The 54984-nt window shown below is 72.6% G+C and carries 45 protein-coding genes, 1 tRNA gene and 1 CRISPR repeat array; of the genes, 24 read left to right on the top strand and 22 right to left on the bottom strand.

All coding sequences use genetic code 11. The features are described from left to right. Window positions 1–107: 107 nt before the first annotated feature. Window positions 108–1127: a helix-turn-helix domain-containing protein gene (locus ABZX96_RS30075; RefSeq protein ID WP_355550467.1), complete on the bottom strand. Its 1020-nt coding sequence runs from the start codon at window positions 1125–1127 to the stop codon at window positions 108–110. A 366-nt stretch (window positions 1128–1493) separates the two neighbouring features. Here ABZX96_RS30075 and ABZX96_RS30070 point away from each other — a divergent pair, with 366 nt between their 5' ends. The 5 genes from ABZX96_RS30070 to ABZX96_RS30050 all read left to right on the top strand — a co-directional run bounded on the left by ABZX96_RS30070 (window position 1494) and on the right by ABZX96_RS30050 (window position 9348). Beyond that, window positions 1494–3968: a SpoIIE family protein phosphatase gene (locus ABZX96_RS30070; RefSeq protein WP_355550463.1), complete on the top strand. Its 2475-nt coding sequence runs from the start codon at window positions 1494–1496 to the stop codon at window positions 3966–3968. 149 nt (window positions 3969–4117) lie between these two features. Beyond that, on the top strand, window positions 4118–4840 hold the full coding sequence (locus tag ABZX96_RS30065) for a class I SAM-dependent methyltransferase (RefSeq protein ID WP_355550461.1): 723 nt from the start codon (window positions 4118–4120) through the stop codon (window positions 4838–4840). A 177-nt stretch (window positions 4841–5017) separates the two neighbouring features. After that, window positions 5018–5851, top strand: a complete 834-nt coding sequence (locus ABZX96_RS30060; protein WP_355550459.1) for a M55 family metallopeptidase — start codon at window positions 5018–5020, stop codon at window positions 5849–5851. Continuing rightward, window positions 5844–7184: a M20/M25/M40 family metallo-hydrolase gene (locus ABZX96_RS30055; protein WP_355550457.1), complete on the top strand. Its 1341-nt coding sequence runs from the start codon at window positions 5844–5846 to the stop codon at window positions 7182–7184. The genes ABZX96_RS30060 and ABZX96_RS30055 overlap by 8 nt, the downstream gene beginning before the upstream one ends. 163 nt (window positions 7185–7347) lie before the next feature. Beyond that, complete coding sequence (locus ABZX96_RS30050) at window positions 7348–9348, top strand: prolyl oligopeptidase family serine peptidase (RefSeq protein WP_355550455.1); 2001 nt, start codon at window positions 7348–7350, stop codon at window positions 9346–9348. A 114-nt stretch (window positions 9349–9462) separates the two neighbouring features. On the opposite strand, the gene ABZX96_RS30045 is transcribed toward ABZX96_RS30050, so the two are convergent. Continuing rightward, the gene (locus ABZX96_RS30045; protein ID WP_355550453.1) at window positions 9463–9678 is read right to left on the bottom strand and encodes a ferredoxin; all 216 of its coding nucleotides are present in this window, start codon (window positions 9676–9678) and stop codon (window positions 9463–9465) included. A 25-nt stretch (window positions 9679–9703) separates the two neighbouring features. Further along, window positions 9704–10894 (bottom strand): cytochrome P450, encoded by a 1191-nt coding sequence (locus tag ABZX96_RS30040; protein WP_355550451.1) that lies wholly within the window; start codon window positions 10892–10894, stop codon window positions 9704–9706. Window positions 10895–11616: 722 nt separating this feature from the next. Between ABZX96_RS30040 and ABZX96_RS30035 the strand changes: the two genes are divergently transcribed. After that, entirely contained in the window at window positions 11617–12390 is a 774-nt protein-coding gene (locus ABZX96_RS30035) for a 4'-phosphopantetheinyl transferase superfamily protein (RefSeq protein ID WP_355550449.1), read from the top strand. Between the two features lie 358 nt (window positions 12391–12748). After that, window positions 12749–13315, top strand: a complete 567-nt coding sequence (locus ABZX96_RS30030; protein ID WP_355550447.1) for a GNAT family protein — start codon at window positions 12749–12751, stop codon at window positions 13313–13315. Between the two features lie 178 nt (window positions 13316–13493). Here ABZX96_RS30030 and ABZX96_RS30025 read toward each other — a convergent pair whose 3' ends face one another. After that, complete coding sequence (locus tag ABZX96_RS30025; RefSeq protein ID WP_355550445.1) at window positions 13494–13859, bottom strand: DUF6204 family protein; 366 nt, start codon at window positions 13857–13859, stop codon at window positions 13494–13496. A 110-nt stretch (window positions 13860–13969) separates the two neighbouring features. Here ABZX96_RS30025 and ABZX96_RS30020 point away from each other — a divergent pair, with 110 nt between their 5' ends. From ABZX96_RS30020 to ABZX96_RS30005, 4 genes are all read left to right on the top strand, one after another. Then, window positions 13970–14875 carry an arginase family protein gene (locus ABZX96_RS30020; RefSeq protein WP_355550443.1) on the top strand — a complete coding sequence of 302 codons (906 nt, stop codon included), beginning with the start codon at window positions 13970–13972 and terminating at the stop codon, window positions 14873–14875. Between the two features lie 300 nt (window positions 14876–15175). Beyond that, a complete protein-coding gene (locus tag ABZX96_RS30015) occupies window positions 15176–17332 on the top strand; it encodes a DUF5107 domain-containing protein (RefSeq protein ID WP_355550441.1) in 2157 nt (718 codons plus the stop codon). 379 nt (window positions 17333–17711) lie between these two features. Further along, on the top strand, window positions 17712–18905 hold the full coding sequence (locus tag ABZX96_RS30010) for a sulfite oxidase (protein ID WP_355550439.1): 1194 nt from the start codon (window positions 17712–17714) through the stop codon (window positions 18903–18905). Between the two features lie 170 nt (window positions 18906–19075). Next, complete coding sequence (locus ABZX96_RS30005; RefSeq protein ID WP_355550438.1) at window positions 19076–19999, top strand: NADP-dependent oxidoreductase; 924 nt, start codon at window positions 19076–19078, stop codon at window positions 19997–19999. A 149-nt stretch (window positions 20000–20148) separates the two neighbouring features. Here the strand turns inward: ABZX96_RS30005 and ABZX96_RS30000 are convergent, their stop codons facing one another. The 5 genes from ABZX96_RS30000 to ABZX96_RS29980 form a co-directional block, all read right to left on the bottom strand. Next, a complete protein-coding gene (locus ABZX96_RS30000; RefSeq protein WP_355550436.1) occupies window positions 20149–20505 on the bottom strand; it encodes a VOC family protein in 357 nt (118 codons plus the stop codon). Window positions 20506–20758: 253 nt separating this feature from the next. Then, window positions 20759–21598 carry a methyltransferase domain-containing protein gene (locus tag ABZX96_RS29995; RefSeq protein ID WP_355550434.1) on the bottom strand — a complete coding sequence of 280 codons (840 nt, stop codon included), beginning with the start codon at window positions 21596–21598 and terminating at the stop codon, window positions 20759–20761. Between the two features lie 180 nt (window positions 21599–21778). Beyond that, window positions 21779–23518: a diacylglycerol kinase family protein gene (locus ABZX96_RS29990; RefSeq protein WP_355550432.1), complete on the bottom strand. Its 1740-nt coding sequence runs from the start codon at window positions 23516–23518 to the stop codon at window positions 21779–21781. A 205-nt stretch (window positions 23519–23723) separates the two neighbouring features. Beyond that, on the bottom strand, window positions 23724–24215 hold the full coding sequence (locus tag ABZX96_RS29985) for a CBS domain-containing protein (RefSeq protein ID WP_355550430.1): 492 nt from the start codon (window positions 24213–24215) through the stop codon (window positions 23724–23726). Window positions 24216–24581: 366 nt separating this feature from the next. After that, entirely contained in the window at window positions 24582–24980 is a 399-nt protein-coding gene (locus ABZX96_RS29980) for a DUF2795 domain-containing protein (protein ID WP_355550428.1), read from the bottom strand. Between the two features lie 515 nt (window positions 24981–25495). On the opposite strand from ABZX96_RS29980, the gene ABZX96_RS29975 reads away from it, so the two are divergent. Both ABZX96_RS29975 and ABZX96_RS29970 read left to right on the top strand, forming a co-directional pair. Continuing rightward, window positions 25496–26113, top strand: coding sequence for a phage holin family protein (locus ABZX96_RS29975; RefSeq protein ID WP_355550426.1), 618 nt, complete (start codon window positions 25496–25498; stop codon window positions 26111–26113). A 196-nt stretch (window positions 26114–26309) separates the two neighbouring features. After that, the gene (locus ABZX96_RS29970; protein WP_355550424.1) at window positions 26310–26768 is read left to right on the top strand and encodes a VOC family protein; all 459 of its coding nucleotides are present in this window, start codon (window positions 26310–26312) and stop codon (window positions 26766–26768) included. 61 nt (window positions 26769–26829) lie between these two features. Here the strand turns inward: ABZX96_RS29970 and ABZX96_RS29965 are convergent, their stop codons facing one another. Further along, a complete protein-coding gene (locus ABZX96_RS29965) occupies window positions 26830–27921 on the bottom strand; it encodes an enolase C-terminal domain-like protein (RefSeq protein ID WP_355550422.1) in 1092 nt (363 codons plus the stop codon). An 826-nt stretch (window positions 27922–28747) separates the two neighbouring features. Here ABZX96_RS29965 and ABZX96_RS29960 point away from each other — a divergent pair. After that, on the top strand, window positions 28748–29608 hold the full coding sequence (locus ABZX96_RS29960; RefSeq protein WP_355550420.1) for a SigB/SigF/SigG family RNA polymerase sigma factor: 861 nt from the start codon (window positions 28748–28750) through the stop codon (window positions 29606–29608). Between the two features lie 138 nt (window positions 29609–29746). On the opposite strand, the gene ABZX96_RS29955 is transcribed toward ABZX96_RS29960, so the two are convergent. Beyond that, window positions 29747–30970, bottom strand: coding sequence for a PAS domain-containing protein (locus ABZX96_RS29955; protein ID WP_355550418.1), 1224 nt, complete (start codon window positions 30968–30970; stop codon window positions 29747–29749). A 585-nt stretch (window positions 30971–31555) separates the two neighbouring features. Here ABZX96_RS29955 and ABZX96_RS29950 point away from each other — a divergent pair. From ABZX96_RS29950 to ABZX96_RS29935, 4 genes are all read left to right on the top strand, one after another. Beyond that, window positions 31556–32524, top strand: coding sequence for an ANTAR domain-containing protein (locus ABZX96_RS29950; RefSeq protein ID WP_355550416.1), 969 nt, complete (start codon window positions 31556–31558; stop codon window positions 32522–32524). Window positions 32525–32627: 103 nt separating this feature from the next. Then, window positions 32628–33839: an aminotransferase class I/II-fold pyridoxal phosphate-dependent enzyme gene (locus tag ABZX96_RS29945; protein WP_355550414.1), complete on the top strand. Its 1212-nt coding sequence runs from the start codon at window positions 32628–32630 to the stop codon at window positions 33837–33839. 691 nt (window positions 33840–34530) lie between these two features. Next, complete coding sequence (locus ABZX96_RS29940) at window positions 34531–35580, top strand: MBL fold metallo-hydrolase (RefSeq protein ID WP_355550413.1); 1050 nt, start codon at window positions 34531–34533, stop codon at window positions 35578–35580. Window positions 35581–35898: 318 nt separating this feature from the next. After that, window positions 35899–37428 carry an amino acid permease gene (locus tag ABZX96_RS29935; RefSeq protein WP_355550411.1) on the top strand — a complete coding sequence of 510 codons (1530 nt, stop codon included), beginning with the start codon at window positions 35899–35901 and terminating at the stop codon, window positions 37426–37428. Between the two features lie 68 nt (window positions 37429–37496). Here the strand turns inward: ABZX96_RS29935 and ABZX96_RS29930 are convergent, their stop codons facing one another. Together ABZX96_RS29930 and ABZX96_RS29925 are read right to left on the bottom strand one after the other, a co-directional pair. Continuing rightward, window positions 37497–38300, bottom strand: a complete 804-nt coding sequence (locus ABZX96_RS29930) for an SDR family NAD(P)-dependent oxidoreductase (protein WP_355550409.1) — start codon at window positions 38298–38300, stop codon at window positions 37497–37499. Window positions 38301–38544: 244 nt separating this feature from the next. Next, window positions 38545–39126 (bottom strand): TetR family transcriptional regulator, encoded by a 582-nt coding sequence (locus ABZX96_RS29925; RefSeq protein ID WP_355550407.1) that lies wholly within the window; start codon window positions 39124–39126, stop codon window positions 38545–38547. A gap of 226 nt (window positions 39127–39352) precedes the next feature. Here ABZX96_RS29925 and ABZX96_RS29920 point away from each other — a divergent pair, with 226 nt between their 5' ends. Further along, complete coding sequence (locus tag ABZX96_RS29920) at window positions 39353–39733, top strand: nuclear transport factor 2 family protein (protein ID WP_355550405.1); 381 nt, start codon at window positions 39353–39355, stop codon at window positions 39731–39733. A gap of 110 nt (window positions 39734–39843) precedes the next feature. On the opposite strand, the gene ABZX96_RS29915 is transcribed toward ABZX96_RS29920, so the two are convergent. Beyond that, window positions 39844–40653 carry a helix-turn-helix transcriptional regulator gene (locus tag ABZX96_RS29915; RefSeq protein ID WP_355550403.1) on the bottom strand — a complete coding sequence of 270 codons (810 nt, stop codon included), beginning with the start codon at window positions 40651–40653 and terminating at the stop codon, window positions 39844–39846. 301 nt (window positions 40654–40954) lie between these two features. On the opposite strand from ABZX96_RS29915, the gene ABZX96_RS29910 reads away from it, so the two are divergent. Further along, window positions 40955–41254, top strand: a complete 300-nt coding sequence (locus ABZX96_RS29910; protein WP_355550465.1) for a 4a-hydroxytetrahydrobiopterin dehydratase — start codon at window positions 40955–40957, stop codon at window positions 41252–41254. A 186-nt stretch (window positions 41255–41440) separates the two neighbouring features. Here the strand turns inward: ABZX96_RS29910 and ABZX96_RS29905 are convergent, their stop codons facing one another. Then, the gene (locus tag ABZX96_RS29905; protein WP_355550401.1) at window positions 41441–42508 is read right to left on the bottom strand and encodes a YihY/virulence factor BrkB family protein; all 1068 of its coding nucleotides are present in this window, start codon (window positions 42506–42508) and stop codon (window positions 41441–41443) included. A gap of 679 nt (window positions 42509–43187) precedes the next feature. Here ABZX96_RS29905 and ABZX96_RS29900 point away from each other — a divergent pair. Further along, the gene (locus ABZX96_RS29900) at window positions 43188–43739 is read left to right on the top strand and encodes a nitroreductase family deazaflavin-dependent oxidoreductase (RefSeq protein ID WP_355550399.1); all 552 of its coding nucleotides are present in this window, start codon (window positions 43188–43190) and stop codon (window positions 43737–43739) included. Between the two features lie 51 nt (window positions 43740–43790). On the opposite strand, the gene ABZX96_RS29895 is transcribed toward ABZX96_RS29900, so the two are convergent. Continuing rightward, a complete protein-coding gene (locus ABZX96_RS29895) occupies window positions 43791–44936 on the bottom strand; it encodes a DUF1266 domain-containing protein (RefSeq protein WP_355550397.1) in 1146 nt (381 codons plus the stop codon). 312 nt (window positions 44937–45248) lie between these two features. Between ABZX96_RS29895 and ABZX96_RS29890 the strand changes: the two genes are divergently transcribed. Next, window positions 45249–46025 carry an SDR family oxidoreductase gene (locus ABZX96_RS29890; RefSeq protein WP_355550396.1) on the top strand — a complete coding sequence of 259 codons (777 nt, stop codon included), beginning with the start codon at window positions 45249–45251 and terminating at the stop codon, window positions 46023–46025. A gap of 588 nt (window positions 46026–46613) precedes the next feature. Next, window positions 46614–47070: direct repeats of the CRISPR family, unit length 28 nt; unit sequence GTCGTTCCCGCGCGTGCGGGGGTGGTCC. 202 nt (window positions 47071–47272) lie between these two features. Here the strand turns inward: ABZX96_RS29890 and ABZX96_RS29885 are convergent. The 6 genes from ABZX96_RS29885 to ABZX96_RS29860 form a co-directional block, all read right to left on the bottom strand. Continuing rightward, window positions 47273–48106, bottom strand: a complete 834-nt coding sequence (locus ABZX96_RS29885; protein WP_355550394.1) for an aldo/keto reductase — start codon at window positions 48104–48106, stop codon at window positions 47273–47275. Between the two features lie 40 nt (window positions 48107–48146). Further along, window positions 48147–49091 carry a hypothetical protein gene (locus ABZX96_RS29880; protein WP_355550392.1) on the bottom strand — a complete coding sequence of 315 codons (945 nt, stop codon included), beginning with the start codon at window positions 49089–49091 and terminating at the stop codon, window positions 48147–48149. Between the two features lie 393 nt (window positions 49092–49484). Continuing rightward, the gene (locus ABZX96_RS29875) at window positions 49485–49886 is read right to left on the bottom strand and encodes a (2Fe-2S) ferredoxin domain-containing protein (RefSeq protein WP_355550390.1); all 402 of its coding nucleotides are present in this window, start codon (window positions 49884–49886) and stop codon (window positions 49485–49487) included. A gap of 20 nt (window positions 49887–49906) precedes the next feature. Further along, complete coding sequence (locus ABZX96_RS29870) at window positions 49907–50614, bottom strand: HAD-IA family hydrolase (RefSeq protein WP_355550388.1); 708 nt, start codon at window positions 50612–50614, stop codon at window positions 49907–49909. A gap of 554 nt (window positions 50615–51168) precedes the next feature. Further along, entirely contained in the window at window positions 51169–52482 is a 1314-nt protein-coding gene (locus ABZX96_RS29865) for a DegT/DnrJ/EryC1/StrS family aminotransferase (RefSeq protein WP_355550386.1), read from the bottom strand. 356 nt (window positions 52483–52838) lie between these two features. After that, window positions 52839–52923 (bottom strand) — tRNA-Leu (locus tag ABZX96_RS29860). A 242-nt stretch (window positions 52924–53165) separates the two neighbouring features. Between ABZX96_RS29860 and ABZX96_RS29855 the strand changes: the two genes are divergently transcribed. Together ABZX96_RS29855 and ABZX96_RS29850 are read left to right on the top strand one after the other, a co-directional pair. Beyond that, window positions 53166–54491 carry a M20/M25/M40 family metallo-hydrolase gene (locus ABZX96_RS29855; protein ID WP_355550384.1) on the top strand — a complete coding sequence of 442 codons (1326 nt, stop codon included), beginning with the start codon at window positions 53166–53168 and terminating at the stop codon, window positions 54489–54491. A gap of 194 nt (window positions 54492–54685) precedes the next feature. Next, window positions 54686–54919, top strand: a complete 234-nt coding sequence (locus tag ABZX96_RS29850) for a chaplin (protein WP_355550382.1) — start codon at window positions 54686–54688, stop codon at window positions 54917–54919. The last annotated feature ends 65 nt before the right edge of the window (window positions 54920–54984 follow it).

Below are 54984 nucleotides of genomic sequence, written 5' to 3'. Positions count from 1 at the left end.
CACCGCCGTACAGCGGCCCGCGATACGGCCGTGCCGCCGTACGGCCGCCCCGCCGGAGAGCGGGCCGGCCGTACGACGCGTCGCCAGGCCGTCGACGGTGCCCGACGCTATTCGGGCGGGGCGGTGTGTTCGATGGACTGGACACCGAAGTCATGGTGAATTCGAACGCTGCCCTTACGGACCGCCCCGGTTGCCCCCTGGTCGCCTTCGCATCCGTGGTGCTCGGTTCCGCCGTCCTCCGCGCGCGTCCGTACGCCCATCGTCCCCGCGTCGTCCCCGGCGCGCGCGTGCCCCCCGCCGTCCGCGGCAGCACGGCGGAAGTCCCCGGGGCTCAGGCCCGTCTCGCGGCGGAAGAAGCGGCAGAAGTACGCCGGGTCGCTGAAGCCCGAGCGGCGGGCGACCTGCGCCACCGTCAGCCGGGTGCTCGTCAGCAGCCGTTTGGCCTCGATCGTCTGCGCGTGCCGGATGAGCCGCCCCGGAGTGCGCCCGGTGCCGCGCTTGACGGACTCGGTCAAATACCCCACCGAGACGCCCAGTTCCTCCGCGTACGACCGTGCCGTGCGCCCCGCCGCCCCCGGCCGCGCCAGCAGCCGTACGAACTCCTGCGCCACCATCTCCGCCCGGCTCGGCGCGGCCTCCGGCCGGCGGCCACCGGGCAGCCGCAGCGCCCGGGTGAGCAGGATGTGCAGGTACGCCTGGAGCACCGACCCGAAACCCTCGGACCGTTCAGCGAACTCGCGCATCATGTCGCCCACGAGCGCCGTGCACCGCGCCGCCTCCTGCGGGTCCAGGCTCATCCACGGCCGCTCGCTCAACGTCGCCAGCGCCTCGCGGTCGGAAGGGTGGGCGAGCAGGAAGTCGGCGGTGAACAGGATCACCCAGCCGTGCAGCTCCCGGACGCGGTCCCAGTAGTGCACCTGCCCGGGGGCGATGACGGACAAGTGCGGCGGCCGGAGCGGCCATCGGGCCAGGTCGATGACGTGCGTGCCCTCGCCCCCGGTGACGTAGACGATCTCGTAGAAGGTGTGCCGGTGGGGGAAACCCGCCCGCGACAGCGGGCCGATGGTGTCGAACGAGCCGATGGCGAAGGGCAGGGCGTGCGGCGCGGGCACGTCCAGCCGGTGCAGCGGCACGGGATCGTCGATCTGGAGGTTGCCGTTCGGTGGCGCGAAAACGTCCGGCGCGGGCCCGGCCACGCGTCCATTACGCGGCATGGGTGTCCGCCCCTCCCGTATGGGGCGTCCGGCATCGCGGCACCGGTTGCCGCCCGCCCCGCTTCCGCCCGTCCCGTCGCCGTTCACTGCGTCTCGGCACGTCTTCACCATACGAACGGCCGCAAGAGCGTACGAGGGGCCGCGGGAGAGCGGCATCATGGCCGGAAAGCCGTCCTGTGGGCGCACCCCCTACTTCCGGGAATGCGCCACACGGCGTCGTGTCGCGGTCGTACCGTGGTAGCGGTGGGACAAGATCCGGGTACGAAGGAGCAACCGCCCATGGAGCGTGGCCCGTCGCACGGCGACGACAGGGTGGGCGCGGTGCCTCAGGTGCCGGCGCCACGGGAGTCCGTGCCCGGACGGATACCGCTCGCCGTCGTCCTCGTGGACGCCGACGGACTGGTCTCCCACTGGAGCATCGGCGCGCGCAGGCTTTTCGGCCCCAGCAGGGAGGAGGCGGTGGGCGTGCCCGCCGTCGATCTCATGCCGGTGTCCGGCGCCCTCGGCGAGGACAAGTGGCGGAAATGGGGCGACGCGCCGCCGGAGGCCGACGACGGCCACGGACCGGGGCTGGAGGCGTCGTTGGGCGGGGAGACCTCCTACGCCACGGCCGGCCGGGCGCGGATGGCCGACACCCCGCGCGGCACGGTGGACATCCTGTGGTGGGCCTACCCCCTGGTCGGGCCCGGCGCCGAGCGGCTGCTGGTGCTGGCCGCGGACACCGACCAGCTGCACGGTGAGGGCGAGGAGAACGAGCGGTACGCGCCCGGGTTCGCGCTGCACACCGACTTCCCCGGCGCCGACCGGCTGGCGCGCCAACTGCCGCACATCCTGCCGAGCATGAGCCCCCAGGAGAGCGCGCGGATCGTTTCCCAGGTGCTGGAGCTGGGCTACCCGGTGCTGGAGATCAGCCAGCAGGAGCGCTACCCGGTCACGCCCGACTGGGGTGTGCCGCGCCGGGTCGAGCGCCGGGCGCGGCTGCTGCACGCCGCCCGCTCGGTGGACACCGACCCGCAGGCCGCTGCCGCCGCGGCGGCCGAGCTGGAGTCGGACCTCGAATACGCCGCCGTCAGGGAGCGGCTGGAGTTCCTGAACGAGGTGAGCGGCCGGATCGGCTCGTCACTGGACCTCTCCCAGACGATCCGCGAGGTCAGCCAGGCCGTCGTGCCGCGGTTCACCGACGTCGCGGGGACGTACCTGCGCGAGCAGGTCATCGCGGGCGAGGGGTTCCCGGACGGGCCGCCGGACGCGACGACCATGTGGCACCGCGTCGCGGTCGAGCACAACGACGAACCGGGCCGCTGGGACGACGTGGTGCCGGTCGGCGAGTCGATGCCCTTCCCCGTGCACACGCCGTTCTTCCAGTGCATGACCACGGGCCAGCCCGTCCTGGTGCCGAGGATCAGCGAGCAGATGGGCAACGCCATCGCCGCGCAGTTCGAGAAGCGCGACATCAGCCCGCTGATCAACAACCGGTCGCTGCTGGTCGTGCCCCTCAAGGCGCGCAACGTGGTGCTGGGATTCATGATCCTGCTGCGGCACCCGGAGCGCGCGGAGTTCAACGACATGGACCGGGTCACGGGCGCGGAGCTCGCCGCCCGGGCCGGGCTCGTCCTGGACAACGCCCGCATGTACACGTACCAGGAGAACGTGGCGGAGACCCTCCAGGACAGCATGCTGCCGCACATCGCCCCCAGGATGGCCGGCTGCGACACCGCCACCCGCTACCTGCCGGGCACCCGCCTGGGCCGGGTGGGCGGCGACTGGTTCGACACCATCAAGCTCCCCGGTTCCCGCACCGCCCTGGTGGTGGGCGACGTGATGGGCCACGGCCTCAATTCGGCGGCCATGATGGGCCAGTTGCGCACGGCCGTGCAGACCATGGCGGCGATCGACATGGATCCCGCGCAGCTCCTGCGCGGGCTGGACGACCTGGCGCAGCGGCTGGGCGACAACTACCTGGCGACGTGCCTGTACGCGGTGTACGACCCGATCGGGCAGCGGCTGACGATCGCCAACGCCGGGCACATCCCGCCGGTGCTGGTCCGGGCCGAGGACGGCCGCAGCGAGCTGCTGGAGCTGCCGACCGGCGCGCCGATCGGGGTGGGCGGGGTGCCGTTCGAGGCGGTCACGCTGCCGGTCGCGGCGGGTGACCGGCTCGTGCTGTGCACGGACGGGCTCGTCGAGGTGCGCGGCGAGGACATCGGCGTGGGGCTGGCGGCGCTCGCGGAGTCCGCGGCGCACCCGGCCGCCTCCATGGACGACGCCTGCGACACCATCATCCGGGCGCTCAACGTCCGGGGCGGCCGCAAGGACGACGTGGCCCTGCTGATGGCGCGCCTGAACGGCATCCCGCCGCAGGACGTGGCCGACTGGCGGCTGGCCATCGACCCCCGGGAGGCGGGCCGCGCCCGGCGGCTGGTGCGCGAACAGCTCGCCCGGTGGGGCCTGCGGGAAGCCTCGGAGACCGCCGAACTGCTGGTCAGCGAGGTCGTCACGAACGCGGTGCGGCACGCGCACACCCAGCATGTCCTGCTGCGGCTGGTGCGCGCGGACGCGCTGCTGTGCGAGGTCTCGGACGACGACCACGCGCTGCCGCAACTGATGGACGCGGGGCCGACCGCCGAATTCGGGCGGGGGCTGCGGGTGGTGAGCCGGCTGGCGCGCGAGTGGGGCACCAGCCGGACGGCGACCGGGAAGACCGTGTGGTTCGAGCAGTCGCTGCCGGGGACGGGCGGCGCGCGGGTGCGGTGAGGCCCGGGTCCGCGGCGGCGGGCGCACGGCGTAGGGGGAGCGCGCGACGGCGCAACGGGCGCGCAGGGGCGTGCGCCCGGCCCGTCCGGCCCGGGAAAGAAACGGTGCCGGGCTTGCGGGACGGCCCGCCGCGGCAGTAGCAATTGGCCATGAGCGCATCCAGCCACTCTTCGCGGGCATGGGAAGGCTTCTGGCGCGACGCGCCGAGGGGTGAGGGCGAGGTCTTCTGGGACTCCGACGCCTCCCTGACGGCCGAGCTCCACCTGCCGCTGTTCGCGCCGCACTTCGACGCGGCGCTGCCGGTCGTCGACCTGGGGTGCGGCAACGGCACGCAGACCCGCTTCCTGGCGGGGCGGTATCCGCGCGCGATCGGCGTCGACCTGTCGGCGGCGGCCATCGAGCACGCCCGGACCGAGGACGTGGCGGGGGTGGCCGAATACCGGCAGCTGGACGCGGCGGACGGCGCGGCGGTGCGGGACCTGCACGCCGAGTTGGGGGACGCCAACGTCTACCTGAGGGGCGTCCTGCACCAGTGCGAGCCGGCGGAGCGCGAGCGCATCGTGACGCACCTGCCGGTCCTGCTGGGACGGCGCGGGCGGGTGTTCGCCGTGGAGCTCGCGGAGGGCGCCAAGGCCGTCATGATGGCGCTGGCGCGGCGCCCGGAAGGCCCGCCGGGCAAGCTGCGGGCGGTGTTCTCGCACGGCATCGCGCCCGCCGGCATGGCCGATGCGGTGATCCCCGACCTGTTGGCCGCGCACGGCTTCCACGTCATCAGCCGCGGCACGCTGCCGCTGACCACCACGGAGTACGGGGCTGACGGCGTGCGCATCGAGCTCCCGACCAACTGGCTGGTGGCGGAACCGGCCGTCTGAGCCGTTCCGGCCCCGGGCCGGTACCGCCACGCGGCGGGGGCACGACACCGCGGTGATCCGGCGAACTCGCTGGTGCGAGCCGGTCGGCCGAGGGGTATTACTCCATGAGTGGAGTAGACCTCTGCGGTTATCCACAGGCCTGTCCGACTCGACCGGGAACGCGTACCGTTTCGACACATGAAGATCCTCATCTCCGCGGACATGGAGGGCGCCACCGGCGTGACGTGGCCGGCGGACGTCCTGCCGGGCACGCCCCAGTGGGAACGGTGCCGAGCGATGTTCACCTCCGACGTCGGCGCGGCGATCGCCGGGTTCTTCGAGGGCGGGGCCGACGAGGTGCTCGTCAACGAGGCGCACTGGACGATGCGCAACCTCCTGCTGGAGCGGCTCGACGAGCGGGCGCGGATGCTCACCGGACGGCACAAGTCCCTGAGCATGGTCGAGGGCGTCCAGCACGGCGACGTGGACGGCATCGCCTTCGTCGGCTACCACACGGGCGCCGGCACGGAAGGCGTCCTCGCCCACACCTACCTCGCCAACTCCCTCACCGGCGTGTGGCTGGACGGAAAGCGCGCCAGCGAGGGGTACCTCAACTCCCGCGTGGTCGCCGAGTACGGGGTCCCCGTGGTGCTGGTGACGGGGGACGACCGGACCTGCGAGGACGCCGAGGGGTACGCCCCCGCGGCCCGGAAGGTCGCCGTCAAGGAGTACGTGTCGCGGTACGCCGCGGTGTGCCGGCCGCCGGCCCGCACCGCCGCGGAGATCAGGGCGGGGGCGCGCGAGGCGGCGGTCCTCGCGATACGGCAGGAACCGGTGCGGCGCGGACCGCACACCTTCGAGCTGGAGTTCGACGCCGAGCACTTGGTGGGTGCGGCGACCTGCGTCCCCGGTGTGGAGCGCACGGGAGAGCGCCGCGTGGCATACACGAGCCAGGACATGTACGAGGGCATCCGCTGCTTCAAGGCGGTCACCACCGTCGTTTCCTCGGCGGTGGAGGAGCAATATGGCTGAGCACGCCGAAACGATTGACCGACCGGCCCTGGACGAGGTGGTGCGCTTCACCTCCGACCTGATCCGCGTCGACACCACCAACCGCGGCGGCGGCGACTGCCGGGAGCGGCCCGCGGCCGAATACGTCGCCACGCGGCTGGCCGAGGCCGGCATCGAGCCCACGCTGCTGGAGCGCTCGCCCGGCCGTACGAACGTCGTCGCCCGCATCGAGGGCACCGACCCCGGCGCCGCCGGGCTGCTGGTCCACGGCCACCTGGACGTGGTGCCCGCCGACCCCGCCGAGTGGAGCGTGCACCCCTTCTCGGGGGAGGTGCGGGACGGCGAGGTGTGGGGCCGCGGCGCGATCGACATGAAGAACATGGACGCGATGGTCCTGGCGGTCGTCCGGCGGTGGGCGCGCGCGGGCATCAGACCCCGGCGGGACATCGTGCTGGCCTTCACCGCGGACGAGGAGGCCAGCGCCGTCGACGGGGCCGGCTTCCTCGCGGACCACCACCCGGAGCTGTTCGACGGCTGCACCGAGGGCGTCAGCGAGTCGGGGGCGTTCACCTTCCACGCGGACGGCGGCCTGCGGCTGTACCCGATCGCCGCGGGGGAACGGGGCACCGCCTGGCTGAAGCTGACCGCCCGCGGACGGGCCGGCCACGGCTCGAAGGTCAACCGCGCCAACGCCGTGAGCCGCCTCGCCGGCGCCGTCTCGCGCATCGGCGAACACCGATGGCCGGTGCGCATCGCTCCGACCGTTCGGGCTGCGCTGCTCGAACTCGCCACGCTGCACGGCATAGAGGCCGACCTCGACGCGCCGGACTTCGACGTGGACGCGCTGCTGAACAAGCTCGGCCCGGCCGCCGCGCTGGTGGCGCCCACGGTCCGCAACAGCGCGAACCCGACGATGCTGGAAGCCGGTTACAAGGTCAACGTGATTCCCGGGGACGCCGTCGGCTATGTGGACGGCCGGGTGGTTCCCGGAGGCGAGGCGGAGTTCCGCACGACTTTGGACCAGCTCACCGGGCCGGACGTGTCCTGGGACTACCACCACGGGGAAGTGGCGCTCCAAGCCCCCGTGGACGGCGCGACCTACGGGGAGATGCGCGCCGCGGTCGAGCGGTTCGACCCCGAAGGGCACGTGGTGCCGTACTGCATGTCGGGCGGCACGGACGCCAAGCAGTTCTCCCGGCTCGGCATCACCGGATACGGCTTCTCCCCCCTGAAGCTCCCCGAAGGGTTCGACTACCAGGCGCTCTTCCACGGCGTGGACGAACGGGTGCCCGTCGAGGCGCTGCACTTCGGCGTGCGGGTCCTGGACCACTTCCTGATACACAGCGCGGGCTGACCCGCCGCACGGCGGCGCGGGCCCAAGACGACGCCCAGGACGACACGGCGCAAATGGCACCCCAGTGACCGCACCGGTCCGGCCGGACGGCGGGGACCGCTTGAAAGACCGGCACGGCGTGCGACAGGCTTGACGGCTTCCACGCCTAAGGAGGAACACCACCATGGTGACCACGGCCCCCTACGGAGCCTGGCAGTCCCCGATAGACGCCCACTTGGTCGCCGCACACGACGGGCGCCCCGAATTCGTGGGCGTGGTCGGCGACGAGGTGTGGTGGACGGAACCCCGCCCGGCCGAAGGCGGCCGGCGGGCCCTGATCCGCAGGCGTCCCGACGGCACCACGGAATCGGTGCTGCCCGCCCCCTGGAACGTCCGCAGCCGGGTCATCGAGTACGGGGGCCTGCCCTGGGCCGGCACCGTCACCGACGACGGCCGCAGACTGATCGTCTTCTGTCACTTCGCCGACCAGCGGCTGTACGCGTACGACCCGGACGGCGGCGCCGCACCCCGGCCGCTCACCCCCGTCTCGGACGTCGGCGGCGGCCTGCGCTGGGTCGACCCGGTGCTGCGTGTGGAGCAGGGCGAGGTGTGGTGCGTCCTGGAGGAGTTCACCGGCGAGGCGTCCACCGACGTCCGCCGGGTGCTCGCCGCCGTCCCCCTCGACGGCTCGGCGGCCGAGGACCGCGGCGCCGTACGGGAGCTGACCGACGACCGGCACCGCTTCGTGACCGGGCCGCGGATCTCGCCCGATGGGCGCCGGGTGGCCTGGATCGCCTGGGACCACCCGCGGATGCCCTGGGACGGCACCGTCGTGCTGCTCGCCGAGATCACGCCCAAGGGCACGTTCACCGGCGTACGGCCCCTGGTCGGAGACGTGGACGAGTCGGTGGCGCAGGTCGAGTGGGCCCCGGACGGCGCACTGCTCTTCGTCTCCGACATCAGCGGCTGGTGGGAGCTGCAACGCCTCGACCCGGACGCGGCCCGGGACGGCGTGGTGCCCAGCCGGGGGCTGTGCCGGTCCCGGCAGGAGGAGTTCGGCGGCGCGCTGTGGCGGATCGGGCAGCGCTGGTTCCTCCCCCTGGAGGACGGCATGATCGCGGTGATCCACGGTCGCGGTTCCACTTCGCTGGGCATCCTCGACCCGGTCACCGGTGAACTCGTCGACGCGGCGGGCCCCTGGACGGAGTGGTCCTCCACCCTGGCCGTGCACGGCAGCCGGGTCATCGGCATAGCGGCCAGCCCGCGCACCTCCTACGAGATCGTGGAACTGGACACCTGCACGGGCCGGGCCCGGGTCATCGCCGCCCGGCACGTCGACGCGCTCGACCCGGCGTACTACCCCGAACCCCAGATCCGCACGTTCACCGGCCCGGACGGCCGGGACATCCACGCCCACATCTACCCACCGCACAGCCCCGACCACACCGCGCCGGCCGGCGAACTGCCGCCGTACGTCGTGTGGGCGCACGGCGGGCCGACCAGCCGCGCCCCGCTCGTCCTGGACCTGGAGATCGCCTACTTCACCTCGCGCGGCATCGGGGTCGCGGAGGTCAACTACGGCGGCTCCACCGGGTACGGGCGGGCGTACCGCGAGCGGCTGCGCGGGCAGTGGGGCATCGTGGACGTCGAGGACTGCGCGGTCGTGGCCGAGGCGCTGGCCGACGAAGGCACGGCCGACCGCGCCCGGCTGGCGATCCGGGGCGGCAGCGCCGGCGGCTGGACCACCGCCGCCTCCCTGACCTCCACGGACCTCTACGCCTGCGGCACGATCAGCTACCCGATCCTGGACCTGGTCGGCTGGGCGGCGGACGAGACCCACGACTTCGAGTCGCAGTACCTGGAGTCCCTCGTCGGCCCGTTCAGCGAGGTGCCCGACCGCTACCGCGACCGTTCGCCGCTGTACCGCGCGGACCGCGTCTCGGCGCCCTTCCTGCTCCTCCAGGGGCTGGAGGACGTGGTGTGCCCGCCCGTGCAGTGCGAGAGGTTCCTCGCGGAGATCTCCGGACGCGGCATCCGGCACGCGTACCTGGCCTTCGAGGGGGAGGGGCACGGTTTCCGGAAAGCGGAGACGATCGCCCGCGCCGTGGAGGCGGAGATGTCGCTGTACGCCCAGACGTTCGGGATCACGCGGACGGACATCCCCACCGTGGAATTCACCAAGTGAGGCCCCTGGGGCCCGCCGTGAGGGCGGGCCCCAGGGTCGCAAGGCTGCCGCAGGTCGTACAAGGGCCGGCGGCCTGCGGCTTCCGCCTTCCGGGCGCGCCGACTCCGTGCCGGGTCAGCCGGCCGACGGACCGTCCGTCACCGTGATCGCCTGCACCGGGCAGGCGTGGGCCGCCTCCCGCGCCAGGGGATCGTCGGAGTGGCCGGTGGTGCGGGTGCCCTCCGGGAGGAGGGCGCTGAGTCCGTCGTCGTCCTGAGTGAAGACCTCCGGCGCGTTCAGCACGCATTGGCCGGAGCCTATGCAGAGACCTCGATCGATGTCGATGTTCATGCCTGTTTCCTCTCCGCCCCTCGCCCTACCACGCCAGGGGCAGTTCGATCATGCCTTGCAGGGTGTCGCCGGGTTTGAAGGGGATCTCGGCCGCGGGGGCGGCGAGCCGCAGGCCGGGGACGCGGGCGAGGAGCGTACCGAGCGCGATCTCCATCTCGGCGCGCGCCAGATGCTGGCCCAGACACTGGTGGATGCCGAAGCCGAAGGCGACGTGGTGACGGGCGCCGCGGTCCCAGTCCAGCGTATCCGGCGCGGTGTACGCCGATTCGTCCCGGTTGATCAGCGACGTGGACAGGACCACCCCGTCGCCCGCCCGGATGGTCCGCCCGGCGATGTCGATGTCCTCGATCGCCACCCGCAGCAAGCCTTCGGCGATGGACAGGAACCGCAGCAGTTCCTCCACCGCCGTCGGGACCAGCGACGGGTCCGCGCGCAGCGCCGCGAGCTGTTCCGGATGCCGCAGCAGCGCGAAGGTGCCCATCGAGATCATGTTGGCGGTGGTCTCGTGGCCGGCGATCAGCAGGATCACCGTCAACCGCATCAGTTCCTCGCGGTCCATCCCGCCCGTCTTCAACTGATCCCGGATGAGTTCGTCCAACAACCCCTCGCCCGGACGCCGTTCCCGTTCGGCGATCAGGTCCGTGAGGTATCCCTCCAGGTCCTCGCGTGCTTTCTGCGCGAGCTCCGCCGTTGGAGCGGTCATCAGCGTGCGCGATCGGGACTCGAAGAACTCGTGGTCGGCGTACGGGATTCCGAGCAGCGCGCTGATGACCATGGAGGGGACGGGCAGCGCGAACGCGGACACCAGCTCCGCCGGCGGTCCGGTTTCCAGCATCGCGTCCAGAAGGCCGTCGACGACCTCCTGGATCTGCGGCCGCAGCGCGGCGGTGCGTTTGAGGGTGAAGCTCGGGATCAGCATCCGCCGTTGGGCGTTGTGCTCGGGGTCGTCGACGCCGAGCAGTGGTGTCTTGAATTCGAATGCGCGGGCGAGGGTGAAGCGGGGGGAGATGATGGGGAAGCCCGGGTGCTGCCGGTCGCTGGAGAGCCGGGGATCGGTGAGGAGGGCCCTGGCCTCGGCGTGCCCGGTCACCATCCAGACCTCGCGGCCGTCGTAGAGCGTGACCCGGGTGATCGGTTGTTCACCCGCGGACCGGTAACCGGTGGGCGGGTGGTAAGGGCAGGTGCGGTCCTGGGGGAAGGGCACAGCTTCTGTCATGGGGGAGCCTCCCAGAGGGCAGAGGAGCCGAGTGTTGCCGATCTCCACTCCATGCCCCCTACACGTGGACTGTCTACGCGCAGACCGGCCACATCCGGCCGCCCCGCGGTGTGCCGCTCGCCGTTCCGGTGCCGCGGCATCGGGCCCAGGCCGCGGGGCCGTTGACCAGCCGCTCTCCGTGGTGCGGGGGAGGGCGTCCGGGTCCTGTGGGGTGGCGGGCCGGGTACCGGTCGGGGAGTTGGCCGCCGAGGTGGTGCTGCCCGGTATCGGGGTGGCCGAGGTCCTTCCCTTACGGGTGTTCCAGGAGGTTCCCCTGATCTGCCCGGGACGGGGTGTGTCCGCGAGGTGGGATGGGAAGATCACAGTTGCTCCCGCGGTACGGGAAGCCGGGTGCCGGACAGGTGCGGTGCCGGACGTCGAGCAGGTGCGGTGCCGGGCACTGGACAGGTGGGGTGCCGGGCGCCGGTCGGGCGTGGCGCCGGCGCCGGCCAGGTGCGGTGCCGGGCGCCGGTTCCGACGGACGAATGCCGTCGGGCGCGTGAGCGACACTTGCGGGAGAAGTGACCGGAGCGAGAGGGGAACAGCGGATGACCACGGGCGAGATCGGCGTTCCGGGCGGCGGGCGGACAGCGCCGGAGTCCGAACGGCCAACCGGGGCTGAGAGGGCCCCGCGGAGACCGGATGGCCCACCGGCTTCGGCGTCCGGTGCGGCCCGCGCGGCCGTGACGCCCTCGGCCGTGGCCGGCGGCCGGGTGCCGCTGGCACCTCACCTGTACGCCGCCGGCAATCTGCCCGGAACTTGGCCGGACGCCTTGGCCGCCGCGTCCGCGCACGGGGAGGCGACGGGGGCCGGAGGCGGACGGGCGGAGCCCGCGGCGCTGGTGTGGCTGGTGCGTACGGAGCCGGGCGCGGGGCTGGGCGATCTCTCGGTGCTCGACGAGGAGGAGCGCCGCCGCACTGCCGCCTTCGTCCGGCCCGCCGACCGTGACACCTACGCGACCTCGCACACCGCACTGCGCCGCCTGCTCGGGGCGCTGCTCGGTCTCGATCCCGCCGCGATCCCCTTCATACGGGAGCCGTGCCCCCGCTGTGACGAGCCGCACGGCCGTCCGGCGGTGGCCGGCACACCGCTGCACTTCTCGCTGTCCCACACCCGCGACCTGGCGCTGATCGCCTTCGCCCGGACGCCCGTGGGCGTGGACATCGAAGGGCTGTCGAAGCCGGAGACGGTCGACGAGGTGGCGAGCGTGCTGCACCCCGAGGAGCGCGCGGCCCTCGCCGCGCTCCCGGCCGCCGAGCGGCCCGCCGCCTTCGCTCGTTGCTGGACCCGCAAGGAGGCGTTCCTGAAGGGCGAGGGCACCGGGCTCGCCGGAAACCTGATGGGAACGACGGTGGTGGGGACGGGCCCCGAGCCGGTTCCGGTGCGGGGCTGGGAGATGGTGGATGTGTCCGTGCCGAGCGGTTACGCGGCGGCTTGCGCGGTCGCTCGGGGCTGAGGGGAAGGGGGCGGCTGGTTCCGGGGGAGGAGTGCACGTGACGGGGGGAGGAGTGCGCGTGAGTCGCTGGTGAGGGTGCTCGCGGGGCTGGCGCCGGAGCGAAGGGCTGCGTTGGGGCGCGGGGTCTCCGGGGCCCGGTCGTCGGGTGCGGCCGGGGAGCGGTGTGCGTGAGCCGTTTGTGAGGGTGCTCGCGGATTGGACGTGCCCCAGGGGGCGCGTGGCGGTGACGCGGGGAGCAGGGGACGGGGAGTACGGCGAGAGGGGGTAAGGCGTACGGCGAATGGGGGAAGTGGCGCTGGTGACCGGCTCGCCGGTGGGAGACCTGGCCAACCATCCCGGTACTTCATACGATCTTCCGGTGGCCGACGACTTGTACCTTGCCCGAGGGCCCCGGACCGGCATTCGTCCCTTCGCGGAGTCCGACCGCGCGGAGTTCACCACCGCCGCGCGGGCGAGCCGCGACTTGCACCGGCCATGGCTTGCTCCGCCGGCCACCGACGAGGCGTACGACGGGTACTTCACCCGGCTGCAGGAACCGTCCCGGGCGGGCTTCCTGGTCTGCGAAAGTGACGGCGGCCGGATCGCCGGCTACATGACGATCAACAACATCGTGTACGGGGCGTTCCGTAGCGGGGCCGTCGGTTACGGCGCGTTCGCGCACGCGGCCGGGCGGGGTCTGATGAGCGAGGGGCTGCGCCTTCTGCTGGGGCATGCCTTCGGCGCGCTGGAGCTGCACCGGCTGGAAGCCAACATCCAGCCGGACAACAAGTCGTCGATCGCCCTCGTCAAGCGGGCCGGTTTCCGGTTGGAGGGCTTCTCGCCGGACTTCCTCTTCATCGAGGGAGCCTGGCGGGACCACGAGCGGTGGGCGATCACGAGCGAGATGCTCACCGAGGCGACCTCGGAGCCGCCGGGGTCCCGTTGAGCGCGGGGTGAGCGCGGGACGGGCGGTCGGCGTGCCTGTGGGCCGCTCGGGACGGGACGGACGGGCCGCCGGGCGGGGCACGGCGTGGGTGCTGCGGCCGGCTGGGTCGGTACTGCCGACCGGGGCGGTGCTGCCGCGCCGGGTGAGGGGCGCGAGTTCGGCCGGACCGGGGGCGGGCTCAGCGGCGCTTGCGGTTGATCTTCATGGTGTCCATGTCGGTGGCCGTCGAGCGCAGTTCGCGGTAGCCGTATCCCGCGGCGGTCAGCGCGAGTTCCGCCTTCTCCTCGGCGAGTGCCGCCGCCATCTCCTCGCCGTCCGCGGCGTCCGAGACGATCTCGTAGCGGTAGGTGAAGGAGCGCAGTGGCGCGTCGTAGGAGAGGGAACCCTCGGGCGTGAACCGGTGCTGTGCCAGGCCGTGGTTGTCGACGTCGGCGAGCAGGCGCTCCGTGGCTTCCGCCGACAGGCCGTCCCACCTGCCGCGGACGATCACCCGGTAGGTGTGCCGGCTCTCGTCCGGTCCGGGCTGGACGGTTTCCGCTGCCATTGCTTTCCCGCCTGCTTCTGCTGTTTCGCGCCTTTTTGATCACTGTTGGTGATCGGATGGCGATCGGAATAGTGCTTGAAGATCAGAGGGTAGTCCGGTGGGATGCCGTCATGCGCCGCATTATCGTCGTCGATGCCCCCTCCAACCTCGGCCTTCGTCCGCCCGCACCCGGCACGGTGCCGGGTTGCTACAAGCTCGCCGGTGCCCTGCGCGACCAAGGGCTGCTGCGCAGGCTGGGTGCGCTGGAGGGCGGTGTCGTCGTGCCACCGCGCTATGACTTCGGGGACTGGAAGGAGGGCGACGGCGACTTCAACGCCGCCGCGCTCGCCACCTACACTCGCCGGCTGGCCGATCGGGTGGAACGGCATGTGCGCGACGGTGCGTTCCCCGTGCTGCTCGGCGGGGACTGCAGCATCCTGCTCGGCGCCGTGCTGGCGCTGCGCCGCGTCGGCCGGTACGGGGTCGCCTACCTGGACGGCCACGGCGACTTCCGGCACCCGGGCAACACCGCCACCTCCGGGCCGATCGGTGCCGCGGCGGGAGAGGGCGTCGCCCAGATCACCGGTCGCGGTCAGCCCGACCTCACCGACATCGAAGGGCGCGGCCCCTACGTACGGGACGAGGACGTGTATCTGCTGGGCCTGCGCGACGACGACGGGGACCGCGCGGAACTGTCCGCCCTGAACATTGGCCACCGGGTGGCCGGCGAGATTCGCGGGCAGGGGCCGGAGGCGGTGGCGCGCGAGGTGCTCGCCCACTTCCAGCGTTCGTCGACGGCCGGTTTCTGGGTGCACCTGGACGCGGACGTGCTGGACCCCAGCGTCATGCCCGCCGTGGACAGCCCCGACCCCGGTGGTCTGCTGCCGGACGAACTGGCCGCGTTGCTCGGCCCGCTGACCGCCTCGCCACGCTGCGTCGGCCTCAACCTCACCATCTACGACCCGGACCGTGACCCCGAGGGCGATGGTGCCGCACTCCTGGCGGATCTCCTGGAGGGTGCGCTCGCCCGTCCGTGAGCGCGCCACGACGGCAGGCAGGGACGGGGACAGGGGCAGGGGCGCAGGGACGCGGGCCCCGCCGAGGCACCGAGGGGTGAGCGTGCGCGCCGGTCCCTGCCGAGGTGGGGCTGAGCGTGCGCGCCCGGCGATCGCCCCGCGTTCGTGTGCCCGCCACGCGCTCGCGTCGTCATGATCAAGAGCCCATATGGATCGCATCTGGCCGCAAGAAGCCCTGTTCAGACGGGGCTTCACAGGGTTCCATGGTCAACAGGGGGCCGCCGCGCCGGAGGTGGCCCGGTCCGACCCTGTGAGGCAGCCGTGGCCACGCGTGTGCGCCGTACCACCCTGACCCTTCCCGCAGCCCCTCTGGGCCCCGACAATCCGCTGCCGCCGTTGCGCGCGCCCCAGGACACGCATCGCGTCCGGATCCCCAGGGAGGCGGAGCTGCCCGTCGACATGGCCCGGCAGATCGCCTATGCGCCACTCGATTCGTTGCTGCCCGTACGGCTTCGGGACGGATACGGCCGTGACCGAACGCCGACGGACATCGACGCGATCGTGATCGAGAACGACCGGCTGCGGGCCACCGTCCTCCCCGGGCTCGGTGGCCGGGTGTACTCCCTGCACCACAAGCCCACCGATCGGGAACTGCTCTACCGGAACCCCGTCCTTCAGCCCGCGGCGTTCGCCCTGAACGGGGCCTGGTTCTCCGGGGGCATCGAATGGAACATCGGGGCCACCGGTCACACCACCCTCTCCTGTGCCCCGCTGCACGCCGCCCGCCTGCCGGCCCCCGACGGCGGCGAGATGCTGCGGCTGTGGGAGTGGGAGAGGCTGCGGGACCTCCCCTTCCAGATCGACCTCTGGCTGCCCGAGGGGTCGGACTTCCTGCACGTGGGCGTCCGCGTCCGCAATCCCCACCTGCACGCCGCGCCCGTCTACTGGTGGTCCAACACCGCGGTTCCCGAGGGTGAAGGCACCCGTGTCCTCGCGCCGGCGAGGGAGAGCTGGCGGTTCGGGTACGACCGCACGCTGCGGCGGGTCCCCGTGCCCGTGCACGACGGCACCGACCACACGTACCCGCTGCGCGCCGCGCTCCCCGCCGACCACTTCTACGAGATCCCCGACGGTGACCGCCGCTGGATCGCCTCGCTGGACGAGCATGGGCACGGCCTGGCGCACACCTCCACCGACACGTTGCGGGGCCGCAAGCTCTTCCTGTGGGGCTCGGGCCGCGCCGGGCGCCGCTGGCAGGAGTGGCTGACCGAGCCCGGTACGGGGGGCTACGCCGAGATCCAGGCCGGATTGGCCCGTACCCAGCTCGAACACGTGCGGCTGGAAGGCGGGGCGGAGTTCGCCTGGCTGGAGGCGTACGGACCGCTGGCCGCGGACGCCGCGGCGGTGCACGGCGAGGATTGGGAGGCGGCCCGCGGCGAGGTCGAACGGAGTCTGGAAGCCGTGCTGCCGCGCGCCGAAGTGGACGCCGCGTACGCGGCCTGGCAGCCGTACGCCGACCTGGAACCCAAGGAACGCCTGGCCACCGGCTCCGGGTGGGGCGCACTGGAACGCGCCCGCACCGGTCAGGAACTGCCCGGCACCCCCTTCGAGGAGTCCACCCTCGGTCCCGAGCAGCTGCCCTGGCGGGAGCTCCTGCACACCGGCGACTTCCCGCGCGGTGGCCCGCTGCCCTCCGCCTTCCAGGTCGCACCGCCGTGGCGCGACCTGCTGGAGTCGGCCCGCCCCGGACCGGCCACCGACTACCACCTCGGCGTCGCCCAGTGGCACGCCGGCGACCGCGCCCAGGCGGTGCGCAGCTGGGAGCGCGCGCTCGCCCACGGCGCGAGCTGCTTCCCGCTGTACTGCCTGGCGGTGGCCGAGGCGGAGGCGGGGGAGACGGCGCGGGCGGCGGAGCGTTACCTGGAGGCGTTCGCCTGCGCCGTGGCCGGGTCGGCGGACCGTACGGAGGAGCGGGCCGAGCGCGCCGCCGGAAGCGCGCGGGGAGGCGCTGACGGGCCGAACGCGCGGGGGGACGCGGCGGGCGATGGCCCCAAGAGCCCGGCGGCGGCCCCGTCCGAGGGCGCGGAGTACCGGGCGCTGTCGGCGGCCCTGGCCCGCGAGGCCGTTCCGGCGCTGCTCGCGGCCGGTCGCGCCGACGACGCGGCGGACGTGCTGTCCGAACTGCACCCCGATGACCGCGCCAGGGGCAGGTTCGCCCTGCTCACGGCCCAGGTCCTGCTGGCGCGGGGCGAGGCCGCCGAGGCGCGGGAGATCCTCGACCGCGGGCTGGAAGTGGCCGACCTGCGGGAGGGCGACGAGACGCTGAGCGACACCTGGTTCGCCATCGCGGAGCGGCTGGTCGCGGGCGAGGGACCGGTCACCGCCGCGGTACGGGCCACGGCCCGTGCGGAGCACCCGCTGCCCGAACGGTACGAGTTCCGGATGCGGGACGTCGAGGGCGGTGGCGGGGAGGCGTAGAGAGGTGGGGGTGAGGCGCCGGGGAGCGGGGCGGAGGTGGGGGCGGGCGCTTTAGGACGGGCGGACGAGGACCGGGGAAGGCGTCGGAGGAAGGCGTTCGGAGGAGGCGCCCGAGGGAGGTGTTCGAGGGGGTTCACTGCCCGCTTGCGTCCGCATGTGGACGTCGAGGGCGGTGACGAGGCGGCGTGGTGAGTCCGACCGAGGCAACGGGAGAGGAGGTGGGGGCGGGTGTCCCAGGCCGGGCTGAGGTCTCGGGAGAGGGGGAGAGGACGGCCTTCGAGGGAGGCGTTCCGAAGGGCTCACCGCCCGTTTGTGTCCGTCAGATGGCGATCAGGTTCTTCCCCTCGTGGGGCGGGAAGCGCCGCCCTACGATTCCCGCATGATCACGCCGAGTCCGCAGTCCCGGCTCCTGTCCCGGCGGCGGCTGGTCCTCGCCGCCGCGGCCGGGGCCGTCGTGTCCCTCCCGTCCGTGTCGTGGGCCCGCCCCGCCGCCGCTCCCGGGATCGTCAAGCCGCTGCCGCCCGAGCTGTTCACCGTGCGCGGCACGAACGCCGAGACCAAGTGGGAGGCGCTGCGCGACACCGGTCCGCTCACTCCCGTGGACCGGTTCTTCGTCCGCAACCACACCTCCACGCCCCGGCTGGAGGCGGACACCTGGTCGCTGCGGATCTGGGGCGACGGGCTGCGCGGCGGCCCGGTCTCCTTCTCGTACCGGCAGTTGCGGGCCTTGCCGTCCGTGACCCGCACCGCCTTCCTGGAGTGCGCGGGCAACGGGCGCGGTTTCTACACGAGCCAGCAGGGTGACGAGGTCACCGGCACGCCCTGGACGCTCGGCGCCATCGGTGCGGCGCGTTGGCGCGGCGCGCGGCTGGGGGACGTACTGCGGCTGGCCGGCATCACCCGGGAGGCCGTGGACGTGATGCCGCGCGGACTGGACGACCCGTACGTCAGCGGGGGAGTGGACCACGGGCGGGTGCGGCGTCCGCTGCCCGTGGCCAAGGCCATGGACGACGTCCTGCTCGCGTACGAGATGAACGGTGCCCCGCTGCCGTACGACCACGGGTACCCGGTGCGGGTTCTGGCGCCCTCGTGGATCGGCATCGCGTCCGTCAAATGGGTGGGGGACATCGAGGTGTCGGCGCGGTCGCTCGGCTCGCCCTGGAACACCGAGTTCTACCGGCTGTTCGGCCCCGCCTACCCGCCCGGCGGCAGCGCGCCGCTGACCCGGCAGACTGTCAAGAGCGCCTTCGAGCTCGCGCCGGGCGCGGTGTTCGGGGCGGGCCGCACGTACCGGCTGTCCGGGCGTTCGTGGTCCGGGCACGGCGCGGTACTGGCCGTCGAGGTCAGCACGGACGGCGGCGCGCACTGGCGGCCGGCCCGGCTGCACGACGCGCCCCGGCCGGACGGCTGGGTGCGTTGGAGCGTGCCGTGGCGCCCGGAGGCACCGGGGCGCGCGGCGCTGCTGGCACGCGCCACCGACGCGGCGGGGCACCGCCAGCCCGAGCGGTCCGTTCCCAACACGCAGGGGTACCTCTTCGACGCCGTGGTGCGCCATCCGGTGACGGTCAAGTGAGCCCTGTCGGGGAGGCGGCCGGCGGGATGGGCCGTCCGGCGGTGCGGGGCTCGGCCATCCGGGTCCCGGGGCGGCGGGTCCTCGTCGGCGGGGGAGTGATCCGGGCGGCGGGGGAGTGATCCGGACGTATCGGGCGAAATGAACTCCCGTCTCACTCGTTGGGGACGGTTGTGAAAGCAATCATCACCAACAGCTACGGCAGCCCCGACCAGCTCGTCTTCAGCGACCAGCCGACACCCAAGGTCGGTCCGGACTCCGTCCTGATCCGAGCGAAGGCGGCCAGTGTCAACCCCGTCGACTGGAAGATCACCGCGGGTTACCTGGACCCGATCATGAACGTGCACTTCCCGCTGATCCCCGGATGGGACGTGGCGGGGGTGGTGGAGGCGGTGGGCGCGGACGCCACCGAGTTCACGGTCGGCGACGAGGTGATGGGCTACGTCCGCAAGGACGAGGTCCAGCACGGCACGTTCGCCGAACTCGTCGCCGCACCCGTACGGACCTTGGCGCCCAAGCCCGCCGAACTGGACTGGCGGCAGGCCGCCGGGCTGCCGCTGGCCGGGCTGACCGCCTATCAGAGCCTCAAGCGCGTCGGCGTGGGCCGGAGCGACACGGTGCTGGTGCACGCCGCGGCCGGGGGCGTCGGCTCGCTGGCCGTACAGATCGCGGTGGCCCTGGGCGCCCGCGTCATCGGCACGGCCGGAGAGCGCAACCACGACTTCCTCCGGTCGCTGGGGGCTCAGCCGGTGACGTACGGGGACGGGCTCGCCGACCGGGTCCGCGCGCTGGCGCCCGAGGGCGTGGACGCGGCGGTGGACTACGTGGGCGGCGGGATGGTGGACGTCTCGCAGCAGGTGCTCAAGGACCGCTCGCGGGTCGCGTCCATCACGGACGGCGAGGTGACGGCCAAGGGCGGGCACATGGTGTGGGTGCGGCCCAGCGGCGCGGACCTCACCGCGTTGGGGGACCTCGCCGCCGCGGGGCAGCTCACCGTGCACATCGATACGGCGTTGCCGCTGGCTGAGACCGCCGAGGCGTTCCGGCGCAGTCAGGAGGGGCATACCCGAGGAAAGATCATCTTGGATATTTCCTGATGCTTCCTGTCGCTTTCGGAGGTCCCTGAGGGGCGCGGGAGTGCGGACGGTCCGGGGTCTCTTCCGGGAGTGCTGACGTGCCGCGGACCGATCGCGGCTGTGGGATGCGTCGGCGACGGCTCGTCACACGAGTCGGCCTCGGACCGGTCTCACCCGCCCGCCGACCGCCGGTCCACGTACTCGAAGACCGAGCCGTCCGGGTGGCGGGCGATGACGTTGCGGCCGAGGGGCGTGGGCAGCGGGCCCGCGATGATCTGTGCGCCGACCGCCTTCAGGTCGGCGACCGCTTCGTCGACGTCCGTCACGGCCAGCGTCGCCGTGATCTTCCTGAGCAAGGACATCTGCGCTTCCGGTCCGCTCATCAAAAGGAAGCAGCCGACCGCCGCGACCGAGACGCCGGCGTGCTCGAAGCGCAGCGCTTGGGCTCCGGTCAGCCGCTCGTAGGCGCCGATCGCGGCGTCGAGGTCGTCGACGCACACCCGCAATGAGGTCCCCTGGATCTCCATGCGGAGGAGCCTAGTTGGACGGGGTGCCGGGGCGCGACCGGGCGCCATGACCGGGGCGGGACGCCAACCGCCGGGGTGCGAACGGCCGGTCGGCGCGCGCCGACCGGTCATCGTGACCGGCCGCGTCACCGTGGCCTGCCCGCGTCACCGGCCCTCCCCGTCCCGCGCGGTACGGACAGCGTTCGGACAGGTCGGACGGGTCGGACGGGTCGACAGGTCGGACGGGTTCGGACGGCCAGGCGGATCGGACAGGTCACACACGGCACAGGATTTCGCCGTGCAGCACGCTGAACCAGCCGTCCTCCTCGGCGCCCCACGCGCGCCATGCCGCCGCGCTGTGGGCCAGCTCCGCCTCCGTCGCGTGGCCGCCGTCCACCGCGTGCCGCGCGTAGGCGGACGCGAGGGTGCGGTCCGCCCACAGGCCGCTCCACCAGGCGCGTTCGTCGGCGGTGGCGTAACACCAGGTGCTCGACGTGGCGGTGATGCCGTCGGCGGGGAACCCGGCCTGTCGCGCCCAGGCGTGCAGGCGCCGGCCGGCGTCCGGTTCGCCGCCGTTGGCACGGGCGACCCGCCGGTACCGCTGCAGCCAGCCGTCCAGTCCCGGCGTCGCCGGGTACCACGTCATGGCGGCGTAGTCCGCGTCGCGGACGGCGACGAACCCGCCGGGTTTGGTGACCCGGCGCATCTCCCGCAGCGCTTGTACGGGATCGGCGACGTGCTGGAGCACCTGATGGGCGTGGACGACGCAGAAGGAATCGTCCGGGAAGTCCAGGGAGTGGACGTCGCCGGCCACGAACCGGACGTTCGTCAGGCCCCGTTCGCCGGCGGTGGCGCGCGCCCGGTCCAGGATCTCCGGCGCGCTGTCCAGCCCGGTCACCCGGCCGTCCGGCACCAGGGCGGCGAGGTCGGCGGTGAGGGTGCCGGGGCCGCAGCCGATGTCCAGGACCTCCATGTGGGGGCGCAGCGAACCGAGCAGGTAGGCGGCGGAGTTCTCTGCCGTGCGCCAGGTGTGGGAGCGCAGGACGGATTCGTGGTGGCCGTGGGTGTAGACGGCGGCCCGGTGGTGCTGCGGGGCGGGGGACGGGGACGGCATGGCGGACCCTTTCGCTGCGGCGTGGCCACCGGAGGCGCGGTCACCGGTGGCGGGGTGACCCGGCCCACCTCGCGAGCCCGACGCCTTCCGGCCTTCCCGGCCTTTCGGGAGTGGCCGTCGGAGCCCTCCGAGGTGGTCGCCACACCGTACGCCCGTCGCTCGCATGCTGAGAAGTGCGTCTCAGGATTCGGGAACCAGGCGGTAGACGGTCAGGGCCTCGTTCTCCTTGTCGATGACCAACTCGCCCGGTGCCTCCATCACTTCGCCGTCGTACGCGAGCGTCGTTCCCGCCGGCAGGCCACCTATCCGCAGGTCGCGCAGCCGCGCCTCGTTCAGTACGGGGGAGTGCCGCAGCGCGCCCGTCAGCGATGCCGTCAGCAGGCGGGTGCGGGCCAGCAGACCGCCGTACACCGTCCGCACGTCCAGCACCCCGTCCGCCAGGTCGTGCCGGCGGATCGGGGCCAGGCCCAGCCCGCGGTAGGAACAGTTGCCGACGAACAGCAGCCACAGGGAACGGCGCCGGCCGTTGATCTCGGCGGTGACGGGTGCGGCGGTGCGCAGCACCTCCCAGGCGGCGAGCACGCCCGCGGGCCAGGCGCCGATCCGGCTCGCCCACTTCTCGCGGATGCGCACCAGTTCCGGGTACGCGCCGATGGAGAACGTGTTGACGAAGTACCGCGCCTCTTGGTGGGGCGTGGCCCGGAAGCGGGCCAGGTCCACGGCCACCGCCTCGCCCGTCTCGACCGCGCGGGCGGCCTCGGCCAGCGTTTCGATGCCCAGGTCGTAGGCGAAGTGGTTGTAGGTGCCGCCGGGCAGCACGGCCAGCGGCAGGCCGTGCCGCGCCGCGACCGTCACCGCCGCGTTGACCGTGCCGTCACCACCCAGGACTCCCAGCGCACCACCCTGACGCGCGGCGCGCTCGGCGGCCTCCTCCAGGGCCTTCACGAGGGGCTCGGCGTCCGTGTCGGCGCACGGCACCACGTCCGCCTCGGGCAGCACGGCGCGCACCTCCTGCTCGCGGTCCGCGCGGGTGGCCGTCCGCTGCCCCGAACCGGGGTTGACCACGACGACCAGCCCCCGTCCGCCCGGCAGCGCGGGCGCGTCGGCGCGCGGCCGGGCCGGCGGCGCCACCTGTGCGCGGGTGGGCGCCAGCCCGCGCACCGCGAGCGCCGCGCCCGCGCCGAGCGCCGCACCGGCCAGCACGTCACCGGGGTAGTGCACGCCCGTGTAGACGCGGGAGAAGGCCACCGCCCCGGCGAGCGGCACGAGGGCCAGCCCCCACGCCTTGTTCTCGAAGGCGACCCCGGTCGCGAACGCCACCGCCGACGCGGCGTGTCCGGACGGGAAGGACGAGGTGAGGGGCTGCCGGCGCAACCGCCGGATCATCGGCACGGCGTCCAGCAGCGGTCGCCGGCGGCGTATCGAGCGCTTGCCCAGCGTGTTGACCGTCAGCGAGGCCGCCGCCAGCGACGCGAGGCCGCGCAGCGCCGCCCGGCGCGCCGGACGTCCCCCCAGGGCGGCGGCGCCCACCGCGATCCCGGACCACAGGAGCCCGTGGTCGGCGGTGCGGCTCAGGCGCGGCAGCACGCGGTCGGCGCCGGGCCAGTGACGGTCCGCCACCGCGTGGAAGACCCGTCGGTCCAGGGCGCTCAGCGCGGCGCGGAGGCGCCGGCCGGGACGGGGCGGGTGGGGGCCGGTGGCCAGGCGTTCGGCGAGCGGGGTCGCCGCGGAGACGAGCGCGCCGACCGGGGCCGAGACGGTGCCGGTCGGCGCGGGGCCGCTCATGGCCTGCGCGGCGGTGGTCAGCGCGGATGTCGGCAGCTTGGATGCCGACAGCTTGGACGCGGACGACTTGTTCGCGGACAACTTGGCCGCGGGCGATTTGCGCGTGGGCGACTTGGACGTCGACAACTTGGTCATCGACAACGTGCGTAGGGCCTTCCGCGGCATGGTCTTCCTGAAGGTGGATATCCGGGGCGTGGTGGTCATCCTGGGCATGGCCTCCGTCGCGGTTGCCGGTCCGGCTCTCGCCGGCTGTCCGGGCGTGCGGGAAAGGTGGCGGGGGCTCCCGGACATCCTGGGAGCCCCCTGCCGACGATGGGGATGCCGGTACCGGCCGGCGCCGTCACCTCAGACCGGAGAACCCGGGACCGCCCGGGGAACCGATCGGCGGGATGCCGGTGCCGCCGTTTCCCGGCCAGGTATCGGGGGCGGCCCGGCTGATGTCTGCGAGGGCCGAGCCCGGGTCCTGCTCGCGGGCGACGTCGCCGATGCTGACCATGCCCACGGCAGTGCCGTTCTCGACGACCGGCAGGCGGCGGACGGCGTTGGCCCGCATCAGTGCCACGGCGGTGGAGATCTCCTCGTCCGGGCCCACGCAGACCGGCTCCGGGGTGCACACGGAGCGGCAGGAGACGGTGAGGGGATCCGCCCCGTCCGCGACGGCGCGCAAGGTGATGTCCCGGTCCGTGACCACTCCCAGGAGAACGCCGTCCTGCGCCACCAGCACGTCCCCGATGTCCTGAGCGCGCATCAGTTGGGCCGCCTCGACCAGTGAGGCGTCCGGCTGCACGGCCGCTACGGCCGGCGTCATGACGTCCCTTACCAGCAGTGCCATGGTCTGCTCGCCTTCCTTCGGTTGGGCCGGTGGATGGGTCGACGGCCGGGCCGGCGGCGGAGCGGTGGCTCGCTCTGCGCCCGGGTCCGCGGCTCGGCCTGCGATGGAGCCGGCCCCACCGCAGTACCCCCACGGGCGTGCCCTATGCGGCACCGGTCCGGGCGCGCCGGCACGGCCGGTCGACTTCCGGCCGTCCCCTGACGGCGCGCCAGGGGACGGCCGAGCCGGAGTCTTTCCCGAGCGGGCGGAGTGCGTCTTTCCGGAACGGGTGGAGTGCGCCTTTCGGGAACGGGCAGAGTGCGTCCTTCCGGAACGGGTAGAGCACGTCAGGACCGTTCAGGGCGGGCCGGATCCGGGCGGAACGCATCAGGCGGTGCCGGTCCGGCGCGGCGGATCGTGGAGCAGTGCCGTGACCAGTTCCTGCACGTCGCGGTAGGGGCCGTCCGAGGGCAGCGCGCGCACCGCCTCCACCAGTTGGCCCGGCGCCCGGCGCTCCAAGAGGGTGCGTACCAGAGCCCGCCGCTCGGCCGGGAACGGACCGCGCCCCAGACGGCGGCCGAGCTCGAAGCGCAGCAACTCGCCCTGGTTCCACGGACCGCAGCGGCGCACCGGGGAGGACATCACCTCAGGGTCGCCGTCCGCCACGGGTTCGGGGTCGTGCCACTCCTGGACGCGGGCAGGGCGTCCGGAGCGCACCAGGTTCCTCGGTTCGTGCTTCCTCTCGTCGTCCCGGCGGGCGCTCGGCCGGTCGCTACGACGTTGCATGACGGTCTCCTCCCGGAGCTCGCTTCGTCCGCGTCGTGAGCGCGCACGGTGTCGTGGCCGGGGCGGGTACCCGGGGGGGCACCCCGGCACACGGCCGCCCGGCCCTCCGTGCCGCACGCCCGAACCGGGCGGGAAAATCGGAGGTTTGGACGCCTGCCGTTCCGGTAACCCGGGGTCCGGCCGAGCGGCCGTTCCGGCCGCGGGGCACGGCATGGATGGGGAGCGGGAAGTCCGGGCACGGGATGTGGGGTCCCGTGCCCGGACGCCTGCGGGGCCCCGGTGTCCGGCCGGGCGCGGGGTCTCCGGTCCGGCTGTTTGTGTGTGGGGGGCGACGCCGGGGCGTACGGACGGGGATGCGCCGGGGCGTACGGACAGGCGGGGGACGGCGGATGACGGCTCCCTGCCGGTCGCCCCCGCGCAGCCGCTCCCGCGCGGGTCGGACCGGCCGGGGCGCGCGCCGAACAGATCGCCCCGCTCGCCAGTTACGTCCCGGGGCTCGCGGGTACTCGCGCGCCATGACCGAGAAGAAGATCACCGAGCAGAGCTTCGCGGGCCGGAACGACGGCTCGCGGCGGTCGGCGGCGGGCGGCGGGCACAGTGGTGCCGCCCGGGAGCGCCCGGACACCGCACGGCCCGGTACCTTCGTCCGGGACCTGGCGGAGCCGGTCGCCGAGGTCGTGCGCGAGGAGCTGCGCCACGAGATCGCGGTGGTGCGCGAGGAGTTGCGCGCACAGATACGGCAGGAGGCGCGGCGGCGCGCGCTGCGCATGTACGGCGGCGCGATGGCGGCGGCGCTCTACGGTGCCGGAACGTTCACCGCCTTCCTCGTGCTGGCGGCCGGCCTGGCGCTGCCCGCCTGGGCCGCGGCGCTGGTCGTCGCGATCGTTCTGGGCCTCCTGGCCGTCATCCTCCGGAACGCCGCGCGGCAGCGGCGTACCCGCGGTCGTATGCGCCGTCGCGGCCCGCAGGAGACGCCGGCGCCCGACGAGGTGCCCGCGGCGCCGAGGCACTGGACGTCGCCGGGCACCGGGCCTTCCGCGCCGGGGGCATCAGGGGGTGCCGCGGTGCCGGGGCCGGGGATGTCCGTGCCGGACGGTGTGCAGGGGTGGGGCCTGCGCCGCGAGACCCGCTGAGGAGCCGGTCGCCGGTCCACGGCGGCGTCGCGCGGTCCGTCTCCCGTAGATCATCGCGCTGTACGCGCGGCCGGTCCGGACGCATGATGGGGCGACGCATACACAGCGACGCATGAGCGGTGGCGCACAGGCAGCGACACATAGGCAGCGACACACAGCCAGCGACGCGTACGCACCCTCGTGAAAGGACATTTCGGTGGCCGGTCAGGACAGTCAGCGCGACGAACCCTCCAACGTTCCCGGCGCGTCCGGTGGTTCCGGGGCTCCGGAGGCCGCGTCCGGTGCCCCGGCCCGGTTCAAGGACCTGGCCCTGGACGGCCTCGACCACCAGGCGCTCGCGGACTGGTGGTGCGCCGCCATCGGGTACGTCCGCAAGTGGCCGAGGGACGCGGAGGGCGTGGCGGAGCACGATCCGGTGCCGATCGTGGACCCGGCCGGGTCGGGGCCGCTGATCTGGCTCAACCGGGTGCCCGAGCGGAAGACGCTCAAGAACCGGATGCACTTGGACGTGTACGGGTCCACCGAACGGCTGCTGCGCCTGGGCGCCACGCTGGTGCGTGAGCGGGACGCGGACATCGAATGGGACGTCCTCGCCGACATCGAGGGCAACGAGTTCTGCGTCTTCGTGCCGCGCGGCGAACAGCTGAGTGGCTGAGGCAGGGCCGCGTCCGGGCCCGGAGCAGGGCCGCCGCCCCGACCGCACCCCGGTCAGAGGATCAGATCACCCGGTACGGCGTCGCCTCCTCGTGCCGGAACTCCAGTCCGTGGCCCGGCAGCCCCTTGGCCGCCGGGTGCACGGCGCCGCCGGACGGGTCGAGTCCGCCGTCGAAGAACAGCGACTCGATGCGGACGTGGTCGTGGAACCACTCGATGTGCCGCAGGTTCGGCACGCAGGCCGCCGGATGGGCGTGGACGTGCGGCGCGCTGTGCGCGGAGACCTCCAGGCCGTGTGCCTCGGCCAGGGCCGCCGCGCGCAGCCACACCGTGAGCCCGCCGCAGCGGGTGGCGTCGACCTGCAGGCAGTCCACGACCGGGGCCATCCGCGCGAAGTACGGCAGGTCGTAGCCGTAGCCGCCGGCCGCCACGTCCGTGACGACCAGATCGCGAACGATGCCCAGGCCCGCGAGGTCGTCCGAGGACACCGGTTCCTCGAACCACCCGACGCCCTGTTCGGCGAGCGCCTTCCCGATCCGTACCGCCTGCTTGCGGGTGTAGGCGCCGTTGGCGTCCACGTACAGTTCGGCGCGCGGTCCGATCGCCTTGCGGGCGTGGCGTACGCGGGCGAGGTCGCGATGCACCGCCCGGCCCCACTCCTCGCCTATCTTGATCTTCACCCGGCCGATTCCCTGGCCGTGCACCCACCCGTACAACTGCGTCGCCAGGTGGGTGTCGTGATACGTCGTGAAACCACCGGACCCGTACACCGGCACGGACTCCCGCACCGCCCCGATCAGCCGCAGCAGCGGCAGCTCCAGCAGCCGCGCCTTGAGGTCCCACAGCGCGATGTCCACCGCGGACAGCGCGCAGGCGACCAGGCCAGGGCGGCCCGCGTTGCGCACCGCCCGGCTCATCGCCTCGTAGGTGCCCTGCACGTCCAGGGCGCTGCGGCCCAGCACCGGCCGGGCCAGCAGGTCGCGCACCACCGACGCCGCGTCGGCCGCCGCGTAGGTCCAGCCGAGGCCGGTCGTCGTACCCGAGCGGGCCTCGACGACGATGACGGTGGTGGTGTCCCAGGCGAGGGTGCCGTCGGCCTCGGGGGCGTCGGTGGGGAGGGTGTAGGCCGTGACGTCGAGCCGCTCCACGTTCATGGTTGCTCGGTGGCTCCTCGGGTCGCTGGTGTGGTGTGCCGGGGTGGGGGAGGGGCGGGGAGAGAGGGCGCTGGGCGTGCGTGGTCGGAGGGGATGGACACGGCGGGCGATACGGACGGGGCCCGGTGTGCCCGTGCGGGCGTCGGTTGTATCGACCGGTTGTGCCGATCGGTCGTGCCGATTGCTCGCGTTGACTGCTCGCGTTGACTGGTCGTGCCGATGGGTCGCGTCGATTGCTCGCGTTGACTGGTCGCGTCGATCGGTTGCGTCGAGTGGCGGGACGACTGCCGGGCCGGCGGGGTCCGGGCGGGCCGGGCGGCGTCGTGCCGAGGGTGGTGAATGGCGGGTAACCGCGCCGCTCCAGCGGAAACGCGCTTTCGGTGTTTCCGAGCTTTCGATGCCCGTAAGAAGGACGCGGAACTGACGGCGCGTCGTGTGCGTCGGCCCCCCGGACGACGGCCGTTTCCCCGCACGCGCCACGTGAGCTGAACGCGGACCAAGCGTGAATCGACGGCCGCCTTCGTCGCCGACGGCCGCCTTCGTCACCGTGGTCGCCTTCCTCGCCGTTGCCCGCTTTCCTCGCCGTTGCTCGTCTTGCTGGTCGTCTAGTTGGTCGTCTTGTTGGTCATCTTGTTGGTCGTCTTCGCGGGCGCCGAGTCCTCACACAGGAGGGGCGTTTACGGGTACTTCGCTCGGGCACGCGAACTGATGTGCTTCGGACCGGAGGCACGCCCGTGGGAGCAGCGCTGTTCTGTTCTCCGAGCGTGCGAACCGGTGCGCTCGCTCCCACGAGGATCACCCGTCCACCGATCAGGGAGCCGAGACCATGCCTTTCGCGCCCACGCAACGTGCCCAGCGCACGCAGCACACGCAGCGCACGCAGTACACGCACCGCTCCCGCCGGGCGCAGAACAAGCACCCGCACGACGACGCCCCCGACACCGCCGCGGACTTCCGGCGGCTGGTCACCCTGCCGCCCGGGGAGGAGCGCGACGCGCTGCGCCAGCGCATCGTCTGCGCCTGGATACCCATGTCCGAACGGCTCGCCCGGCAGTTCCGCAACCGGGGGGAGAGCACCGAGGACCTGGCGCAGGTCGCGGCGCTCGGCCTGGTGAAGGCCGTCGACCGCTACGACCCGGACCGCGGTTGCGCGTTCGAGAGCTTCGCGGTGCCGACGATCGTCGGCGAGATCAAACGCCACTTCCGTGACCACATGTGGGGGCTGCACGTCCCCCGCCGCATCCAGGAACTCCGCAACCGGGTACGCGCCGCCACCCAGGAACTGGGCAACGCGCCGGACGACCGCCGCCCCTCCGTCCAGGAGATCGCCGCGCACACCGGCATGACCGAGGAGGAGGTGCAGCTCGGCATGGACGCCTTGGAGAGCTACTCCACTCTGTCCCTGGACGCCGAGCTGCCGGGCGCGGACGACGGTTACGCGCTGGTCGACACCCTCGGGAACAGCGAGCCGGGGTTCGACCTGATCGTCGACCGGGAGGCCGTCAAGCCGAAGCTGCGCAGCCTGCCCGAGCGCGAGCGGCAGATCCTCTACCTGCGGTTCTTCTGCGACATGACGCAGAGCCGGATCGCCGACCGGCTCGGCATCTCCCAGATGCACGTCTCCCGGCTGATCAGCCGCACCTGCACCCGCCTGTGCAACCAGGTGACGGGCAGCGAGGCGGCCTGATCCTCCGTGGCCGACGCCGAGGGCTGTCTGATTCCCGTGACAGGCGCCGAGGCCGCCTGATCGTCGTGACTGGTGGCGAGGCCCCCTCACGGGCGACGAGGACCGCCGGCCGCCCCTCCCTCAGAGCCCTCAGAGCCCTCAGAACTGCAGCACCAGGCCGAGATGCCGGGAGATCCGGTCGAGTACGCCGGCCTCGGCCATGCTGAAGGCCCGGCGGCCCCCCGTACGGAAGAGCGTGAGGACGCCCCGGACCGGGCCGGTCTTCGAGCGGAGGGGCACGCACAGCAGGGAACTCACCACCGCGCGGGCCAGGATCGGGACGCCGTCGGGGTCGTACCCGTAGGCGCCCAGGTCTTCGGGGCGGACCTGGAGGTTGGCGTTGCCCGAGCGGGCCACCTCGGCGACCAGCGGGCAGCGCGCGGGCTCCTGGTCGCCGAGCACGGCGGCCAGGAGCCCGCACGGGGCGTCCTTGTCCGGATCGGCGTCCTCGGGACCACCGGTGCCGTCGGTGTCCCGGTCGTTCCCGGGCCCGAGCACGGTCACCCGTCGCAGCGGCCCACCGCCCCGCGTCACCACGTCGACGATCACCCAGTCCGCGAACCGGCCGCGCAGGACGCGCGCGGCCCGCTCCAGCAGGGCCACGGAGTCCCGCGCGGGCTCCAGCAGGGCCGAGGTCATGTCGTCCAGCAGGTCCATCAGTTCGGCGTTGCGGGTCACCTCGGAGAGGCCGGGACGCGGCACGCGGCGGGGTGTCCCGGGATGGCCCGGGGCGGCCCCCGCGGCCATGGTGTCCACGCCGGTGTGGAAGGCGGCGAGAACGGAGGTGCCCGGCTCGCCCGGCGGGCGCAGCGCCGTCATCGTCACGCGCAGCGACTCGCCCGCCCGCTGCGAACCGTCCGGGGCGGGCAGCATCCGCACCACCAGGCTGCGATCGCCCTCGTTCCGCGCCACCGCGGCGACCTGCGAACGGAAGGCGGCCCGCACCTCGGGGCTGAACGAGGCCGTCAGCGGCCGGCCCGTCGCGTACCCGGCGCGCATCCCGAACAGCCGGGTGCCCGCGAAGTTCAGCCGCCGTATCACCGCGTCCGGCCCCAGCAACGCCACGGCGAGCGGCAGCCGCTGGAACAGGGCCCGCAGCAGGTGCTGTTCGTCGTTGGCGCGCCGGACGCCGTTCTCGCGCTCCTCCCCGATCCGTTGCTCGAAGCGGGGCAGGAAGACGTCGACAACGTGCTGGAGTTCAAAGAGAGCGGTGTCCAATACGGACAGCCGCTCTTGGGAAGGCAGGGCGCGTGCGGCGCGCAACTCTTCCACTCGTCTGCGGAAATCCTTGAGTTCGGCTTCCACCTGCTCGGCCCCGGACATGCCCACACCGTAGCTCCTGGATCTGACACCCGTACCCCGGGGTGAAGGGCGGGAGTCGGCCGTATCCGGCGGAGAGGACAAAGGGGGAGACAAAGCGGGGTGCGGGGAACGGGGGCCGGGTGGCGGGCACGATCGGACACGGAGGCGGACGCGAAGGCAGACATGGAGGTGGACGCGAAGGCAGACACGGAGGCAGACGCAAGGGAGCAAGAGGAGAGGACAAAGGGGGACATGGAAGGAGACAAGTAGGACGATCGGGACGACCAGGAAGGGGACGAGGAGGGGGACGGAGGGGTGGACGAAGGGGTGGACGGACCCGGAGCCCGGACCGGAGGCTGGTTCTGAAGATGCCCCGGGCACTGGACCGGACGCGGGTTCGGAAGATGCCTCCGGCACAGGACCGGACGCGGGTTCGGGGAGCGTTCCGAGTGCCGGTTCCGGGAGCCGTCATGGTGCCGGACCAGCCAGGAAGGCGACGGGAAACCGTCGTTTTTCCTCTCCGGCCCCCGGGCAGCCGACCAGATGCGAGGGCCGGCGTGACCCGTTCCCGGCCCCGGACAGACCGACCAGGATGTGATCGCAGCGATGTCCACCCGCACCCTCTTCGCGACCGGCGAGCCCGATCTGGTGGAGGGCTCGGCCGTCCGCAGCCTCGCGCACCTCGCGGAGCAGGCCGCCTGGTGCACGCCCGACAGCTGCGGTGCCGCCGCTACCGTCAGCACCGGTCTGGACGGAGCGGAATCCCCGACCGCCGTCACGCACCCCGACCTGTCCGCGCTGGTCAGCGTGCAGTGGGAGACCGGTGAAGGCCCCATCCCCACGGCGCTGGACAGCGGACGCGCCACCGAGGTCATCGATCTCCTGCACGAGGACCGCTGGCCCGCCTACCGCGCCAAGGCGCTGGAAGCCGGCGTACGCTCCAGCGCCACCCTGCCGTACCACCGCGACGGGATCGCGCTCGCCATCACCGTCTACGGCTTCCGTCCCGGCCTGAGCGTGGACAAGGGATGCACGGCCACCGACCTGCTCGGCGAGCTGGCCGCCACCGGCCTGGCCCGCGAGCGCCGCTACCGCGAGGCGCTCGTGGAGGTGGACCAGCTCGACACCGCCCTGCGTACCCGCCCCATCGTGGACCAGGCGTCCGGCATCCTCATGTACGTGCTCGGCTGTGACGCGGACGCCGCCTTCGCCACCCTGCGCAGGCTGTCGCAGCGCACCAACCGCAAGCTGTCCGACCTCGCCGCCGCCCTGGTCCGTACGCGTGGCCACGGCCTGGAGAAGGAGTTGCGCTCCCTCGGCGAGGAGGACGGCGACCCCGCACCGGGCCACCGCACCGCCGACCGGGGGACGGCTCGTACGGCGCGGGGCACCGCGGCGCGCGCCGCGACGGAGCCGGGGCGTGCCGTGCCGGCGTCTCGTGCCGAGCCGGTATCGGGTGCCGAACGGCCCGGGGGCACTCCCGCCCGCGCCGAACGGACGGTGCCCGGCTCGGCCCGGTGCGCCGCCGAAGCCCTCTCCAAGTGCGGCAAACGCCGCGGCTCAGCCGACCGGTGACGTGTCGCCCCGCGCCACCGCCTCCGCGATCTGCAAAGGTGGTCGGGGCCCGTGCTCGTGTGATGGGCCCACGAACGACCTGCCGTGGAGTGTGGAGGTACGGATGCAGCGGACCGTCCTGGCTCCGGAACCGGGCCGGGTCCCGGAGCCGGACCCGCCGGCGGGGCTGCCCGCCCTCCCGGAGCTCGTCGCCCACCTCGCCGCCGTCGCGGCGCGGACCGAACCCGAACCGCCCGGCGGCTCCCCGCCGCTGCGCACCGCCGCCTGCGCCTACTGGCAGCGGCGCGGCCTGGCGACCGCCCCGGACCAGGTGCTGGCGGCCCCCGGCGCCCCCGGCCTCCTCCTCGCGCTGCTCGCCGCGGCGGGGGGCGAGGTGCTGCTCTCCCGGCCCTGCTCGGAGTGGTATGCGCCGCAGGCCCGCCTGCTGGGACGGGCGGTGCACCACACCCCGGGGACGGCCGAGTCGGGCGGCGCGCCGGACGCCTTCGCCCTGCTGGAAACCGTGCGCCGGGTGCGCATGACCGGCGGCGAGCCCCGCGTGGTGGTGCTCTCCGTCGCCGACGACCCGACCGGCACCTGCCCGCCCCCGGAACTGCTGCACGAGGTCTGCGAGGCCGCGGCGGGCGAGGGGCTGTGGATCATCAGTGACGAGACCCGCCGCGACACCCTGCACGACCCGCACGAGACCGTCCTGCTCAGCCCGGCGGAGATGCTGCCGGAGCACGTCGTGATCCTCACCGACCTGCGGGCCGGGCTCGTCCCCTCCTCCTGGCCGGCCGCGCTGGCCCGCTTCCCGGACACCGTGCGCGGCGCCGCGCTGCACGCCGCCACGCTGGCCATCCTGACGGACCTGTGCACGCCGCTGCCCGGGCCGCTCGCCGGTGCCGTGGGGCACGCCCTCACCGAGCCGACGTCGGTGCGGCGGCGCGTCGCCGCCGCAGCCCGGGTGCACGGCACCCTGGCCACCGCCGTGCACCAGGTCCTCACCAGGTCCGGCGCGGTCTGCCGTCCGCCGCGGGCCGGCAGCCACCTCTACGCCGACTTCGAACCGGTGCGCCGCTCCCTGGCCGCCCATGGGGTGACCGGCCCCCGGGAACTGGAACGGGAACTGGCGCCCTGGTCCGCGCGCGGCGGGCACCGCTTCGGGGACGACCCGCAGGCGCTGCGGGTGCGGCTGAGCACCGACGCGCTCCTCGGCCCGGACGTCAACCACCGGCAGCGGGTGCTCCGTGCCACCCATCCCCTCCAGGTACCGCACGTCTCGGACGCGCTGACGACCTTGTCGGCCAGGCTGACGGAGCTCACGGAGGGCTGAGGCTCTGGGGGCGGCGCGCCTTGTAGGTGCCCTGTGGGTGCGTGCGTGGGGGCGCGGCTGTCGGGTGGACGTTGGCGGGATGTGTGCGGCTCTGGCGGGTGCGCGGCTGTCGGTGTGGGCGTGGGTGGGGGTGGGGCGTGCGGATCCGGACACTGCCCGGTGGGGTGTGCGGATCCGGACACGTGCGGATCCGGACACTGCCTGGCGGGGCGTGCGGTTCCGGACACTGTCCGAGATGGGCGTCTGCCTGAGATGGGCATGACTGGTATGAGGCCTGTGCGTGGGGTGTGCATGGCGTGTTGCGTCGTTTTATGACGCAATACGACCGATCGTGTTGTTTCTGTGCCCGCATCGCCCTTGGTGCACGCGCTGACCATCGGCCTCTGTCTGTTTCCGTTCGTCCGCGTCATCGTCCCGTCCCTGTCCCGCCTCTCTGTCCGTTTGCGTTCATCTCTCCGTCCGTCGCTCTCCGTCTGTGCTTTCGTCCGTTTCCGTTCGCCTCTGTCAGCCTTCGTTCGTCCGCGTCTGCTGTCCCCGTCCGCGTCGGTGTCCCCGTCGCCGTTTTCGTCCTCGTCCCCGTCTTCGTCCGTCCGTGTCCATCCGTCCGTCTCCGCTGGTGCCCACCGACGGCGCTGTCGATCGATGGCGTCGTCGATCGATGGTGCTGCCCACCGAATGGAGCTTCCCCCCGATGACCGAACAGACAGAGCGTTCCCTCGCCGAGCCCGTTCCGCCGCGCACACCGGGGGCGCCCGCGCCCGCCCCGCCGCGCCCGCTGGGGGAGGTCCGCGTCTGGCCGCGTGACTTCACCGACCGCCTCACGGCTCCGCTGCCGGGCGTCCGCGCGCTGGCGCGCATCGCCCGCGAGGGCCAGTTGCGGCCGGCGCCCCAGGCGCTGCTGGAGATCCCGGAGCTGCCGTTCGAACCAGGCCCCCCTCCGGTCGTCGGGCCCGGCACCCTCGCCCTCACCTGGGCCGGCCACGCGAGCTGGGTGATCCGGATCGGCGGTCTGACCGTTCTGACCGACCCGGTCTGGTCCCGCAAGATCCTCGGCACCCCGGCCCGGGTCACTCCCGTGGGCGTGCGCTGGCAGGATCTGCCCCCGATCGACGCGGTGGTCATCAGCCACAACCATTACGACCACCTCGACCTCCCCACCCTCAAGCGGCTGCCCCGGGACACGCCCCTGCTCCTCCCGGCCGGGCTCGCCCGCTGGGCCCGTCGGCGCAAGTTCACCAACGTCAGCGATCTCGACTGGTGGGAGGCGGTGGAACTGCCCGCCCCGGACGGACCCGTGCGTTTCGACTTCGTTCCCGCGCACCACTGGAGCAAGCGCACCCTGACCGACACCTGCCGCTCCTTGTGGGGCGGCTGGGTGCTGACCGCACCGGACGGGCGGCGGGTGTACTTCGCGGGCGACACCGGTTACGGGCACTGGTTCGAGGAGATCGGCGCGCGTTACCGCGGTATCGATCTCGCGCTGCTGCCCATCGGCGCCTACGACCCCCGGTGGATGCTCCGCCCGGTGCACACCGACCCGGAGGAGGCCGTCCGCGCCTGCCACGACCTGGGCGCCCGCATCATGGCCCCCATGCACTGGGCCACCTTCCTGCTCTCCGCGGAGCCGCCGCTGGAGCCGCTGCACCGGGTCCGTTCGGCCTGGGCGGCCACCGGCCGGCCGCGCGAGGAACTGTGGGACCTCGCGGTGGGCGGTTCCCGGACGCTGCCGGCGACCTCTTGAGGCGGCTCGCTCCCGAACGTCCCTACGGGCGTCCTCCCGGGGCCGGCACCCCGGATTCCACCGGCTCCCGAATCCTGTCCAGACGGTCGCTTACCGGCGGTGACCTGGGGTGGAATCCGTTCCCCGGCCGTACGAGGCCCCTTTCTGAGGCCGTGGACGAACTGCGGTCGGAAGCGTCCCGACCCGCACTATTTTCACCGTCCGACCTGGCCGTACAGGATAAAAACCGCTGATTTGGTGCAGCGCCTCCTATCGCCGACCATATGCAATCGCCCGGCAAATCCGGGCCGTACAGCACGACGAGAGGCGCACCACGCCATGCACGACCGGCACACCCGCCGCTTCGGTCTCGGGACCGCCACCTGTCTGGTGATGGGGAACATCATCGGCGGCGGCATCTTCCTGCTGCCGGCTTCGGTGGCCCCGTTCGGAACCGTCAGCCTGGTCGCCTTCGGCGTCCTGACCGTCGGCGCGCTCGCGCTGGCCCTGGTCTTCGGGCGGCTCGCCCAGCGGCACCCGGACACCGGCGGACCCTACGTCTACGCCCGCGAGGCGTTCGGCGACTTCGCCGGGTTCCTGTCCGCCTGGTCGTACTGGACCATGACCTGGGTCAGCAACGCCGCGCTCGCGGTCGCCGCCGTCGGATACGTCCACGTCCTCTTCCCCGGACACGAGTCCCGGGGCATGGACCTGGCCGTGGCGCTGGCCGCGCTCTGGCTCCCGGCGCTGTCCAACCTCGCCGGCACCCGTTACGTCGGCGCGGTGCAGCTGGTCTCGACGGTCCTGAAGTTCGTACCGCTGCTCTTCATCGCGATCGTCGGGCTGTTCTTCTTCGACCCGCACAAGCTGGGTGCCTTCAACGCGAGCGGGGGCAGCGCGCTCGGCGGGATGTCCGCCGCGGCGGCGATCCTGCTCTACAGCTACGTGGGCGTGGAGTCGGCGGCGATGAGCGCGGGCGAGGTCCGCGACCCGGAGCGCAACGTGGGCCGGGCCACGGTCCTGGGCACCATCGGTGCCGCCCTCGTCTACCTCCTCGGCACCGTCTCCGTCTTCGGCACGGTCGCGCACGACAAGCTGGTCGACTCCAAGGCGCCGTTCTCCGACGCCGTGAACGCCATGTTCGGCGGCCACTGGGGCGGTACGGTCATCGCCGCCGCGGCCGTGATCTCGATCGTCGGCGCGCTCAACGGCTGGACGCTGATGAGCGCCCAGTCCCCGTACGCCGCCGCCAAGGACGGGCTCTTCCCGGCCGCCTTCCTCAAGAAGCGGCGCGGCGTGCCGACCTTCGGCGTCCTGTCCGCCGCCGTCCTGGCCACCGCCCTCACGCTGATCAACTACCTGACGGGCTCGGGCGGCGTCTTCGAGATCCTCGTACTGATCACGACGTTCTCCGCGACCGTGCCGTACCTGCTGGCCGCGGGCGCCCAGGTGTACTTCCTCCTGACGGGGCAGCGCGACAAGGTCCGTCCGGGGCGGTTCGCCCGGGACCTGGTGCTCGCCCTCGTCGCCTTCGGCTTCACCTTCTGGCTGGTCGCGGGCGCCGGGTACCAGGCGATCTACCAGGGCGTGCTGTTCCTGTTCGCCGGCATCCTCGTCTACGCGTGGATGGCGGCCCGCCGCAAGGGCCGCCGGGACTCGGACGCCGGGACGGTGCCGGGCGCGGAGTCCGGAACGGGTGACGAGTCCGGGACGGGCGCCGGGGGCGTGGCGGGTGCCGGAGCGGCGGCGCTCGGTGAGGCGGCGGTGGACGCCGCCGGGGTGCCGGCGGTGGCCGGTGGCGCGCCCGCGGTCGTGGCCGAGGTGGTGCCAGGCGAGCCGGTGGCCGCTTCCGTCCCCTCGTCCTCGTAACGAGGCGACCGGGCCGGGACCGGGGCCGCCGAGGCGGGCACCGGCCCGGCCCGGTCCGCGCCCGGCGATCAGGCCGTGACCCCGCCGTCCACCACCAGCTCCGTCCCGACGGTGAACGCCGCGTCCTCCGAGGCGAGGTAGAGCACCGCGGCGGCGATCTCGGCGGGCCGGGCCGCCCGCTGCGCGGGCACCTCGCGCCGCATCCGCTCGGCCTTCGCCTCCGGCGTCTCGCCCGGCAGCGACGACATGGGGGTGTCGACCTTGCCGGGGCTGACCGCGTTGATCCGTACGCCGTCCTTGATGTGGTCCAGCGCGGCGTTCCGGGTCAGCGCGCTCACCGCGGCCTTGGAGGCGATGTAGGCGCTCATCCCGGGGCGGCGCAGGCTCGCGCCCAGGTTGGAGGCGATGTTGACGATCGCCCCGCCGCCGTGGGCACGCATGTGGGCGATCTCGTACTTCATCGACAGGAACGTGCCGGTGAGGTTGGTGTCCAGCGCGAACCGCCAGTCGTCCTCGCTGATGTCCGCCGTGGGGGCCGGGTGCATGAGTGCCCCGACGTTGTTCACGGCCACGTCCAGTGCGCCGAACCGCTCGACCGTCCGCCCGACGAGGCGCGCCACCTCCTCCCCGCTGGTGACGTCCGCCGTGAACGCCGCGGCCCGGCCGCCCGCCGCCTCGATCTCCGCCACCGTCTCCTTCAGCGGTTCCGCCCGGCGCCCGGCGACGGCCACCTGTGCGCCCTCGGCGGCGAAGGCGAGAGCGATGGCCCGGCCGATCCCGGTGCCGCCACCGGTGACCAGGACGGTCTTTCCCGCGAACCTCTGCGCCGCCTTGGGCGCGGCGTCGGCGGGGTGGGTGGAGGGAGTGGCCATGGGGGCGATCCTTTGCTGTCGGAGGCAGGAAGGGGAAGCGGGAGGGGGAGCGGGAGCGGGAGGGGCGGACGCCGGGAGTCGGACGATGCGGGGGAGCCAACTCGTTCAGAACGATCGGTCTTGAATGGCGGCGGGACGGAGCGAGTCCGGCGGGACGGGAACGGCCCGCCGACGGTGGCCGTTCAGCGCTGTGGCCACGGTGCGGCATTCATCGATCCCGTCGGCTCGGCGCCAGAGGCGCCCCTCAGCCGAGCAGCTCCAGCGCCTGCCGCGCGGCGTCCCGCAGCCGCTCCGGATCGTGTCCGGACTTGCCCATCACGCGCAGCCCCTGCATCAGGACGAGCAGCATGCGGGCCAGCGCCCGCGGGTCGCGGTCCGCGGGCAGTTCGCCCTGGGCGCGCGCCCGCGTCAGCGCGGTGGTGAGCGCGGTCTCCAGCACGGTCCAGCTCGCTTCGACCCGGCGGGCGGCGTGCTGGTCGTGGGCGGCCAGCTCGGCGGCGGTGTTGGTGATGAAGCACCCCCGCCCCAGGTCGTCGCCGGCCGCCTCCTCGGCGAACCGGGTGACCAGGCCCTGTACGGCGGGGAGCGCCGGCCCCGGCTGGGAGAGTTCGTCGATCAGCGCCGGGTCCAGGAGCCGGCTGTAGCGCTCAAGGGACTTGAGGTACAGCTCGTGCTTGCTGCCGAACGTCGCGTAGATGCTGGCGCGCGCGATGCCGAGGTGCTCGACGAGGTCGGCCATCGACGTCGCCTCGTAGCCCCGCAGCCAGAACAGCTCAAGGGCCGCCTGGAGCGCGGCGTCCGGATCGAATGCCTTGGTCCGTGCCATGGCGAGGACGCTAGATCATTCGAGACCGGTCGGTCAATAATCGGCGGGCATGACCCGGGAGGTAATCGACCCCGTGGACGAACTCGCGGCACGGTGGGGCCATCGGTGCACGGGCCGGCGCACTCCGGCCCGTGCACCGACCCTGACCAGCACGTTCGCCCCCGGCCTGGCCCGCACGGTCCGCCCGGCCGGGAGCGGACCCGTCCGTCCCACGAGGAGTTCCGCCATGTCGCAGCCCACCGCTCCGTACGAGACCGCCGTCGCCCGCTACTTCGAGGCGTGGAACGCCACCGACCCGGCCGCGCGCGCCAAGGCCGTGGCGGCGGCGTTCACCGAGGACGGCAGCTACACCGACCCGCTCGCCGACGTGACCGGCCACGACGGGATCGGGGCCGTCATCGGCACCGTCCACGAGCAGTTCCCGGGCTACTCGCTCAGGCCGCTCGGTGCCGTCGACGGACACCACCGGATCGCCCGCTTCGGCTGGGAGCTGGTCTCCGGGGCCGACGGCTCGTCGCCGGTGGCCGGTTTCGACGTCGTCACCCTCGCCGACGACGGCCGCATCGACTCCGTCCTCGGCTTCCTGGACCGCCTGCCCGCCGAGTGAGCCCCTGCCTGCCCACCGAGTGAGCACCCACCTGCCCACCGAGTGAGCACCCACCTGCCCACCGAGTGAGCACCGGGTGCCCACCGAGTGAGCACCCGGCGGCCGGGCGGTCAGCCGCCCGCCTTCTGGAGGTACGCGGCCGTCTCCGGGTCCGCCGGGAGAAAGGTCTCCAGGGCCAGTTCGGAGACGGTCACGTCCATGGGGGTGTTGAAGGTGGCGATCGTGGAGACGAAGGACAGGATCCGGCCGTCGTGCTCGATGATCATCGGCAGGGCGAACGGCGCATGGCCCTTCTCCCCGGCCACCTCCCGCCCGCCTTCGGGCAGCGGATAGGCCTTCACCTCGTCGTACACGGCCCGGAGCGGCGCGGAACGCTCCACCGCCAGTTGGCGTTCCATCTGGGCGAGCAGGTGTCCCCGCCACTCCACGAAGTTGCGGATGCGGGGTGCCAGACCGGCCGGGTGCAGGGTGGTCCGCATCGCGTTCAGCGGCTGCCGCAGCGCTTCCTCGCCTACCCCCTCCATCAGCATGGCGATGCCCCGGTTCGCGGCCAGCACGGTGTAGGCGCCGTCCAGGATCAGTGCCGGGAAGGGTTCGTACGCCGTGAGCAGCCGCTCCATGCCGGAGCGCAGCGCGTCCATGGCGGGGTCGTCCAGCGGGGTCTCCGGAAACCGGGGCGCGTAACCGGCCGCCACCAACAGGGCGTTGCGCTCCCGCACCGGCACGTCCAGGTGCTCGGCGAGCCGCAGCACCATCTCCTGGCTGGGCCGGGAGCGGCCGTTCTCGATGAAGCTGATGTGCCGCGCGGAGGAGTCCGCGCGCAGGGCCAGCTCCAACTGGCTCACCCGCCGCCGCCCGCGCCACGCGCGCAGCAGCGCCCCCACCCCCGCCGTCTCCGCCGGAGCCGCGACCACCGTCATGACACCGCCGTAACTGCCACGTCCGTCATCATGGGCCGACCGTACCCGACCCCCGGCAACGCCCTTCCGCCGGGAAAGCCGGTGGGCCGCACGCAGCGCGAGGCTGCCGCGAACCCGTGTGCACATTGGCGCGAAAACGCGCTCGGCCTGCCTGGCCGGAACTGCTGGAATCACGTCATGCGGGCGTATGGGCGCGCCACCGGGCAAGGATGGACCGGCAGCGCACCGGAAGCGCCGGCAGTACGCGCACCGGCACACGGACCAGGGCACGAACGGAAGGCGGAACGCGGTGTACGAGCACATGGACCCGCTCACGGACAAGGAGATCGAGGACCGGCTCGCGGAACTCCCCGGCTGGTCGTCGGCGGAGGACCGGCTGACCCGCGCGTACGTCTTCGACGGACACCTGCCGGCCGCCGCGATGGTCGTCCACATCGCCCAGATCCAGGAGGAACTGGACCACCACGCCGATCTCCACCTGGGCTACCACGAATTGACCGTCGCCGTGACCACGCACAGCGCCGGTCACAAGGTCACCGAGCGCGACTTCGAGCTGGCACGCCGCATCGAGGAGATCGCGAGCGGTCACGGGGCGCGGTGAGCGCCGGCGACCGGCGAGCCGAGCGTCGGCGACCGGCCACCGGCGAGCCGAGCGGCGGGGCGATCGGCTGACGGGCTGACCGGGGAACGGGGTGACGGGCCCGCGGGCGGTGGACGCCCGCCGGCCCGTCCGTGCCCGTCGGCCCGTCCGTCGTGACGACTCGCCCCGGCCCGCCTCCCTCAGTCGTCAACGAGGTGCCGGCACCCGCTCCGGCGGCGCCAGGCGGAGCAACTCCACGTTGAACTGCGCCCCGCTCAGCAAGGAAAGGTGCGAGAACCACAGCCACACCAGGAAGACCACGGAGCCCGCGAGCGAACCGTAGAGCCGGTTGAAGGTCCCGACGTACGACGCGTACAGCGTGAAGCCGGCCGACGCCACCAGCCACAGCAGCACCGCCAGCACCCCGCCGGGCGCCGCCCGCCGCACTCCGCGCGAACACGCCGGGCCCGAACGGAACAGCACCATCACCAGCACGGTCGCCAGCACCAGCAGCAACGGCCACTTGAGCAGGTTCCAGGTCGTCTCGCCCGCCGAACCCAGATGGAGCGCCCGGCCGGCCCAGCGCGCGACGGGCCCGCTGACCAGCAGGGCCACCGCACTCGTGATGAGCAGCGCCAGGAGCACCAGCGCCGTCGCCAGAATGCGGGGGGCCTTGCGCCACGGGGGCCGGTCGTCCTTGACCCGGTGCATGGCGTGCAGCGCCCGGCGGAAGACCGCCAGGTAGCTGCACGAGGACCACACCGCGCTGACGGTGGCACCCCCGACCAGCATCCACGCCGCGGTGCTGTGGTGCGCCATGCTCGTCAGCGCCTGGCGCACCGTGCCGCCCGACTCGGCGGGGGCCAGTTCGCTGAGGTGGTTGATCAGGACGTTGGTGGCGGACGGATCGGCGAGACCGATCAGCGACACGGTGACGAGGACCGCCGGGAGCAGCGCCAGGACGGAGTAGTAGGTCAGGCTCGCGGCCCAGTCGGACACGTCGTCGTTCCAGACCGACACCGGCGTACGGCGCAGAGCGGTCCGGTAGCGCGCCCAGAGCGGCGGGGACGTGCGGTTGTACGGCTTGGCGGCGGGCCGGGTGCCGGGCCGGCCGGTGGTGGCACCCTCGGACGTCTTGGATGTCTTGGACGTCTCGGATACTTCGGATGCTTCGGGTGCCTCGGACGCGGAATCCGGCGCGCCACTCGGCACGTCCTTGTCCGGCGCGGCGTGGGGTTCCTCGGACGAGGACGCGGCGGAAACGGGGTCTTCCACGCGGCCCAGGGCCTTGGGGGAAGACCGGGCGTCCTTGGAACGGCGGGTGTCCCCGGCCTGCCCGGCGCCGGGATCGGTGGGACGGGTGGGGTCGGTGGGTCCGGTGGGCCCGGGAATGCGCGCGGAAGCAGTGGATCGGAGGCCGCTGGGCTTCGTCCCTCCGCCGCCGCCCCTGCCCGTCGATGCGAGGTCAGCGCACACGGCGGTCCCCGCTGGTGGCGCACCGTGGCCCCTGTTCCCCGTGCGGCGCGAGGTGCGGACGGCCGCGGCGCGGGCTGCCCGCGCCCGCGCCCGTTCCCGTCCACGCACGGATTCCCGTCCGCGTCCATGGTCGGGGCAGACCGTGGGACATTCCGGCGCCTACCCGGCCCCCGTCCCCGTCCGCGTGCCCACGCCCGCCGTTCCCGTTCACGTTCACGTTTCCATCCTCCCTCTCGTCGTCCTGCTCGCCGTCCGCCGTAGCCACGGGCGGAAAGATCACCGCGTACGCTCGCCCGTCCCGCCGAGTAGCCCCTCCCACCGGACCGGGTACCCGCGCCGCACGTACTCCCGCCCGGACCGTGGCCCTCCGCTCGGCGGCCGTAGCGCTCGGTGGCCGGGGGTGCTCCGCCCGAGGCCAGGGCCTTGTGCGTCAGCGGAGGTTGACTCTCACACGATGTGAGGCCGTACGGTCGCCAACATGATCGACAACGAGAGCGCGACCGGCAACGAGAACACGCGTCCCGCGGTGAACAGCAACCCCTTCAACCTCCGCGTCATCGAGGAGTTCCGTGCCAACGGCGGCGTGGTCGGCGGCGACTTCGAAGGCATCAGCCTGCTGCTCCTGAGCACGCGCGGGGCGCGCAGCGGACTGCCCCGGACGACTCCGCTGGTCTATCTCCCCGACGGCGACCGCCTGATCGTATTCGCCTCCAACGGAGGCGCCCCCACAGCCCCCGCCTGGTATCACAACATCCTGGCGCACCCGGAGTCCGTGCAGGTGGAGGCCGGCACGGAACGGTTCGAGGCACGCGCCACCGCGCTGCCGGAGAGCGAACACGACGAACTGTGGCGCCGTCAGACCGAACGCGATCCCAACTTCGCCACCTTCCGCACCCGCACCCGCCGGGTCATCCCCGTCATCGCCCTGACCCGCAAGCTGCCGGAAGAGGCACGAGGAGAGGCGACCCCGAACGCAGCGACCCCGAACGAGGCGACCCCGAACGAGGCGGGCGACGACGCGGCGGCGTGAGGCGACAAGCCCCCAGTGCCCCAACTGGGACAAACCACCGCTCCTGTCGGCTCAGGCGAAGGGGAGCCCCCGCCAAGGCGAGCCCGGGTCCTGGGTGAGCACCCGATGGATGTGCAGCGCCTCGGCGTAATGCGTGCCGAACCAGCCGTTGTCGAAAGCCAGCATCCGCCCCAGGAGATACCCGGCCGAGAACTCCTCCCACGAGGAGTACGCCGCCTTGGCCCGCGCACCGATCTCCAGCACCGCCGGTTCGGCCTCCGGCGGTGAGCAGTAGCGGGCGCTGAGTCCCCACCGCACGAGTGCCACGGCGTGGACGAGGTCGAGCGCGACGAGGGACTTCACCTGTCCGTCGGGGAGCAGCACCCCGTCCGTACGGAATCGCTCCTCGTACGTGCGGACAAGCTCGGGCATCTCGGGCACGCCCGGGGCCGAGGGCTCTGCCGCGGCATCGGACGCTTGCCCGGCCTCCTCCGCCTTGCCGTCGGCGGCGGGCTCACGCGCCGAATCCCGCGTGCCGCCCGCCCCGCTCGGGGACGCCGCGGACCGCGCCCGCAGCGCGGCCTCCGTCTCCGCCGGCACGAACCGGCCCTCGACGAGCTGACGCAGCCGCTGCTGCCACGACGCCGGGTCGACGACCGACCACTGTTCCCTCAGCGTCCGCGCGTCCGTGGCGTTGTCGAGGAAGGTGGTGCCCAACTCGTTCCACGGCACGCTGTGGTGGACGGCGATCGGGGCACCACAGGCCAGCGCCTGCGCCAGCGGACCGTGCGTGGGCCCGCCGAGGTGCGTGGTCAGCAGCCCGCCCGGCCGTACGCCGCCCTGCGCGCGCAATTGCAACCAGGTGGAGCGGTGCGCGGGGGACGCGGGGAAGTACGCCGCGCTCGGGGTGCCCGGGTTGACCGCGAGCTGCCACTTGTCGTTCGGCCAGTCCTGGGCCAGATCTTCGAGCGTGATCCGGTCGAAGAACTGCTGCGGATGCCAGGGCGGCAACATCGCGCGGGTCAGGACGGGAATGCACTTCCCGCCCACGGCGGGGTCGTCGTAGACCGGCAGCGGATCCTGCCCGTGCTGCGGCGCCGCCAGATACAGGTCCTCACCGGCGATCGCCGCGACCTGTCCCTGCCAGTCACCCCGCGCCGCCGCCTCGCACAGCCGCCGCTCGGTCTCCGTCGGCGGCATCCATCCCGGAAATCCCACGCCCGAGACCTTACGGTCCACCGTCCGACCCGAACGAACCGGGGGTGACGACCTGCGGAAACGTGGGACGGCCGGGCTGGGGGACCACGGCGGGGGGACAGCGAACCCAGCACCGCCAAACCCGGCACCACCAAACCCGGAACCGCCGAACCCGGGCCGACAGGAATGACCCACAGGCCGTCCCTGTTGCCGTCAATGATCACCACAGGCGCAATCCCGTATCAGGCATCCACCACCCGGCCGCTCATCACTCCCCGCACGCTCGCCCACCAGCCGGGTACCGGACAGCCCCACCGCCGAAGGAGCCCCCAAGTGACGACGCAGCCGCACCACCAGGCCCACCAGCCCCACCCCACCCCGGCGAACTCCTCCCACCCCCTCGCCGACCGCACGGTCGTCATCCTCGGGGGCGGCTCCGGCATCGGCTTGGAGGTGGCCCGGCGCGCGGTCGGCGCGGGCGCGCGCGTCGTCCTGGGCGGACGGAGCGAGGACCGGCTCGGCGCCGCCGTCGCGGAGCTGGGCCCGGCCGCGTCCGCCCGCGTCGTCGACACCACCGACAAGGTGTCCCTCGCCGCGTTCTTCGACGCGCTGGACCGCCTGGACCACCTCTTCACGCCCGCCGCCTCCTACCGCACCGGACCCATGCTGGAGCTGAGCGACGCCGACGCGGAGAGCCCCTTCGTCTCGAAGTTCTGGGGTCAGTACTACGCGGCCAGGTACGCGGCGCCGAAGCTGGCCGAGGACGGTTCGATCGTCCTGATGTCCGGCGCGGCGAGCGTCCGGCCGGCGGGCCCGGCCCCCGCGTACGTGGCGTGCAACGCGGCGATCGAGGGCTTGGGACGCGGCCTCGCCGTCGAGCTCGCCCCCGTCCGGGTCAACGTCGTCTCACCCGGCATGATCGACGGCAACCTGTGGTCCCAGCGCCCTGCCGAAGTCCGCGACGCGAGCGCGGCCCGCTACACCGAGGACACCCTCCTGAGCCGCCTGGGAACGGAGGCCGAGGTCGCCGAAACGGTTCTCTTCCTCTTCACCAACGGCTACATGACCGGCTCCACGCTCTACCCCGACGGCGGCTACGCCCTGCGCTGACGCCCCGCAACCCAGCCTTCCGCCGCGTCAGCCCTCCCCCTCCAGACGCACACAAGCCGACGAAACCCCTGCCCCCTGCCCTTGCCCCTGCCCCGGCGACGGGCGGTCGCACTCGTCAGGCATCCCTCCCGGCAGCACCCCGGGACCACCCACCAATGCGTCCCCCTGCTCCCGGCCAGGCCCCTCGCCACCACTCTCTTCCCACTGATACGGCCCCACCCGTCTCTCCTCACCCCCATCCAACGCCAACGTCACCCCACCCGCCCCAACAACCAACAGCCCCCAAACCCCCACCAAAACCCACTTAACCCGCCGCGACACCAAAACCCCACCCTCCACCCCGCCTTGCCGAACCCCGGCTCTGCCATGGGCGGCCAGTGTCCCTCTTCGGACATGCCTTACCGGCTTGCGGGTCCCTGCCGCGCGTAAGCTCGGCCCGAGACCTTGAGCCCGGTGAGCGTTACCAGGGGAGGGGGCCGCCGTGCATGTTGCATGGCCCGGTCTCCGCCCATCCCGGTTCGGCATTCGAATGCGAATCGAACTGACGCAAACGGCCAACCCTGCTGGACGAAGCCCCAGGTCACGAAGGTCGTTCCCGCGCGTGCGGGGGTGGTCCCGACACCCCCCGGCCCGTCCGCCTGCTGGACCTGGTCGTTCCCGCGCGTGCGGGGGTGGTCCGATCGTGGACATCTTCGACAGGTACCGCAGGTCGTCGTTCCCGCGCGTGCGGGGGTGGTCCGGCGGTGGCGCGGGCATTGCCGGTCGCCTCACAGTCGTTCCCGCGCGTGCGGGGGTGGTCCGATCGCTTGCCGTGTTAGGCGGGCGGCAACGATGTCGTTCCCGCGCGTGCGGGGGTGGTCCGTGGGGCCGGGCCGTCTACCGGTACGCGCCGCGGTCGTTCCCGCGCGTGCGGGGGTGGTCCGCCTAGCGACCCGAACAGGGCGCCCGCACCGACGTCGTTCCCGCGCGTGCGGGGGTGGTCCGCCGGTCGGGATGCGCTCGCCGGGCTGCGGCGGGTCGTTCCCGCGCGTGCGGGAGTGGTCCCGCCTCGTACTACGCCGAGATCGTCTATGACTCCCGCACATGCGGGGAAACTGGCGCCCCCACAACACAACGCCGCCGCCCACCAGGACGACGGCATTGCGCACGAAACATCAGCTTCCACTCAGGCCGGCAAGTCGGACCAGCGAGCTGAGCCGACCGGATCCCACCGGAACAACCCGGCCACGGCCTGCCCCGGAAGGAACTCAGACCAGGTCGAACACATCCGGGTCCGCGCCCAGACGCTTGCCCGCCTCCAGGGCGGCCAGGGTGCCGAGGTCGTCCGCGTCGAGCTCGAAGCCGAAGACGTCGATGTTCTCCTTGATCCGCGAGGGCGTCACGGACTTCGGGATGACGATGTTGCCGAGCTGGAGGTGCCAGCGCAGCACGATCTGGGCCGGGGTCTTGCCGTGCTTCTTGGCGAGGTCGCCGATGACCGGGTCCTCCAGGAGGCCCTTGCCCTGGCCCAGCGGCGACCAGGCTTCGGTGGCGATGCCGTGCTGGGCGTGGACGGCCCGGGCCTCGGCCTGCTGGAACTGCGGGTGCAGTTCGATCTGGTTGACGGCCGGGACGATGGAGGTCTCGCCCATCAGGCGCTCCAGGTGCGCGGGCTTGAAGTTGGAGACGCCGATGGCCTTGGCGCGGCCGTCCGCGTAGATCTTCTCCAGCGCCTTGTAGGTGTCCACGTACGTGTCCCGGGCCGGCACCGGCCAGTGGATCAGGTACAGGTCCACGTACTCCAGACCGAGCTTTTCGAGGGAGGTGTCGAAGGCGCGCAGGGTCGTGTCGTACCCCTGGTCGCTGTTCCAGAGCTTGGTGGTGACGAAGAGCTCGTCACGTGCGATGCCGGAAGCGGCCAGCGCCTTCCCCGTGCCCTCTTCGTTGCCGTAGATCGCCGCGGTGTCGATGCTGCGGTACCCGGCCTCCAGCGCGTGCCGGACGGCGATGAACGCCTCGTCGTCCGGCACCTGCCAGACACCGAAGCCGAGCTGCGGCATCGCGACGTCGTTGTTGAGGGTGGTGTGGGGGACCTTGCTCACGAGCGATTCGATCCTTAGGTCGAGGTGCGTTTCTCCTACATCAACGATCATCCGTCCTCGTACATTCCTCCGCATGTCCGCTACGGGCGGAACGTACCGAGGCGTTCTGCCCCGCCAGCGTGCACGCCCCGAGACACAGGAGCACCAGGCCGACGATCAGGTCCGAGGAACCCATGAGCCCCGGCAGGCCACCCGGGAACGAACTGCTTCCCCCGGTGAACGCGGTCACCACGCTCCACGTGAGCCACAGCGTGCCGCCCCACGCGAACGCCGCGGCCGAACCGGTCCACGCCAGCGCGAGCGGCCCCCGCATCCGCGTGCGGCCCCCGCGACCGAGCCGGGGCCAGAGCAGCACGGTCGCCCCGGCCGCCCCCGCCACCGAGAGCGCGCCCTGCACCACAGCGCCCGCCCGCTGCACGATGTTGTCTCCCATCGCCTCCCCCATGGGCACGCCCAGCCCCAGCAGTAACCGGATGACTCCCATGACGGCCATCAGCGCCACGGCCGGCGTGCCGAGCACCCGGCGGACCGCGAGGGTGCCGAGGTCCGGGAACGCCCCCACGGGTTGCCGCAGCAGCGCACCCCAGCGCTGGTGCGCGTACACCGCGAAGGCCCCGAGCAGGGTCAGGCCCTCCACGATGAACCCGCCGTACACGACGACGAAGACCCAGGGCTCAAGGAACTCGCCCGTGAACAGCCGGTTGTCCCCGCCGGTGGCGAAGGCGGCCAGCGTCCCCGCCGGTACCCCCACCATCAGCGGGAGGAGCAGCCCGGACGCCATCCACAGCGGGAAGAGGAGCAGCCACGCGGGCGCCCGCCGACCCCTCGGACGGGTCAGGGTGAGGGCGACGAGCGCGGCGACCGCGTCCATGAGGAAGGTGACGACGTTGGCCGCCACCCATGTGCCCCGCCCGACGCCTTTGAAGTCGACGACGCCGATGTCGAAGCCCAGGACCCACACCAGCTTGAGAACCAGATAGGGCACGCAGGCGGCAGCGGCGATCCACCCCAGTGCCTTCAGCCGCCGCGACGGTCGCGCGGGTGACGGAGCCTCGGCCGGGCGGGAGGGCGCGCCTTCCCTCGGCATCGGACCGCCGGGCTTCAGCGGTCCGTTGTGCCTTCCCCCGCCCCTTCGGGGCTCGTTCCGGTGTTCCTTCTGAGACTGAGGGGAAGCCGTGGCGCCTTGTTCTCGCTGATTCGGGGCCGCGGCCCCTTGCGGGTGCGCGGATTGCGGGTGCGCGGAAGACTCGGTCGCGTCCGGCTTGGTCGTGTCCATGGGAAGAGTCTTTTCCGCGGGCGTGCCGCTGCTCTTCCCGCCGGCGAACGACCTGCCTCCGCCACGCGGGGGAGGTGCCCTCCTCCGCCCGGCCGACTCTCCTCAGCCGTCCAGGCCCTCCCGTACACGCCGCGACACCGTGATCGCGTACAGGTCCAGCACGCCCGGCGGCTCGGCGACGCCCGGCCCTCCGGCCCGTATCCACGACGCGATGTCGTCCAGGGCGTCATCGTCGTTGACCAGCCCCAGCCATACGGGGCGTCCCCCCGCGGCCCGGCCGGCCGCCGAGGGCTGGACGACGACCACGTTGGCCTGGTCACAGACGTCCAGGCAGTCGGAGGCGCGCACGGGTGCCGCACCGGCCAGGGCCGCGCGCAGCCGGGATATCTGCCCGGCGTGATCGACCCCGGGAACCTTGCGCGGGTCACCGCAGCAGCAGCCGCGGCAAACGGTGACCCGACACGGGGTCTCGGCGGACGAACGGCCGGAACGCTTGCTGATCATTCGGCCCATGCTACGGCGCGCTAGAAATGCCGCAGCAGTTCCCCGAACGTCTCCAGCCGCAGCACCCGGCCGTCCGCCGGATCGAGGGCGCCGTGCTCCAGGACCCAGGTGTTCGCGTTCGGGACGAAGACGGCGTTCAGCCCGGCCGCCCGCGCGGGCAGGATGTCCGACTTCGGGGAGTTGCCGATCATCCACGTGGCCTCCGGCACCAGCGCCCGATCGCGGACCAGCCCCTCGTACGTACGGACGTCCTTCTCCGAGACGATGTGCACGCTCCGGAAGTGTTCGGCCAGCCCGGACGCGTCCACTTTCCGCTGCTGCTCCTCCGAGTCGCCCTTGGTCAGCAGCATCAGCTCGTGCCGGTTCCCCAGCTCCGTCAGCGTCTCGGCCACGCCCGGGATGAGCTCCACCGTGTGCCCGTCGAAGGCCCGTGCCCACTGCGCGATCCGCGCGAGTTCCTCGGCGGTCGCGACGCGCTGCCGCACCCGCTCGACGCACTCGCCAAGGCTGCGGAGGAACACCTTGCTCCCGTAACCGTGCACCGTGGCGTTGGCCGCCTCGATCTCGTCCAGGATGGAACGGACATTGGCCCGGCCGAACTCCGGGTGCGCCATCCAGTCCAGGAACTCGTCGATGACCCGTTCGAAGATGACGTTGTTCTCCCACAGCGTGTCATCCGCGTCGAAGATCAACGTCTGCCCCGGCTCGGCCACGTTCTTTACGGTCACCACAGTCATCCCTCACGCAGGTCTCATCCGCACGTCACGCCGTGCCCGAACCCGCGCACCCTACTGATGACCCACTCCTCCCCGCATCGGGTTATCCGTGCGCGTGCGCCCCACGCCGCGCTCCCGCTCGTCCGTGCACCGCGCCGCCGTTCCCGCGCCCTCGGCACCCCCGTGATCGCCTGACCACGTCCACGAGCCACCGAGGGACGCCGCCCGCACCTCCGCACCCGCCGTCCGTCTCTCCTCGTCCTCTCTCACCTCACCCCCTCACCCCTCTCACCTCATCCTCTCTTCCGCCTCTCGCACTGCCGTCTGCTCACTCGTTCACACTCGGCTCGGTCCTTCCCGCCACCCCCTGCCACCGTCAGACATCCAGCACCCTCTGCCGCCATCCCCGACCCCGTACTCCCGTTCTCGCCCTCGACCACATGTTTCCCCCGTCGTCGCCCCCGCCACCGCTCAGGAACCCCGGAGCGGACCCTGACCCGCCCCCGACGCATCCCTGACCGATGCCCCTGACAGACAGATGTCGCCGAGCGGCGGCGGCCCCGGTCTCACGGCACTGTCACGGCCTTCAACCCGTGCATCTCCGGGTCCACCACCGCGGCCATCCGCTCCAGTGCCCGGTCCGGCATCCCCGGATGGAACGGCAGGCAGACCGCGTGCCGGACCAGGTGTGCGGCCGTTCGGGCACCGGGCTCCCGGCCGGCGGGCGCGGGCACGGCGGCCAGCGACGTCGGACGGGTGGCGTCGAAACCGGCCGCGCGCAGCCGGGCGGCCGTGGCGGCCGGGTCGCGGGTCGGCACGGCGCACAGCCAGTACGTGTGCACGGGCGCCTCCGCCCCATAGACCACGGAACCCGTTGGCAGGAGCGACACCAGCCTCCGCGCGGTCTCGGCCCGTTCGGTCACCGAGGTCGCGGTGTCCGCGCGCAGCCGCCGCTCCAGCAGCGCCAGCAACGCGGGCGAAGGGCGGTGCCGGATGGCCGGCATGAGGTCCCGTCCGGCGAACGCGCCGACGGTGCTCTGCATCCGGTCGCCGGGATCGATCCCCAGCAGCCGGGCCGCGGCCGTCACGCCGGTGTAGACGGGACGCTCGGTGAGCAGCGCGAACCATCCGTACTTCGCTATGCGCCCGGCCTGGTCCGAGCGTTTCTGCACGGGCCAGGACCGGTGCAGCTCACGCATCGACGCCAACAAAGCGGCATCCCGTACGACCGCCAGCGCGCCGCCCAGCGCGGTGGCCGTCTTGATCGGTCCGAAGCTGAACAGCGTCAGGTCCGCGCCGGGGTCGCCACGGAACGACGGCCCGCTGTACGCCTGGGCGCAGTCCTCCACGAGCAGCCAGCCGCGCTCCTGGGCAAGCGTCACCAGGTCGTCCAAAGGCGCCTGCGTCCCCAAGAGGTGGGCGACGATGACCGCCTTCGTACGGGGAGTGGCCGCCGCCAGCCATTGTTCGGGGCGGGGCAGCAGCGTTCCCGGCTCGATGTCCACAGGGACCGGGACCAAGCCGTGTTCGCGGACCACCTGCCACATGTCGGGGATCGTCACGGCGGACATCAGCACCTCGCTCCCGGGAGGCAGCCCGGAGGCGGTCAGGCACAGGTCCAGCGCGCTGCGCACGGACAACGTCGCCAGGCAGGAATCCGCCCGGGCCGAGTCCGCGCCGTCGCCGCCTCCCGACCACCGCGTCGGCCGGTGGCCGCCGAATCGTCGTACGGCTCCCGTTCCGGCGCCGCTCCCGTCGGCGAACCGCTGCTCCACGGCCGCAGCCATGCGCTGCTGGTCGGCGTCGTGGTCCCGCCCGCAGGCCGCGAGCCCGAAGGCGAGATCGGGCCAGGTGATGTCGAACTTTTTCGGTGGATACATGGTGTGCACCTCCTCGTCCGAGAAGACGCGCGACCATCGCTCCTGCCTGAGCCCCACCCCGGCGACCCCCGACGATTCCCGGTCGGACCATCCCAGCCGAACCGGAGAACCCGGAGAACCCTGGAGACGCGGAAAAAAACCTGCCAGCCGAAGCGCTCAGGTACGAGCGGGCCGGTTCCCGGTGCGCGCCCCGCTTGTGCCCGATGCGCGCGGACCCCGGCACACAGGCCCAGCCGAAGGAGCCGGGAACGGACCACAAGGCGCCGGAAAACAGATCAGGGCAAGCGCGATCGCAGATTTTCCGGACCCATGACAAGAACGGGCCACCGGGAAAACCCGGTGGCCCGTTCAGTGAGTGTCCGAGGGGGGACTTGAACCCCCACGCCCGATAAAGGGCACTAGCACCTCAAGCTAGCGCGTCTGCCATTCCGCCACCCGGACCAGGTGTTTGTCGTTTCGGCCGCTCGGCCGTTCCGACATGGAAAACAATAGCAAACGTTTGGGGGTGGTCGATCACCCGTGTGGATCGCCCGCGATCACCGGCGCCCGCGTGTGACCAGCGCATGTCCGGAACATTGCGGCCTTGGGCGCGGAGCCGCGCGGGTGGAGGATGGCGGAGGACCCCCGCCGCGGACCGTTCCCTTCCGGGGGAGCGGCGCGGCCGTGAACCATGAGGAGGCAGTGTGAGCGAGTCGCAGCCGGCCCGTGCGGTGACCGGTGAGGACGAGGTCGTCGATCTGTGCCGCGACCTGATCCGGATCGACACCAGCAATTACGGCGACCACTCGGGCCCGGGTGAGCGCGCCGCCGCCGAGTACGTCGCGGAGAAGCTCGCCGAGGTCGGGCTCGAACCGCGGATCATCGAATCGCACAAGGGGCGCGCCTCGACCGTGGCGCGGATCGCGGGCGAGGACCCGTCCCGTCCCGCGCTCCTCATCCACGGGCACACGGACGTCGTGCCGGCCAACGCCGACGACTGGACGCACCACCCGTTCTCCGGGGAGATCGCCGACGGCTGTGTCTGGGGACGCGGCGCGGTCGACATGAAGGACATGGACGCGATGACGCTCGCCGTCGTCCGCGACCGTCTGCGCTCCGGCCGGAAGCCGCCCCGGGACATCGTGCTGGCCTTCCTCGCGGACGAGGAGGCGGGCGGCACCTACGGGGCGCGGCACCTGGTGGACAAGCACCCCGGCCTCTTCGAAGGCGTCACGGAGGCCATCGGGGAGGTCGGCGGCTTCTCCTTCACGGTGAACGAGAAGCTGCGCCTCTACCTGGTGGAGACCGCCGAGAAGGGCATGCACTGGATGCGGCTCACCGTGGACGGCACCGCCGGCCACGGCTCCATGACCAACAAGGACAACGCGATCACGGAGCTGTGCGAGGCCGTGGCGCGGCTCGGCCGGCACCAGTTCCCGGTGCGGGTGACCAAGACGGTGCGGTCCTTCCTGGACGAGCTGTCCGACGCCCTGGGGACCGAGCTGGACCCGGAGGACATGGAGGCCACGCTCGCCAAGCTGGGCGGGATCGCCAAGCTCATCGGCGCCACGCTGCGGAACACCGCCGCGCCGACCCAGCTGGGCGCCGGCTACAAGGTCAACGTCATCCCGGGGCAGGCGACCGCGCACGTCGACGGGCGCTTCCTGCCCGGATACGAGGAGGAGTTCCTCGCGGACCTGGACCGGATCCTCGGACCGCGGGTCAAGCGGGAGGACGTCCACTCCGACAAGGCGCTGGAGACCGGCTTCGACGGGGGGCTGGTGGACGCGATGCAGTCCGCCCTCAAGGCGGAGGACCCGATCGCGCGGGCCGTGCCGTACATGCTCTCCGGCGGTACGGACGCCAAGTCCTTTTCCGATCTCGGAATACGCTGCTTCGGGTTCGCGCCGCTGAAGCTTCCGCCGGAGCTGGATTTCGCGGGTATGTTCCATGGAGTGGACGAGCGGGTGCCGGTGGAGGGCCTCAAATTCGGCGTCCGGGTGCTGGACCGCTTCATCGACCAGAGCTGAGCCGGGTATGTCAAGGCTGCCACGCGCATCGAGAGGGGGAGCGGCAGGAAAAACGTTTGGCAATCGCTAGTTCGTTCCCTGCCGGCCCGGAACGAGTGAATGGCGAGACAGGTTCGTAGCTTTCAACACTTACTCCTCGTTGTTGCAGAAGATGCGGCCCTCGGCTGGGGCCGTGTTGTCAACTAGGAGGAATAATGATCAAAAAGGTCGTCGCTGCCGCGATGATCACCAGTGGGATGGTGGTCGCCGGCGCGGGCTTGGCTGTCGCCGATGCCAATACCCAGGGGGCCGCGGTCGGCTCCCCGGGTATCGCTTCGGGCAACACGGTCCAGGTCCCTGTTCACGTACCGGTGAACGCCTGTGGCAACACGATCTCGGTGATCGGACTGCTGAATCCCGCGTTCGGCAATTACTGCGTCGCCAAGTGACATTGTTCCTGGTCCTGTAAGTGTCGTCCGGTCGGCTCCGGAGTGCGCGCCACGCACTCCGGTGC

The sequence above is a fragment of the Streptomyces sp. NPDC003077 genome, from assembly GCF_040611095.1.
GTDB lineage: Bacteria > Actinomycetota > Actinomycetes > Streptomycetales > Streptomycetaceae > Streptomyces.
The sequence above is the reverse complement of the archived record's forward strand: the minus strand, read 5'-3'. Positions and strand labels throughout refer to the sequence as shown.

Bases quoted from the DNA above. Each gene is read 5' to 3' on its own strand.
- ABZX96_RS30025 (WP_355550445.1), bottom strand. From the start codon at position 13,859: ATGGCAGCGGAAACCGTCCAGCCCGGACCGGACGAGAGCCGGCACACC.
- ABZX96_RS30020 (WP_355550443.1), top strand. From the start codon at position 13,970: ATGCGCCGCATTATCGTCGTCGATGCCCCCTCCAACCTCGGCCTTCGT.
- ABZX96_RS29850 (WP_355550382.1), top strand. From the start codon at position 54,686: ATGATCAAAAAGGTCGTCGCTGCCGCGATGATCACCAGTGGGATGGTG.
- ABZX96_RS29935 (WP_355550411.1), top strand. From the start codon at position 35,899: ATGCACGACCGGCACACCCGCCGCTTCGGTCTCGGGACCGCCACCTGT.
- ABZX96_RS30050 (WP_355550455.1), top strand. From the start codon at position 7,348: ATGGTGACCACGGCCCCCTACGGAGCCTGGCAGTCCCCGATAGACGCC.
- ABZX96_RS30000 (WP_355550436.1), bottom strand. From the start codon at position 20,505: ATGGAGATCCAGGGGACCTCATTGCGGGTGTGCGTCGACGACCTCGAC.
- ABZX96_RS29950 (WP_355550416.1), top strand. From the start codon at position 31,556: ATGTCCACCCGCACCCTCTTCGCGACCGGCGAGCCCGATCTGGTGGAG.
- ABZX96_RS30045 (WP_355550453.1), bottom strand. From the start codon at position 9,678: ATGAACATCGACATCGATCGAGGTCTCTGCATAGGCTCCGGCCAATGC.
- ABZX96_RS29930 (WP_355550409.1), bottom strand. From the start codon at position 38,300: ATGGCCACTCCCTCCACCCACCCCGCCGACGCCGCGCCCAAGGCGGCG.
- ABZX96_RS30070 (WP_355550463.1), top strand. From the start codon at position 1,494: ATGGAGCGTGGCCCGTCGCACGGCGACGACAGGGTGGGCGCGGTGCCT.
- ABZX96_RS29980 (WP_355550428.1), bottom strand. From the start codon at position 24,980: ATGCAACGTCGTAGCGACCGGCCGAGCGCCCGCCGGGACGACGAGAGG.
- ABZX96_RS29965 (WP_355550422.1), bottom strand. From the start codon at position 27,921: ATGAACGTGGAGCGGCTCGACGTCACGGCCTACACCCTCCCCACCGAC.
- ABZX96_RS29985 (WP_355550430.1), bottom strand. From the start codon at position 24,215: ATGGCACTGCTGGTAAGGGACGTCATGACGCCGGCCGTAGCGGCCGTG.
- ABZX96_RS30040 (WP_355550451.1), bottom strand. From the start codon at position 10,894: ATGACAGAAGCTGTGCCCTTCCCCCAGGACCGCACCTGCCCTTACCAC.
- ABZX96_RS30060 (WP_355550459.1), top strand. From the start codon at position 5,018: ATGAAGATCCTCATCTCCGCGGACATGGAGGGCGCCACCGGCGTGACG.
- ABZX96_RS29960 (WP_355550420.1), top strand. From the start codon at position 28,748: ATGCCTTTCGCGCCCACGCAACGTGCCCAGCGCACGCAGCACACGCAG.
- ABZX96_RS29990 (WP_355550432.1), bottom strand. From the start codon at position 23,518: ATGACCAAGTTGTCGACGTCCAAGTCGCCCACGCGCAAATCGCCCGCG.
- ABZX96_RS29875 (WP_355550390.1), bottom strand. From the start codon at position 49,886: ATGATCAGCAAGCGTTCCGGCCGTTCGTCCGCCGAGACCCCGTGTCGG.
- ABZX96_RS30010 (WP_355550439.1), top strand. From the start codon at position 17,712: ATGATCACGCCGAGTCCGCAGTCCCGGCTCCTGTCCCGGCGGCGGCTG.
- ABZX96_RS29920 (WP_355550405.1), top strand. From the start codon at position 39,353: ATGTCGCAGCCCACCGCTCCGTACGAGACCGCCGTCGCCCGCTACTTC.
- ABZX96_RS29975 (WP_355550426.1), top strand. From the start codon at position 25,496: ATGACCGAGAAGAAGATCACCGAGCAGAGCTTCGCGGGCCGGAACGAC.
- ABZX96_RS29945 (WP_355550414.1), top strand. From the start codon at position 32,628: ATGCAGCGGACCGTCCTGGCTCCGGAACCGGGCCGGGTCCCGGAGCCG.
- ABZX96_RS30065 (WP_355550461.1), top strand. From the start codon at position 4,118: ATGAGCGCATCCAGCCACTCTTCGCGGGCATGGGAAGGCTTCTGGCGC.
- ABZX96_RS29940 (WP_355550413.1), top strand. From the start codon at position 34,531: ATGACCGAACAGACAGAGCGTTCCCTCGCCGAGCCCGTTCCGCCGCGC.
- ABZX96_RS29910 (WP_355550465.1), top strand. From the start codon at position 40,955: ATGGACCCGCTCACGGACAAGGAGATCGAGGACCGGCTCGCGGAACTC.
- ABZX96_RS30055 (WP_355550457.1), top strand. From the start codon at position 5,844: ATGGCTGAGCACGCCGAAACGATTGACCGACCGGCCCTGGACGAGGTG.
- ABZX96_RS29900 (WP_355550399.1), top strand. From the start codon at position 43,188: ATGATCGACAACGAGAGCGCGACCGGCAACGAGAACACGCGTCCCGCG.
- ABZX96_RS29865 (WP_355550386.1), bottom strand. From the start codon at position 52,482: ATGTATCCACCGAAAAAGTTCGACATCACCTGGCCCGATCTCGCCTTC.
- ABZX96_RS29915 (WP_355550403.1), bottom strand. From the start codon at position 40,653: ATGACGGTGGTCGCGGCTCCGGCGGAGACGGCGGGGGTGGGGGCGCTG.
- ABZX96_RS29955 (WP_355550418.1), bottom strand. From the start codon at position 30,970: ATGTCCGGGGCCGAGCAGGTGGAAGCCGAACTCAAGGATTTCCGCAGA.
- ABZX96_RS29925 (WP_355550407.1), bottom strand. From the start codon at position 39,126: ATGGCACGGACCAAGGCATTCGATCCGGACGCCGCGCTCCAGGCGGCC.
- ABZX96_RS29995 (WP_355550434.1), bottom strand. From the start codon at position 21,598: ATGCCGTCCCCGTCCCCCGCCCCGCAGCACCACCGGGCCGCCGTCTAC.